The organism is uncultured Friedmanniella sp. (assembly GCF_964244285.1).
Classification (GTDB): domain Bacteria; phylum Actinomycetota; class Actinomycetes; order Propionibacteriales; family Propionibacteriaceae; genus Microlunatus.
In genome coordinates this window covers 1-57671 of record NZ_CAXTHT010000005.1, presented here as the reverse complement: position 1 = coordinate 57671, position 57671 = coordinate 1, and the positions used below count along the sequence as shown (strand labels likewise).

Annotated in this window: 45 protein-coding genes and 1 pseudogene (1 of these 46 running past the window's edge); 19 read left to right on the top strand and 27 right to left on the bottom strand. The window is 73.0% G+C overall.

What is annotated here, in order from left to right; translation table 11 throughout:
• Positions 1-82 carry the end of a zinc-dependent metalloprotease gene (locus ACFE7W_RS13365; RefSeq protein WP_375425294.1) on the top strand. It extends 1484 nt beyond the left edge of the window, so the window shows 82 of its 1566 coding nt (coding positions 1485-1566); its start codon lies off the left edge, out of view; it ends in the stop codon at positions 80-82.
• Between the two features lie 31 nt (positions 83-113).
• On the opposite strand, the gene ACFE7W_RS13360 is transcribed toward ACFE7W_RS13365, so the two are convergent.
• From ACFE7W_RS13360 to ACFE7W_RS13350, 3 genes are read right to left on the bottom strand one after another with little or no spacing between them, the layout of a single operon-like run.
• On the bottom strand, positions 114-1223 hold the full coding sequence (locus ACFE7W_RS13360) for a DUF2332 domain-containing protein (protein ID WP_375425293.1): 1110 nt from the start codon (positions 1221-1223) through the stop codon (positions 114-116).
• Entirely contained in the window at positions 1223-1906 is a 684-nt protein-coding gene (locus ACFE7W_RS13355) for a DUF2064 domain-containing protein (RefSeq protein WP_375425292.1), read from the bottom strand. The genes ACFE7W_RS13360 and ACFE7W_RS13355 overlap by 1 nt, the downstream gene beginning before the upstream one ends.
• A complete protein-coding gene (locus ACFE7W_RS13350) occupies positions 1896-2507 on the bottom strand; it encodes a M48 family metallopeptidase (protein ID WP_375425291.1) in 612 nt (203 codons plus the stop codon). Before ACFE7W_RS13350 ends, ACFE7W_RS13355 begins: the two co-directional genes overlap by 11 nt.
• A 571-nt stretch (positions 2508-3078) precedes the next feature.
• Between ACFE7W_RS13350 and ACFE7W_RS13345 the strand changes: the two genes are divergently transcribed.
• The 3 genes from ACFE7W_RS13345 to ACFE7W_RS13335 all read left to right on the top strand — a co-directional run bounded on the left by ACFE7W_RS13345 (position 3079) and on the right by ACFE7W_RS13335 (position 5731).
• Positions 3079-3237: a DUF5679 domain-containing protein gene (locus tag ACFE7W_RS13345; protein ID WP_344813931.1), complete on the top strand. Its 159-nt coding sequence runs from the start codon at positions 3079-3081 to the stop codon at positions 3235-3237.
• A 197-nt stretch (positions 3238-3434) separates the two neighbouring features.
• Entirely contained in the window at positions 3435-4400 is a 966-nt protein-coding gene (locus tag ACFE7W_RS13340) for a hypothetical protein (RefSeq protein WP_375425290.1), read from the top strand.
• Complete coding sequence (locus tag ACFE7W_RS13335; protein ID WP_375425289.1) at positions 4397-5731, top strand: ABC1 kinase family protein; 1335 nt, start codon at positions 4397-4399, stop codon at positions 5729-5731. The genes ACFE7W_RS13340 and ACFE7W_RS13335 overlap by 4 nt, the downstream gene beginning before the upstream one ends.
• Before the next feature lie 351 nt (positions 5732-6082).
• Here ACFE7W_RS13335 and ACFE7W_RS13330 read toward each other — a convergent pair whose 3' ends face one another.
• From ACFE7W_RS13330 to ACFE7W_RS13310, 5 genes are all read right to left on the bottom strand, one after another.
• Complete coding sequence (locus tag ACFE7W_RS13330) at positions 6083-6391, bottom strand: WhiB family transcriptional regulator (protein ID WP_375425288.1); 309 nt, start codon at positions 6389-6391, stop codon at positions 6083-6085.
• A gap of 141 nt (positions 6392-6532) precedes the next feature.
• A complete protein-coding gene (locus tag ACFE7W_RS13325) occupies positions 6533-6757 on the bottom strand; it encodes a hypothetical protein (protein ID WP_375425287.1) in 225 nt (74 codons plus the stop codon).
• A gap of 182 nt (positions 6758-6939) precedes the next feature.
• On the bottom strand, positions 6940-9060 hold the full coding sequence (locus ACFE7W_RS13320) for an ATP-dependent DNA helicase UvrD2 (protein WP_375425286.1): 2121 nt from the start codon (positions 9058-9060) through the stop codon (positions 6940-6942).
• 68 nt (positions 9061-9128) lie between these two features.
• Complete coding sequence (locus ACFE7W_RS13315; RefSeq protein WP_375425285.1) at positions 9129-10442, bottom strand: ATP-dependent 6-phosphofructokinase; 1314 nt, start codon at positions 10440-10442, stop codon at positions 9129-9131.
• Between the two features lie 103 nt (positions 10443-10545).
• The gene (locus ACFE7W_RS13310) at positions 10546-11100 is read right to left on the bottom strand and encodes a TetR/AcrR family transcriptional regulator (RefSeq protein ID WP_375425284.1); all 555 of its coding nucleotides are present in this window, start codon (positions 11098-11100) and stop codon (positions 10546-10548) included.
• A 92-nt stretch (positions 11101-11192) separates the two neighbouring features.
• On the opposite strand from ACFE7W_RS13310, the gene ACFE7W_RS13305 reads away from it, so the two are divergent.
• The 4 genes from ACFE7W_RS13305 (at position 11193) to ACFE7W_RS13290 (ending at position 14657) form a co-directional block, all read left to right on the top strand.
• A complete protein-coding gene (locus ACFE7W_RS13305) occupies positions 11193-11501 on the top strand; it encodes a hypothetical protein (RefSeq protein ID WP_375425283.1) in 309 nt (102 codons plus the stop codon).
• 102 nt (positions 11502-11603) lie between these two features.
• Positions 11604-12281: a VOC family protein gene (locus ACFE7W_RS13300; RefSeq protein WP_375425282.1), complete on the top strand. Its 678-nt coding sequence runs from the start codon at positions 11604-11606 to the stop codon at positions 12279-12281.
• A gap of 139 nt (positions 12282-12420) precedes the next feature.
• Positions 12421-14259: a cytochrome c biogenesis protein DipZ gene (locus ACFE7W_RS13295; protein ID WP_375425281.1), complete on the top strand. Its 1839-nt coding sequence runs from the start codon at positions 12421-12423 to the stop codon at positions 14257-14259.
• 74 nt (positions 14260-14333) lie between these two features.
• Positions 14334-14657 carry a thioredoxin family protein gene (locus ACFE7W_RS13290; protein WP_375425280.1) on the top strand — a complete coding sequence of 108 codons (324 nt, stop codon included), beginning with the start codon at positions 14334-14336 and terminating at the stop codon, positions 14655-14657.
• Positions 14658-14664: 7 nt separating this feature from the next.
• Here the strand turns inward: ACFE7W_RS13290 and ACFE7W_RS13285 are convergent, their stop codons facing one another.
• From ACFE7W_RS13285 to ACFE7W_RS13265, 5 genes and pseudogenes are all read right to left on the bottom strand, one after another.
• Positions 14665-14775, bottom strand: coding sequence for a pyridoxine 5'-phosphate oxidase C-terminal domain-containing protein (locus ACFE7W_RS13285; protein ID WP_375425279.1), 111 nt, complete (start codon positions 14773-14775; stop codon positions 14665-14667).
• A gap of 12 nt (positions 14776-14787) precedes the next feature.
• Positions 14788-15246: pseudogene (locus tag ACFE7W_RS13280) on the bottom strand (pyridoxal 5'-phosphate synthase); the annotation flags it as partial.
• A 629-nt stretch (positions 15247-15875) separates the two neighbouring features.
• Complete coding sequence (locus ACFE7W_RS13275) at positions 15876-16211, bottom strand: gamma-glutamylcyclotransferase (protein ID WP_375425278.1); 336 nt, start codon at positions 16209-16211, stop codon at positions 15876-15878.
• A gap of 72 nt (positions 16212-16283) precedes the next feature.
• Complete coding sequence (locus tag ACFE7W_RS13270; protein ID WP_375425277.1) at positions 16284-17789, bottom strand: LamG-like jellyroll fold domain-containing protein; 1506 nt, start codon at positions 17787-17789, stop codon at positions 16284-16286.
• 1 nt (position 17790) lies between these two features.
• Complete coding sequence (locus ACFE7W_RS13265) at positions 17791-18387, bottom strand: TasA family protein (protein ID WP_375425276.1); 597 nt, start codon at positions 18385-18387, stop codon at positions 17791-17793.
• Positions 18388-18543: 156 nt separating this feature from the next.
• On the opposite strand from ACFE7W_RS13265, the gene ACFE7W_RS13260 reads away from it, so the two are divergent.
• From ACFE7W_RS13260 to recD, 5 genes are all read left to right on the top strand, one after another.
• On the top strand, positions 18544-18810 hold the full coding sequence (locus ACFE7W_RS13260) for a mycoredoxin (RefSeq protein ID WP_375425275.1): 267 nt from the start codon (positions 18544-18546) through the stop codon (positions 18808-18810).
• Entirely contained in the window at positions 18807-19442 is a 636-nt protein-coding gene (locus ACFE7W_RS13255; RefSeq protein ID WP_375425553.1) for an HAD hydrolase-like protein, read from the top strand. Before ACFE7W_RS13260 ends, ACFE7W_RS13255 begins: the two co-directional genes overlap by 4 nt.
• Positions 19443-19512: 70 nt before the next feature.
• The gene (gene recC, locus ACFE7W_RS13250) at positions 19513-22977 is read left to right on the top strand and encodes an exodeoxyribonuclease V subunit gamma (RefSeq protein ID WP_375425274.1); all 3465 of its coding nucleotides are present in this window, start codon (positions 19513-19515) and stop codon (positions 22975-22977) included.
• Positions 22974-26438, top strand: a complete 3465-nt coding sequence (locus ACFE7W_RS13245; RefSeq protein ID WP_375425273.1) for a UvrD-helicase domain-containing protein — start codon at positions 22974-22976, stop codon at positions 26436-26438. The genes recC and ACFE7W_RS13245 overlap by 4 nt, the downstream gene beginning before the upstream one ends.
• Entirely contained in the window at positions 26435-28372 is a 1938-nt protein-coding gene (gene recD / locus ACFE7W_RS13240; RefSeq protein ID WP_375425272.1) for an exodeoxyribonuclease V subunit alpha, read from the top strand. The genes ACFE7W_RS13245 and recD overlap by 4 nt, the downstream gene beginning before the upstream one ends.
• Here recD and ACFE7W_RS13235 read toward each other — a convergent pair.
• The 3 genes from ACFE7W_RS13235 to ACFE7W_RS13225 all read right to left on the bottom strand — a co-directional run bounded on the left by ACFE7W_RS13235 (position 28369) and on the right by ACFE7W_RS13225 (position 31842).
• The gene (locus ACFE7W_RS13235; RefSeq protein WP_375425271.1) at positions 28369-29823 is read right to left on the bottom strand and encodes a nucleobase:cation symporter-2 family protein; all 1455 of its coding nucleotides are present in this window, start codon (positions 29821-29823) and stop codon (positions 28369-28371) included. The two genes, recD and ACFE7W_RS13235, sit on opposite strands and share 4 nt — an antisense overlap.
• A gap of 156 nt (positions 29824-29979) precedes the next feature.
• Positions 29980-30855 (bottom strand): NAD(+) diphosphatase, encoded by an 876-nt coding sequence (gene nudC, locus ACFE7W_RS13230; protein WP_375425270.1) that lies wholly within the window; start codon positions 30853-30855, stop codon positions 29980-29982.
• A gap of 9 nt (positions 30856-30864) precedes the next feature.
• A complete protein-coding gene (locus ACFE7W_RS13225; protein ID WP_375425269.1) occupies positions 30865-31842 on the bottom strand; it encodes a LysR family transcriptional regulator in 978 nt (325 codons plus the stop codon).
• Between the two features lie 93 nt (positions 31843-31935).
• Between ACFE7W_RS13225 and ACFE7W_RS13220 the strand changes: the two genes are divergently transcribed.
• Complete coding sequence (locus ACFE7W_RS13220) at positions 31936-33075, top strand: YeiH family protein (protein ID WP_375425268.1); 1140 nt, start codon at positions 31936-31938, stop codon at positions 33073-33075.
• A 93-nt stretch (positions 33076-33168) separates the two neighbouring features.
• On the opposite strand, the gene ACFE7W_RS13215 is transcribed toward ACFE7W_RS13220, so the two are convergent.
• The 5 genes from ACFE7W_RS13215 to ACFE7W_RS13195 form a co-directional block, all read right to left on the bottom strand.
• Positions 33169-36504, bottom strand: coding sequence for a UvrD-helicase domain-containing protein (locus ACFE7W_RS13215; protein ID WP_375425267.1), 3336 nt, complete (start codon positions 36502-36504; stop codon positions 33169-33171).
• Positions 36501-39782: an ATP-dependent helicase gene (locus ACFE7W_RS13210; protein ID WP_375425266.1), complete on the bottom strand. Its 3282-nt coding sequence runs from the start codon at positions 39780-39782 to the stop codon at positions 36501-36503. Before ACFE7W_RS13210 ends, ACFE7W_RS13215 begins: the two co-directional genes overlap by 4 nt.
• Before the next feature lie 110 nt (positions 39783-39892).
• Positions 39893-41662 carry a hypothetical protein gene (locus ACFE7W_RS13205; protein ID WP_375425265.1) on the bottom strand — a complete coding sequence of 590 codons (1770 nt, stop codon included), beginning with the start codon at positions 41660-41662 and terminating at the stop codon, positions 39893-39895.
• The gene (locus tag ACFE7W_RS13200) at positions 41650-43533 is read right to left on the bottom strand and encodes a PQQ-binding-like beta-propeller repeat protein (protein WP_375425264.1); all 1884 of its coding nucleotides are present in this window, start codon (positions 43531-43533) and stop codon (positions 41650-41652) included. Before ACFE7W_RS13200 ends, ACFE7W_RS13205 begins: the two co-directional genes overlap by 13 nt.
• Positions 43534-43583: 50 nt before the next feature.
• Positions 43584-44480, bottom strand: a complete 897-nt coding sequence (locus tag ACFE7W_RS13195; RefSeq protein WP_375425263.1) for an SDR family oxidoreductase — start codon at positions 44478-44480, stop codon at positions 43584-43586.
• 119 nt (positions 44481-44599) lie between these two features.
• On the opposite strand from ACFE7W_RS13195, the gene ACFE7W_RS13190 reads away from it, so the two are divergent.
• Positions 44600-45187, top strand: a complete 588-nt coding sequence (locus ACFE7W_RS13190) for a TetR/AcrR family transcriptional regulator (protein WP_375425262.1) — start codon at positions 44600-44602, stop codon at positions 45185-45187.
• A complete protein-coding gene (locus ACFE7W_RS13185) occupies positions 45184-46746 on the top strand; it encodes an FAD-dependent monooxygenase (RefSeq protein ID WP_375425261.1) in 1563 nt (520 codons plus the stop codon). Before ACFE7W_RS13190 ends, ACFE7W_RS13185 begins: the two co-directional genes overlap by 4 nt.
• Positions 46747-46752: 6 nt before the next feature.
• Here ACFE7W_RS13185 and ACFE7W_RS13180 read toward each other — a convergent pair whose 3' ends face one another.
• On the bottom strand, positions 46753-47814 hold the full coding sequence (locus ACFE7W_RS13180; RefSeq protein ID WP_375425260.1) for an NAD(P)-binding domain-containing protein: 1062 nt from the start codon (positions 47812-47814) through the stop codon (positions 46753-46755).
• A gap of 75 nt (positions 47815-47889) precedes the next feature.
• Here ACFE7W_RS13180 and ACFE7W_RS13175 point away from each other — a divergent pair, with 75 nt between their 5' ends.
• The gene (locus ACFE7W_RS13175) at positions 47890-49872 is read left to right on the top strand and encodes a S9 family peptidase (RefSeq protein WP_375425259.1); all 1983 of its coding nucleotides are present in this window, start codon (positions 47890-47892) and stop codon (positions 49870-49872) included.
• A 630-nt stretch (positions 49873-50502) separates the two neighbouring features.
• Here the strand turns inward: ACFE7W_RS13175 and ACFE7W_RS13170 are convergent.
• Both ACFE7W_RS13170 and ACFE7W_RS13165 read right to left on the bottom strand, forming a co-directional pair.
• Positions 50503-51483 carry a hypothetical protein gene (locus tag ACFE7W_RS13170; protein WP_375425258.1) on the bottom strand — a complete coding sequence of 327 codons (981 nt, stop codon included), beginning with the start codon at positions 51481-51483 and terminating at the stop codon, positions 50503-50505.
• A gap of 473 nt (positions 51484-51956) precedes the next feature.
• Positions 51957-52382 carry a hypothetical protein gene (locus ACFE7W_RS13165; protein WP_375425257.1) on the bottom strand — a complete coding sequence of 142 codons (426 nt, stop codon included), beginning with the start codon at positions 52380-52382 and terminating at the stop codon, positions 51957-51959.
• Positions 52383-52851: 469 nt separating this feature from the next.
• Here ACFE7W_RS13165 and ACFE7W_RS13160 point away from each other — a divergent pair, with 469 nt between their 5' ends.
• Together ACFE7W_RS13160 and ACFE7W_RS13155 are read left to right on the top strand one after the other, a co-directional pair.
• Positions 52852-53109: a hypothetical protein gene (locus tag ACFE7W_RS13160; RefSeq protein WP_375425256.1), complete on the top strand. Its 258-nt coding sequence runs from the start codon at positions 52852-52854 to the stop codon at positions 53107-53109.
• A gap of 64 nt (positions 53110-53173) precedes the next feature.
• On the top strand, positions 53174-53728 hold the full coding sequence (locus ACFE7W_RS13155; RefSeq protein WP_375425255.1) for a hypothetical protein: 555 nt from the start codon (positions 53174-53176) through the stop codon (positions 53726-53728).
• Positions 53729-54197: 469 nt separating this feature from the next.
• On the opposite strand, the gene ACFE7W_RS13150 is transcribed toward ACFE7W_RS13155, so the two are convergent.
• The 3 genes from ACFE7W_RS13150 to ACFE7W_RS13140 are packed head-to-tail and all read right to left on the bottom strand — an operon-like array spanning position 54198 to position 57533.
• Positions 54198-55568: a serine hydrolase domain-containing protein gene (locus tag ACFE7W_RS13150; protein ID WP_375425254.1), complete on the bottom strand. Its 1371-nt coding sequence runs from the start codon at positions 55566-55568 to the stop codon at positions 54198-54200.
• A gap of 43 nt (positions 55569-55611) precedes the next feature.
• Positions 55612-56817 (bottom strand): phosphoserine phosphatase SerB, encoded by a 1206-nt coding sequence (serB, locus tag ACFE7W_RS13145; protein ID WP_375425253.1) that lies wholly within the window; start codon positions 56815-56817, stop codon positions 55612-55614.
• Positions 56799-57533 carry a pirin family protein gene (locus tag ACFE7W_RS13140; RefSeq protein ID WP_375425252.1) on the bottom strand — a complete coding sequence of 245 codons (735 nt, stop codon included), beginning with the start codon at positions 57531-57533 and terminating at the stop codon, positions 56799-56801. Before ACFE7W_RS13140 ends, serB begins: the two co-directional genes overlap by 19 nt.
• Positions 57534-57671 lie beyond the last annotated feature (138 nt).

Sequence of the window (57671 nt, the reverse complement as noted above, 5' to 3'; positions counted from 1 at the left end):
CACCGACGACGAGTTCGACGCCGCCCTGGCCGAGCTGCTCGACGGGGAGTCGGGCGGGAAGCCTGAGGAGCCTCAGGACTGAGGCGGCCCCGGTCGGCCTGCGGCTGGCCCGGTCAGGGCACCAGCTGAGGGCTGACGCGTTCGGGGCTGAGCCGGACCGGGATGCCGTGGTCATGGGCGGTCCCCAGCCGCTGGCGGCGTGGTTCTGCGCCCGGGCGGAGCAGGAGCGTCCGCACGCTCGGCTTGGACGTGTGCCCGGCCGGGGGCAGGCCGTCGGCCAGCGCCGGATCCGGGTCGTACTCCATCACCACCCGGGCGACGGTGTGCTCCCGTCCGTGCTCGAGGACCACCTCATCGACGGTCGCGATCTCCTCGGGCGACCAGTAGAGCTGGGTGATGGACTGCCAGACGACGTTCAAGACGTCCGGGCCCTCCGGCGCCGCAGCCAGCCGCTCCGGCAGCCACCGGCTCGCGGCCGCACCGTCGACGCGGAGCGGGTGGGCGGCGGCCAGCCGGAAGGCCGCGGCGAGCCGCGCGTGCCGGTGCAGGTCGAACGGCCACACGAACGAGGTGAGCAGCTGCCGCCCCTCGAGAGAGTTCGCGTCCACCGGCAGCAGGTCACAGCCCGCTCGGTCGACCACGGCGAACGGTTGCGGCCTGACCGGTCCCTCGATCGCGCCGCGCAGCTGCAAGGGCGACGACATCGGCCCCCAGCGCCAGGCGGTGCCGCTGTAGCCGATCGAGTCGATCAGCAGGTTCAGCCCGGCACTGGCCCCCAGCTCGAGCAGTCGGACCTGGTGCAGCCCTGTCTCGGCCACCAGGTCGAACAGCCCGGCCAGCAAGGCCGCCGAACGGCCGACCTCGTTGGTCTGCGGCGCCGTGCTGAGGGCCTCGTGCAGCTCGGGCACGTGCGCGGCCATCACCTCGAGCATCACCGGCCAACCCTGCGACGGCGGGCGGTCACCACCGAGGCAGGCGTAGTACGGCTGCAGCTCGGGTGCGTGCCCGGCCAGCACCAGCCGGAACAGCCCGGCCAGCAGCCGGAGCTGGATCACCGCGCCGTTCGGAGCATCCTCGTAGCCGGCGCAGATCTCGCGGACCGGGCCGTCAGCCTCCCAGTCCTCGGCCATGCCGCGCATGGCGTAGCCGTAGAGGTGCTGGCTGCTGCCGGCGTGTGCGCGAAAGCGGTCGGCCAGCGTGGGTCCCGCGTCCCAGACGACCATCAGCCCACCCCTCCCGCGGCCGGCGCCGCGGCCACGGAGTTCCGGCTGGAGCCCGGGGTTCCCTCGAGCAGGGCCCGGGTCTCCTCCCAGCCCTCCAGGCCCGGGTCGAGTCGCCGGAGGTCGGCCGGGGTCCGCAGCCGGTGCCAGTCCGGCGCCGCCGCCACCAGACCGCGGGCAGGCGCGGCGGCGGTCAGGCGGGCGACGAGGTCGGCGTCCAGGTCGAGGTCCATCCCGGCCAGCCAGCGGGCGAGCGGCAGCCGTAGTCCGAGAGCGACGCAGCCGCCGCCGGTACGGGCCGGGGCCACGACCGCGTCGCTGCGGTGCAGCACCTTGAAGGCCTTGGCCAGCACGAGGGCCGGCAGGTCGGGGACGTCGGCGGCGACGACGACCAGCTCGTCGGCTTCCCCCGCCAGCCCGGACGCCAGCTCACCGACGCTGACGTCGGGCCGCCGCAACCCGCCCGGCCAGAGCAGGGTGGTGACCGCGGCCGGTCCGGCGATGCCGCTGCGGACCCCGACCAGGTCGGCAAGGACCTCGTAGCTGTCCGCGAGCGCGGCCCGCGCCAGCTCGGCCGGGGACACTCCCGTCGGGGCTGCCGGGCCGGCACCGTACCGGGCGAGGACCAACGCCACCCGGCGCGGCGGCCCGGCCGGATCGAGGACGGAGCCCGGCTCAGTCGACATCGGGGCCGTCCCCCTCACCGGCGGCGCCCTGGTCGGGAGCCTCTTGATCGGGAGCGTCCTCGTCGGGGGCGGGGCGTCCCTGCCCGGCCAGGTAGCCCTCGAGGTACCCGCGGGCCCGCCCCGCCTGCGGGTAGGCGGCGACCAGGCGCCAGAACGCGTCGGAGTGGCTCGGCTCGACGAGGTGCGCGAGCTCGTGCAGGAGCACGTAGTCGACGACCCAGCCGGGCATCGCCTGCAGTCGGTGGGAGAGCCGGATCACCCCGGTGCTCGGCGTGCACGAGCCCCAGCGCTGCTGCTGGTTGGTCACCCAGCGGACCTCCGTCGGGTGGGTCGGGGTGCCCGTCACCGGGACCAGCAGCTCCTGCACCAGGGCGGCAGCCCGGGCCAGCAGCTCACGGTCACCCCTCGGCGGACCGGACCGGGCCTCGTGCGCCAGCACCTTGCGCACCATCGAGTCCACGAAGGTCCGCTCGTCGGCGACCGACATCCGCGCCGGGATCAGCACCACGATCGTGCCGCGCTCACGGAAGGCCGTCACGGTACGGGTGCGTCGGCCGCTGCGCCGCACCTCGACCGGCGGGAGTGCGTCCTGCTCAGGCATCGATGCCTCCCTCCACCGCTTCGGAGGTCGGGGACACCGAAGCCATCGGTAACGCTACCCCGGACCGGCCCGCAGCGACCTCATGACCGGCCCGATCCACTCTGCCACCCCCACGATGATGTCGACAGCGTGAACGGGCGGTTTCCACACGATGTCCGCCTGGGCTGCCGGACAGGTCCACAGGTTGGGTTCCGGGGTGCACACGTTCTCCACAGCACTGTCCACAACCGGTGGACAGGACGGCCTCGGAGAGGTTTGACGGGGCGTCGGGCGGGAGCTAGCGTTCCCAGCACGAAACCTCCAGATGGTCGGTCCGTTCGCAGGGGAAGGCAAGCGGCGCCGATGTTCCCTGGAGGTTTCGTCTCGTCCGGGGCCCGGCGTCCGCGCAGCCGCCCGACACGCCCCGGGCGTGGTCGCCCGCCCCCTCCGCACTGCCTGTCGTATTGTTACCGGCGACCAAGCGATGCTGCCGCGGTCGTGGGCGTCGCCGCCGGTGCGGGCGCGACATTCGGGGCGAGCAACGCCGTCTCGTGGGCAACACCCGTTCACGACCATCGAGCAAGGAGAGATCATGGCGGAGACCTACAGCGGTGAGTTCTACTGCGTGAAGTGCAAGGAGAAGCGCGAGGCTTCCGGCGACGTGCACGTCAACGACAAGGGCACCCGGATGGCCAAAGCCAAGTGCCCGGTGTGCGGCACGAACCTCAACCGCATCCTCGGCAAGGCCTGACCGACCGTACCGCCGGCCCGACTGAGCCTGGCTCGGAACAGCTCAGACCGACTCAGCTCAGCCCGGCAGCTCCATCCGTATGACCTGACGACCCGGGTGGGGGCGGCCTCAGCGCCGCTCCTCCCGGAGTCCGGACCCGCCGCCCCGACCCTGTGGACAACTCCCGGGGGTGGTCTTCGAGCGGTGAGACTGGTGACGTGACCCTGTCGCTTCCCTCAGCTCCCGCACAGGTGGCCGGCCCTCCTGCGACGCGGCTGCCCCGCCGACCGGTGCTGACGCCGGCCGTCCCCGTGCTGCAGCGCGGCCCGGCGGTGCTGCAGGTCGGTCTTGAGCCGACCGCGGTGGTGGTGCGGCACCGGGCCGCCGCCACCCTGCTCGGAGCTCTCGACGGACGCCATGACCTGTCGGCGCTCCGCCGGCTTGCGGCGGGCTCCGGGATGGCGCCGGCCGAGGTGGACGTGGTGCTGCGTGCGCTGCACGAGGCCGGGCTGCTCGCCCCGCCTACCTCGGCCACCGGCACCGCCGTACGGCTGGTCGGGCTCGGGCCGCTCGGGCAGCAGGTCGCCCGGCTGCTCCTGGCGGCCGGACTTCGCGTCTACGCCGCCGATGACCGGCCCGGGCCCACCCGCCGTCGCGCGCTCCGGATCACCGACCTGGACGACCTGCCGCGGCTCCGCAGCGGCGGCCTGACCGTGGTCAACCACTGGTCCAAGCCCGAACGGGTCGACCTGTCCCTCACCGTGGTGGCCACGGACGCCGTCGAGCCGGACCGGCTCGTGACCGACGCCCTGCTCCGCGGCGACCAGCCGCACCTCGTGCTGCGGGCGGCCGGTCGCTCGGCCACGGTAGGACCGCTCGTCCTCCCTGGCCGGACGGCCTGCCTGCGTTGCACCGACCTCACCCGACGGGACGCCGATCCGGACTGGCCGGTCCTGCTCGGCCAGCTGGTGGCGCTCCGGCTGCCGACCGCGGCCGCCCTGGTCGCCTGGGCCGCGGGTGTCGGGGTGGCTCAGGTGCTCGCCCACCTCCAAGGTCAGCTGCCGGAGTCCGCGGGCGCCACCGTCGAGCTGAGCGAGCACGACCACCTGATGCGCTGGCGGGCCTGGCCGGTGCACGCCGGCTGCGGCTGCGCTTGGGCGGCCACGACAGAATGGGGGCCATGAGCGACGACCCCGCCCCCGGCCGTACCGGGGACCCGATGGCGCGGTCGGGGTTCCGGCGGGGAGCCCGGTTGGCTGCACTTCCCCTGGGGGCCGCGGGCCGTGCGACCCTCGGGCTCGGCAAGCGGATCGGTGGCGTCCCCGCCGAGCAGGTGAGCGCCCAGCTGCAGCAGCGCGCCGCCGAACAGATGTTCCGCGTGCTCGGCGACCTCAAGGGCGGGGCGATGAAGTTCGGGCAGGCGATGAGCCTGTTCGAGTCCGTGCTGCCCGACGATATCGCCGCGCCGTACCGCGAGCAGCTGACGCGGCTCCAGGCGGACGCGCCGCCGATGCCGACCTCACGGGTGCACGCCGTGCTGCGGCGCGAGCTGGGCGTGGACTGGCGTGACCTGTTCGCCGACTTCGATCCCGAGCCGGCCGCGGCCGCCTCGATCGGCCAGGTCCATCGGGCCACCTGGGCCGACGGCCGCCGGGTGGCGGTGAAGGTGCAGTACCCCGGTGCGGACGAGGCGCTGCGCTCGGACCTGCGTCAGATCGGCCGGCTCTCCAAGCTGTTCGCGCCACTGGCGGCCGGGATGGACGTCCGTCCCCTGGTCGACGAGCTGGTCGAGCGGACCAGCGAGGAGCTCGACTACACCGTCGAGGCCGCGTCCCAGCAGCAGGCGGCGGAGGGCTTTCTCGACAGCGACGAGTTCGTGGTACCGCAGGTGCTGGCCGGGACGTCCAGGGTCATGGTCAGTGAGTGGGTGGACGGCGAGCCGCTGTCCAGCGCCAGCGGGCTGAGCGAGGACGAGCGCAACCGGATCGGCCTCTCCTACGTCCGGTTCCTCTTCGCCGGTCCGAGCCGGGTGGGTCTGCTGCACGCGGACCCGCATCCGGGCAACTTCCGGATCACCCCCGACGGCCGCCTGGGCGTGGTGGACTTCGGCCTGGTGTCGCGGTTGCCCGAAGGCCTGCCGCGAGCCATGGGCACGATCCTCGGGATCGCCCGGCTGGGCGATGCGCAGCAGGTCAAGGACGAGCTCTACCGCGAGGGGTTCGTGTCGGCCGACGTCGACCCGGGGGACCTCTTCGACTACCTGGCGCCCTTCGTGGAACCGGCCGCCGTCCCGGTGTTCCAGTTCAACCGCGACTGGATGCGGGGACAGTTCCTCCGCGTCCGCGACCCGGGGGCCAACAACGGGATCGCGTTCAAGATCAACCTGCCGCCCAGCTACCTGCTCATCCACCGGGTGTGGCTCGGCGGGCTGGCGGTGCTCTCACAGCTCAACGTGCGGGCGGCGTTCGTCGACGTGCTGGAGGAGTTCCTCCCGGGGTACGCCGAGCACACCTGAGAGGTCCAGCCCCGGCTGCCGGTCGGGTCCGGGTGTCCGACCCCGAAAGTTGATGACGACGACGGCCTGGAAGATCACTGCGCGACACAGTCGCGAGCCAGGTCGCAGGACGCGCGTGGGCGGGGTGACCACGGGTCCACCTCGACCCCCCAGCTCCCGAAGGAGCTCGAGCCCGCACGGCTGTGCCGCGTAGTGATCTTCCAGGCCGTACGCCCTCCAGCGTAGGTCCGAGCCCCAACCGGTCGGAGGGTCTCCCCGGCGGAGGTCACGACAGGGCCCGGCTGAGCCAGAGGCGAAGGGCATGGAACAGCCGTTCGCCCCTGCTCGGACCGGGTCCTGCCTGATCGTCGATCATGCTGCCGCCTCCACGCCCGCGAGCGCCGCCGGCACCACCGGGTGCTTCCGGGGCCGGCCCCGGGGCCGCTTGCGCGCGACCACGACCCCCGCGATGAACAGCTCGCCTCCCCAGACGCCCCACGGCTCACGCCGCTCGAGGGCACCGGCCAGGCAGGACGACCGCAACGGGCAGTCCACGCAGAGCGCCTTGGCGGCCTCGACGTCGGCGGGCGACTCGGCGAAGAACACCTCCGGGTCGACCAGCCGGCACGGTAGGCCGTTCGATACGAGGTCTGCGTCCGATGCGCTCCACCAGGCAGTCATCAGCTCACCTCCTGTGTCGTTCATTCCCAACTCATCTCTTCGAGGGTCCCGGTACATCCGGGACCGACTGGGGCGGGAAACACGAAGGCCGTGATTCCCGGTGTTCTGGGATTCACGGCCTGGAGGCTGTCGGTGTGGGTGTTACACCGGCGGACTGCAGGAAGAAAATCCCGTTCGGGTCGAGTAGGCGTGATCGGCGACAGTGCCACCGACGAGGCCGGCAAAACCGGCCAGTTCGAGGGCCATGGCCGTGCGCTTGGCGTCGTCGGCGCAGAGCTCACGCCACGTCATGGTCATGACGGGCGCGATGCGCACGCGCGAGGCGGGCGTGGTCCCCTGCCGCTCGATCAGCTGGATGTCGGACATGGAACTCACCTCTCTCGCCTCTCTCGTCCGGTCGGCCCTGAAGGGCTCGATCCGGGGCGTGCTCGACCCCGTGGCGGGATCGGGCTTCAGCCTAAGGGAGGCCGGACTGACCTGCAAAGGATTAAACAACGCTTTCTCAGGACTCTTTTCCGAGCGCGCCTCGGGGCGGGGAGACCCGCGCGTCAGGCGCCCGCGCGCTCGGACTCGCTGCCCAGGATGGCGAGCACCTCGTCGCCGTAGCGGTCCGCCTTGGTCGGGCCGAGACCCTGCACCTTGACCAGGCCGGACCGGTTGTGGGGCCGCGCCTCGGCCAGCGCGATCAGGGTCGCGTCGGTGAAGATGCAGAACGCCGGCACCTTCTGCTCGGCGGCCTGAGAGCGTCGCCACTCCTTCAACAGGGCCATCGTCTGCTCGTCGAAGGTGGACGGGCAGCTGAGGTGGCGACCCAACTTGCGCTCGGCCGCGTCGCCGAGCGGCGAGCCGCACGACCGGCAGTGCTGGGAGAGCACCGAACCGCGCCGCCGGGCGGGCCGGGGGGCCGTCGCCGCGCCACGCGCACCCTCGGGTAGCACCGGGTCGAGGAACCGGGACGGCTTGCGGGGGTTTCCGCCGCCGTTGCGGGTCCGCGACCAGGACAGCCGCAGCCGCCGTCGGGCCCGCGTCACCCCGACGTAGAGCAGTCGCCGTTCCTCCTCCACCTGCTCGGGGCGGGTGGCGAGGACGAACGGCAGCGAGCCCTCCTGGGTGCCCAGCAGGGCGACTGCCTCCCACTCCAGACCCTTCGCCGAGTGCAGCGTGGAGACCGTGACCCCCTGGGCCACCGGGACGTGCTGGGCCTCGGCGCGCGCGTCGAGCTCGGCGGAGACGGCCCGGAGGTCCGGCTCCGGCCCGCCCTCGGCCGCACCTCCCGTGGCCAGGTCCTCGGCCACGGTGAGCAGGGCGGCCAGCGACTCCCAGCGCTCGCGGACCGCGCCGGCCCCCTCCGGCGGGGTCGCCGACCAGCCCAGCGTGCCGAGGACGGCCTTCATCTGCTCGACGGCGGTGCCGGGCTCGTTCTCACCCATCGCCCGCGCCTCGGTCCGCAGGGTGAGCAGCGCCTGCCGTACCTCGGCCCGCTCGTAGAACCGCTCGCCGCCGCGCACCAGGTACGGGATGTGCCGGTCGGCCAGCGCCTGCTCGATCGCGGGCGACTGGGCGTTGATCCTGAACAGCACGGCCATGTCGCGCCACTGCACGCCGTCGCTCGCCTGCCGGGCGAGCCAGTCGCCGATCCCGGCTGCCTCCGATGCCTCGTCCGGCGCCTCGAGGAACTCGACCTCGGGTCCGGGCGGCTGCTGGGCCTGCAGGGTGACCGCGCTGATGCCGCCGGCCTTGACGCCAGACATGATCTTGTTGGCGACGCCCACCACCTGCGGGGTGGAGCGGTAGTCGCGGACCAGCTTCACCACCGTGGCCCCAGGGTGCCGGCGGGCGAACTCGGTCAGGTAGCCGGCCTGAGCACCCGCGAAGGAGTGGATGGTCTGCGCCGGGTCGCCGACGACGCAGAGCTCGGTGCGGTCCCCGCGCCACAGGGTCAGCAGCGCCTGCTGCAGCGGGCTGACGTCCTGGTACTCATCGACCACTAGGTGCCGGTAGGTGCGACGGATCGTGTCGGCCACCTGCTCGTGCTCCGACATCAGGGCCGCGGCGCAGAGCAGGATGTCCTCGAAGTCGATCCGGCCCCGGTCGCGCTTGGCGTTCTCGTAGCCGGTGAACACGCGGGCGACCGTCTCGGCGTCGATCGAGGCGATGCTGCGGCCGGCCGCCGCGGCGAGCCGCGGGTAGTCCTCGGCGGTCACGTTGCTGACCTTGGCCCAGCCGATCTCCGACACCAGGTCGCGCAGCCGCGGCGTGTCGACGCGGATCCGCAGCCGGCTCGCCGACTCGGCCACCAGCGACATCCGGTTGTCCAATACCTGCGGCAGCTCGCCGCCGTAGGCCTGCGGCCAGAAGTACTGGGCCTGGCGGAGGGCGGCGGAGTGGAACGTCCGGGCCTGGACGCCGCGGGCCCCCAGCTGCTGCAGCCGCCCGCGCAGCTCGCCCGCCGCCCGGGTGGTGAAGGTGACGGCCAGCACCGAGGTCGGGTTGTACACCCCGGTGGCCACGCCGTACGCGATCCGGTGGGTGATGGCCCGGGTCTTGCCGGTGCCCGCCCCCGCGATCACCGCCAGCGGTCCCTGCAGGGTCGTCGCCACGGTCCGCTGCTCGGGATCGAGGCCGGCGAGCAGCGCCTCAGGATCAGCAGACGTACGGGTGTTCGACACGCCTCAAACCCTAACGCCGCCCACCGACACTCCCCGGCAAGCGTCGGGCCGAGTGCGAGCAGGACACGTCAGTGCTGGCCCGTGGACTCGAGGACGCTGAGCCACAGGTCCCCGTCCGGGGCGACGCAGTAGCGCTCCGACGTCACGTGGGCGATGGGCACGTGGATGAAGCGGTTGTGGCGGCGGCCGACGACCATGTCGGTGCGGCCGGCCATGCCCGCGTGGACGGCGGCCTGGGCGAGCCGGACGCAGTAGACGGAGTCGTGCGGGTCGGCGGGGACCGACCGGATGAGGTAGCCCGGGTCGAAGTACTTGCAGGTGAGCGGCAGCCCGCGGTCGGCGAAGTAGGCCGTGATCCGGTTCCGCAGGTGCACGCCGATGTCGCCCAGCCGGGCGTTGCCGGAGGGATCGGTGACGGAGGCGTCGGGGGCGGCGTCGAGGATGTCCTGGCCGGCACCCTCGGCCACGACCACGACGGCGCTCCCCCGTTCGACCACCCGGCGCTCGAGAGCGGCGAGGAAGCCGTCGGGGCCCTCGAGCGCGAACGGCACCTCGGGGATCAGCACCACGTCGGCGATGTGGTTGGCCAGGGCGGCGTAGCAGGCGATGAAGCCGGAGTGACGGCCCATCAGCTTGACCAGGCCGACCCCGTTGACCGCGGCCCGCGCCTCGACCATGGCCGCGTTGATGATCTTGGCCGCTGCGCTGAAGGCGGTGACGAAGCCGAAGCTCTGCCCGATGAAGGGGATGTCGTTGTCGATGGTCTTGGGGACGCCGATCACGCCCAGAGCCAGCCCCCGCTCTCGGACCACCCGCGCGATCCCGCTGGCCCCGCGCATCGAGCCGTCACCGCCGACGACGAACAGGAGGTCGATGCCCAGCCCGACGAGCCGGTCGACCATCAGCTCCAGGTCCTGGGGGCCACGGGAGGTTCCCAGAACCGTCCCGCCGCGTTCGTGGATGTCGTGCACCACCTCCGGGGTCAGCCGTAGCGGCTCGGGTCCGCCCGGGACCAGGCCCGCGTAGCCGTAGCGGAAGCCGGTGACCTCGCTGACGCCGTAGTGCCGGGCCAGCTCCATCACCAGCCCGCGGATCACGTCGTTCAGCCCGGGACACAGGCCACCGCAGGTGACGATGCCCACCCGCGTCGATCCGGGGGCGAAGAAGAGCCGACGACGTGGGCCTCCGGGCTCGAAGCTGGGCAGGGTCGACGGCTCGCCGCCCGCCTCGTCCAGCAGCGAGACCGTGTCGTGGAAGACGACCCGGTCGTTCTCGTTGACGTAGTGCTCGTTCGTCCGCCGGTCGGCGATGAAGTCGAACAGCGGTGAGTCGTGGCGCGGCTCGCCGAGGCTCGCCACCATCAGGTCGGCGAGTCGGGTCACGGGACAGAGCCTGGCAGCGGACCGTGTCGGACGTGTGACGACGACGCGACGGCCCCGCGGCTCCCGCTCCGGGTCGCACCACCACCGAGCTCAGCGGCCGTGGTCACCCGAACGTAGGGAGGCACGCGGCGACGGCCCGGTCGAACGGCTCCAGGGTCTGGGCGGTTCGGCAGAGCACGTGGGCGCCCTGAAGAACCGTGATGAGGAGCGTCGCGGCGTTCCTCGCTTCATCTCGGCTCAGTCCTGCATTCGAGAATTTGCCTGAGAGCTGATCGATCCAGGAGTCGAAGGCGCTGGCTGCAGTGGCCAGGAGCGTTCCGGCACTGCCACCGGAGTCGACCGTGACGGCGGCGACAGCGCAACCGCCTCCTTGCGCTGAGGCAGCCACCACCGGTCGGACGCTGTCGAAGAACGCCGATGCGAGCGTGTGGGCCGTGTCCTCGGGCAGGCGCGAGAGATGGTCGAGCACCATTCGTGCGTTCCTGTCGGCGGCAGCCCGAGCCAGCTGCTCCTTCCCCCCGGGGAAGTGGTGGTAGATCGCGCCCCGGGCACCGCCGCTGGCGGCCAGGACCTCGGTGAAGGACATGCCCGCCAGGCCGCGGCGCTGCAGCAGCTCCACCGCCGATTCGATCATTCGATCGCGCACACCAGTAGCCATCGCGCTCTCCTCTTGACTAGTACGTACATCCTAGGTCAAGATGGCGACACTAGTACGTACGTACTAGCGCCCCGACGAAACGGAGATTCGACATGAGCAAGACCTTTCTCTACACCGAGATCCAAGCGCCCGTTCCCTTCGATCGATTCCCGTGGGAGCAGGCCAACGAGCCGCTCAAGTCGGTTCCCGGGCTCGTGCGCAAGACCTGGTTGTCGGGCGTGGGCACCCAGACCCTCGGGGGGTTCTACGAGTTCGACACCGCTGAGAACGCGCTGGCCTTCGCACAGGGCCCGTTCGCGGAGGAGGCGCGACGGGCCGGCGCTGCGGCGACCACGAGGCTCTTCGACGGAGAGGTGGTCCGCGAGGCCAGCCTCGACCTCAGGTCCCCGTACTTCGACTGATGATCCCCCCGCACGTGGGTCCCGGCCCTCACGGCCGGAGCCCGCGTGCAGGAGCACCACCCGAAAGCTGACCAGAGGAGCCAGATGAACATCGAGTACCACGTGCCGGGCAGCATCTGCTGGGTCGATCTCGGCACGCCCGAGCCCGCTGCGGCAGCCACCTTCTACGCCGGCCTTCTCGGTTGGAGCTTCACCGAACCGGAGAGGACCGGCTACCGGGTGGCGATGCTTCGTGGTCTGCCTGTGGCCGGGCTGGGACCCGCGACGGATTCCGGGGACCCGTACTGGACCGTGAACGTCAGCACAGCCGACATCCATGAGACGTTGCAGGCGGTCGAGGCCTCCGGTGGCACCGTTCTCGAGCCACCGACGCAGGCCGGTGATCAGGGCATCGGCGCCGTCACCCGCAGCCCGTCCGGCCTTCCGCTGTCGTTCTGGCAGCCGCTCGTTCGTCACGGCATGCAGCTTGCCCAGGAGCCTGGCGCTTTTCAGGGCCTGAGTCTCCGCACCCCGGAGCCCGAGGACGAGGTGCGCTACCTGAACGCCGTCCTCGGGTGGAGGGCCCAGGCAGGCGGCAGCATCAGGTCGGCGGATGCGAGCGTGGCTGTCACGACCACGTCCTACGGACCCGGGCAATGGATGGTGCACTTCGCCGTGCAGGACCGAGCTGTGTCCATGCGCCTCGCGTCCGATCTCGGGGCGACAACGACCGCCGACGGCGACGTGCGTGACCCTCACGGCGCCGTCTTCGGGTTGGACGAGACAAGCCCACCCGACTAGGTGCGAATCCTCGAATACGGCCCTGGTCGGCCTCCTTGTCCTCGTTTGAGGAAATGACGAGGATCTGCCAATCCTCGAATGAGGTCGTGCCGAATTCTGAGGTGTCGACGCCCTGCCGCCGACGGAGAAGCGGGTCACCATGTTGACGTTGGCGCTGTTGGGTCTGGTCGGGGGGTTGATCACCGGCGTCTCACCGTGCGTGCTCCCGATGCTGCCGATCATCTTCTTCGCGGGAGGGACCGCGAAGGGAAAGGCGCCCGAGAAGGTCGCCGAGCCTGAGCGGGACCTGGTGGCTGCGGGTTCCGGCGGAGCGAGCACGACCGTCGCCGCCGAGCCGTCTGTCGTGGAGACGTTGGACGTCGGCGAACCCCGGCCCACCAAAGAACCGAGGAAGCCGCGCCGCAACGTGCGCCCGCTGATCATCATCGGCGGCCTGGTCACCAGCTTCAGCGTTTTCACCCTGCTCGGCTCGACGATCCTCTCGGCGCTGGGACTCCCGCAGGACCTCCTGCGCTGGGTGGGACTGAGTGTCCTCGCTCTCGTGGGGCTGGGGCTCATCGTGCCTGCTCTGGGTCACCTGATCGAGAAGCCGTTCTACAAGCTGCCGCAGGTCGCCAACCAGGACAGCAGCGCCTTCGTCTTCGGTCTCGGGCTGGGAACGCTGTACGTGCCCTGCGCCGGCCCGATCCTCGCGGCGATCACGGTCGCCGGTGCGAGCGGGAGGATCGGCTGGGGAACGGTCGTGTTGACCGTGACGTTCGCGGTCGGGGCCGCACTGCCGCTGCTGCTGTTCGCTGCTGCGGGCTCGAAGATCCAGACCCGCATCAACGCCTACCGGGCCCGCGCCCAGATGTTCCGGATCGTCGGTGGCGTCGTGATGATCGCCCTGGCCATCGCGCTCGCGTTCAACGTCACCGCCGTCCTGCAACGCGCCGTGCCGGCCTACACGGGCGGCGTGGAGAAGAAGCTCGCGGAGTCCAAGACCGTCCAAGGCGCCCTGTCGCCGTTCGACAACGGGCAGAACAAGGACCTCGCCAAGTGCACGCCGGGCGACGACAAGCTCGCCTCGTGCGGCACCGCACCGGCACTGACCGGCACGCAGCAGTGGTTCAACACCGCCGACGACAAGCCCGTGGCCCTGAGCGACCTCAAGGGCAAGGTCGTGCTGATCGACTTCTTCGCCTACTCCTGCATCAACTGCCAGCGCGACGCCCCCTACATCAAGTCCTGGTACTCCGCCTACCAGGCCGACGGGTTCGAGGTCATCGGGGTGCACTCACCGGAGTTCGCGTTCGAGAAGAGTGCCGGCAACCTGAAGTCCGCCATCACCCAGGAAGGCATCACCTACCCCGTCGTCCAGGACAACGACCTCAAGACCTGGACGGCGTACCGCAACCGCTACTGGCCGGCCAAGTACCTGATCGACGCCCAGGGAACCGTCCGGGCCATCAACTTCGGCGAGGGCAACTACCTCCAGACCGAGGACCTGATCCGGCAGCTCCTGACCGAGAAGTCGCCCGGTGCTGCGCTCCCGGCCCCGGTCACCGACATCTCGAAGGAGCAGCAGACCACTCCGGCCGACCAGCGCACCCAGGAGATGTACCTGTCGCCCGGCCGCACCCAGACCGGATACGCCGGGACACCGACCGTCGCCGACGGGCGGAAGAAGTACACCCTCAACGACAACCCACCGATCAACACCTACAGCTACGGCGGCACCTGGACCGGAGAGAACACCGACATGTCAGCCGGTGAAGGGGCCCAGATCCGCCTGCATTACCACGCAGCGAACGTCTACAACGTGCTCGAGGGTGAGGGGACCGTCACCGTGTCCCAGCCCGGTGTGGCCGATCGCGAGATCAAGGTCTCCGGCACCCCCAACCTCTATCCGCTCGTCGAGGGCGACGACGCGGTCGACCAGACCATCACCCTCACCTACAGCAAGGGCATCAAGGCCTTCACCTACACCTTCGGGTGACCCTGACCCGATGGCCTGGCCCGATGGCCTGACCCGGGGCCCCACATGTCCTCTCACCACTCCAGGAGAACCGCATGTCCAACGTCACCGCCGTGACCGACGCCGACTTCGCCGACGTCGTCCTGCACTCCGACCGTCCCGTCCTGGTCGACTTCTGGGCCGACTGGTGCGGGCCGTGCAAGCAGCTCACCCCGATCATCGAAGACCTCGCCGACCAGCACGGCGACCGGGTCACCTTCGTCAAGGTCGAGGCCGGCACCAACCCCGCCACGGCCGCCGACCACCAGGTCCTCGGACTCCCGACCGTGCAGATCTACGTCGGCGGTCAGCTGGTCAAGGCCTTCCGTGGCGCCAAGTCCAGAGCGGTGCTCCTCAAGGCCCTGGAGCCGTACCTGTAGACCGCGGCTAAGGCCACAGCAGGGACCGGTCCCAGCGGTTCTTCGCCGCCGTGTAGCGCAGACGGCAGTGCTGGCGTCCACGGTCGGCCTGCCAGAACTCGATCTCCTGAGGCCGCACGACGCACAGGGTTCACGTCGTCGCCACCAGGTCGGGCAGATCGGCCAGGCGGGCACTCGCCGCCTCGACCGCGGCGGCACACTCGGCCCGGCTGGCCAACGGGGAGCTCTCCGCGCTCGCGAGAGCGACGGCCCGGGCCCCTACGCCTCGGGCGAGGAAGTCCTGAGCCGACTGGTCAGCAGAAGCGGCCTCGACCCGCCCCCGGACGCGTACCTGCCGGCCGAGGAGCGGCCAGTAGAAGGTCAGGGCTGCCGCCGGATTGACTCGGAGCTGACGTCCCTTCGCGCTGTCGGCACTGGTCGCGAACCAGAACCCCGCGCTGCTGACGTCCTTGAGGATGAGCATCCGCGCGTCAGGCCGGCCATCGGCGTCGGCCGTGGACAACGTCATCACGTGGGGTTCGAGAGCACCGGCCCCGATCGCCGCCTCCAACCACGACCTGAACAAGGTGTAGGATCGGCCGGAGCACCGGTCACGTTGAACACCTGCTCCTCACCGGCGAACACCGGAAGCGCCCGCAACAGCTCGCGCGTGGCCGTCGGCTCGGCGTCCCTGGGTGGCACCATCGTCTCCTCCAAGATCGGCCGCTCTGCGGCTCCTGACGACCCGTGGTCCGCGACCTGCTCCCGAGCGGCTCACCACCACTACCAACGACCCCCGAAGAACGGCTCCTCGCAGCTGCTCCTTTCAAGCGTCCCACCTGCCGCTGCCCACCCAGATCGCGCCTCGCCGAAGCCGTCGCCACGCCCCAGGGGGATCGCCAGCAGACAGCCAACTGTATCGTCCGGACGCCGACCGAGCCCCGCGACGATGGTGGCGATCTGCGGGTAGCGGCCGGCTTCGGTGGCGATCACCTCCGGCGTACTCCGCCCACGAGAACCGGTCGGGCAGAGTCGGGTCGCAGGTCGAGATCACCACAGGTCCTCGGCTGCCGCGTCGACCGCCGCCGCACCACCGTTCGGGCCGCGAGCGCGGCCTCGATCTGGGCAGCGCTCGCCGGGTCGGCTGCCGGTGACGGGCGCACCCGTCCCCGATGGCGCCGTAGTCGACATCACCGGCACTGCCGTCCAAGCTCCGACCTGCGGCCGTCCCTCGGAAGCTCACTCGGCCAATACGTACACCCACGCCGTGCGGCCCGAACGCAGCCGGTAGGCCTGCCTGGCGTACGCCTGCACCTCGTAGTCGTCGGCGGCGGCAACCTCGGCGTCGTCGAGGTCGAACACCGTCCCCGTCACCTCGGCGTCCTCCGCGTCGGAACGAGCCAGCACCGGGTGGACGGAGAGCCCGCTCGCGGCCAGCACCGCCGGGTTCGTGATCACCACCTCATCGAGCACGTGACCGACGATGGCGTCGGGTTCACCCTGCAGGAGGCGCCCGAAGACGGCGTCCTGCACGGAGGGGAGCTGGAGCGTGCCGTAAGAGAACAGAAGAGCCACCCGTCCATCCTGGCCAGACCCGACCCGTTGCGTACAGCAACGGTGGTCGGACAGCCCGCACGAGTCGTCGGGTCAGGCGGTGCCGGCCTCGTACTGGTCGCTGACCTGGGTCGCGGTCAGGGCGGTCAGGTAGAGCGCGGCGTCGTCCAGGGTGCCGGCCAGGTACCGGCTGGTCGGGGCGTTGTCCCAGCTGTCGAGGTTGTCGTACCCGACACGGAGGTAGGCGGGGCTGTAGGCCTCACCGTTGGTCACCCCGGTGTCGGACCCGAGGAGCTTGCCGTCGACGTAGAGCCGCATCCCGGCGCTGGACAGGGTGGCCACCGCCTGGTGCCAGGCGCCGTCGTTGAAGGTCGCCGTCGTGGAGACCGTCCGCACGGCGTTGGGGTAGACGCCGAACACGATCGTGCCCGTGTTGGTGAGGTAGAGGTGCCGGTCGTAGCTGCCCGAGGCCGTCATCTGGGCGTTGCCGAGTCCGATCAGCTTGCCGCCACGGGTGGTGGTGGTCTTGAACCAGATGGCCAGGGTGAAGGTGTTGGGCGGCCCGCCGGCGAGGGCCGGCGAGCTGAGGTAGCCGCTCGACCCGTTGAACGTCATGGCCCGGCCGGAGTCGCGGGAGCATGCCCGGGTGGCCGAGGCGGTCTTACCGGCTGACCCGTAGACCCCGTTCCGGCCGCCCCCGGAGCTGTCGGTGGCCACGGTGGTCGTCGAGGACGTCTCGTCCATCCGGTACCAGAGGTACGGGCTGCCCGCGCTTACGGCGTTGGCGCAGCTGAAGTAGCCGGCGGCGGCCAGGCTCGTCCGGGTGCTGGTGGTCGCGGAGAACGCCGACTCGGCGGGAGCGGCGGCGACGGCGACGAGAACGGCGACGGCACCGAGCGCGCCGAGCCGACGAGCGGTCCGGACCGTGCGACCGGGGGGTCGCGGGGCCACCAGGACGTCGGTGTTCGCCGGTGCGGCGGTGCCGGCGGCCGTGGGCGGTGGCGGTGGGCCGGGACCGTCGCCCTCGTCGGGCTCGGGGAAGCCGAACCTGCGCGCTCGCGCCGCCAGCGCCGTCAGGGCCACCAGGACGAGGACGGACAGGGACAGCGCTACCCAGGACCGCTCCCGGAGCCACACCACCGGCAGTCCGACCCAGGGCACCCGCAGGGTCCCGATGCCGTGGACCGCGCTCAGCGCGACCGGGGTCGAGTCGTCGGAGGTGTTCGCGTCGCCGCGGGTGACCAGCAGCCCGTCGTCGTCGACGCGGACGAAGCGGTGCAGCCGCAGTCGTCCGGGGTGGTCGGGGTCGTCGAAGAGGAGCACGCTGTCGACGGGGGGGACCGTCGCTCCCAACGGACGGGAGACGGCCACGTCGCCGACGTGCAGCCGCGGCAGCATCGACCCACTGCTGACCGTGGTCGGGTGCCACCCGACCACGGCCGGCAGCGCCCCCCACAGGGCGAGACAGATCACCACGGCCACCCCCGCCCTGCTCAGGGTGGTGGTGATCAGCCAGGGCCAGGTCCAGGGCCGCAGACCGTTCGCCCCAGGCACCCGTGTCACCCCGGCCCGCTCGGACACCTCGGCAGATCGGGTCACGTCAGGTGTTCTGCGCCTCCCAGGTGAGACCGAACGCGGCGGTCCCGCCCTGGGCGGAGTCGGGGGTGGAGGCGCTGACGGTGTAGGCGAGCTGGAAGCTACGGGTCTCCGAGGCCGTGCCGGTCGGGGACCAGCTGCCGACACCGCTGCCGAAGCCTGTCGCCGCGCCGGTGAAGGCCGTGACGGTGCCCGAGTAGACCGCGGACCCGCTGCTGAGCGCGGTGAAGCCGCTGCAGGAGCCGAAGCTCGCGCCGGTGCCCTGGGTGATGGCCAGGGTGACGTAGCCGCCCAGACCCTTGGTGACGGAGGCGTCCGTGGCGTACAGCTTGACCGAGGACGGCAGTGACCCGGACGAGACGACCGAGATGCACCGTGAGCCCGCCGACCCGGGCTTGAGGTTGGTCAGGCTGAACAGGGTCGAGCCGGAGTCGTCGTCGCTCAGGGTCACGGTGCCGACGGAGAAGGTGTTCCCGCCGTTGGAGACCTTCGAGGAGAACGAGGCGTACGACGCCTGACCGACGAGGGCCAGCGTGGCCACCGCGGCGACGGGCCACAGCAACCAGCGCAGGGTGCTGACGGCGCGGGGGGACGGCGGCATCCGAGCTCCTGCCACGTGGGGAACGGCTTGGCCGCCCCCGCGGCATCGAGGTCACAGGCTAGCCGACGAACGGGGACCCGACGGGTCAGCCCGCCGAAGATACGGTCCGCCGCCACGGCCGGAATAGCGACCCGGGCGGCCAGCGTTGGCGGGTTCATGACCGCGTACCAGGCGGAGCCCGACCGCCCCACCATGTTCACCACCACGTGGTGCGGCTACTGCGCCCGGCTCAAGGGCCAGCTCCAGCGGGCGGGGATCGCGTGGACCGAGGTCGACATCGAGGCCCACCCCGACGCGGCCGAGGTCGTCGCCTCCGTCAACAGGGGCAACCTGACCGTGCCCACCCTGCTGTTCTCCGACGGTTCGGCGATGACCAACCCGTCGGCGTCCCAGGTGGGCCTGAAGCTGGCCGAGCTCCACTGAGACGCGTCTTCGTCGTCTTCGACGTCGACGGGACGCTGATCGACTCCGCCGACGGGATCGTGGCCGGCTTCCGGCACGCCTTGGCCAGCGTCGGCTTCCCGGTCCCCAGGGAGGAGGAGCTGCGCTCCGACCTCGGACCGCCGCTCGGTGACCTGTTCGCCGGGCTCGGGCTGCCGCCGGAGCTGATGGAGCCGGCGACCGCGGCGTACCGCGCCCACTACCGGGAGACAGGCATGAGGCGGGCCCACGGCTATCCCGGGGTGCCGGAGCTGTTGGACCGGCTCCCGACCTCGACGGTGCTGGCCACCGCGACCGCCAAGCTGACCACCGTCGCGACGGACTTCCTGGCGCTGCACGACCTGAGCCGGCACTTCGCCGTGGTCAACGGCACCGACGAGACTCATCACACCAAGACCGAGACCCTGACCCAGACCCTGGAGCTCCTCGGACGCCCGGACCCGGCCCAGGTGCTGATGGTCGGCGACCGGCACTCCGACATCGCAGCCGCGCACGCGTGCGGTGTCGGATCGGTCGCGGTGCTGTGGGGCTACGGCACCGCTTCCGAGCTGGAGCGGTCGGATCCCGACCACCTGATCGCCCAGCCCGCGGAGCTGCTCGACCTGCTCAACTGAGCCCTCGTCCGGGCTGTCGGACGGCGACCGCCGGGAACTGTCGGTCACCGGTTCTAGGGTTAGCCCGGTCATGAGCCTTCACCTGCACCGTGCCGAACGCGCCGACCGGCTGGTCGCCGCGCTCGGGGAGGTGCTCGCGGCCCCGCTGCCCGACCCGTTCCGCACCGAGGTGGTGAGCGTGCCGACGCCGGGCGTGGAGCGGTGGCTGACCCAGCGGCTGGCCACCCAGCTGGGGACCGGTCCCGGCGGCGGCGACGGGGTCTGCGCCGGGATCAGCTTCCCGTCGCCCCGCCTGCTGGTGGCCCGGGCGCTCGGTGAGCGCGAAGGCAGCACCGTTCCCGACCCGTGGCGGCCGGAGCACGCCGTCTGGCCGTTGCTGCGGGTGCTGGACGCCGGCCGCGGCGAGGCCTGGTCTCAGATCCTGTGGCGCTACCTGGGTGACCGCCCGTCGATCACCGCTGGGCCTGTCAACCCTGGGTCAGGCATCGCCGAGCCTGACACCGTCGGGCCAGCCGAGGCCGCCCGCAGCGGCCGTCGCTGGTCCACCGCGAGGCATCTGGCGGGGCTGTTCGCACGCTACGCCGCCGCGCGGCCCGCCATGCTGCTCGGCTGGGCCGCCGGTCGGGACTCCGACGGCGAGGGCCGGCCGCTGGGCCCGGACCGCGCCTGGCAGGCCGAGCTGTGGCGCCGGCTGCGAGCCGAGATCGCCCAGCCGGGCCCGGCGGAGCGGATCGACGTCGGGGTCGGGCTGTTGCGCGCCGACCCGGCCACCAGCGACCTGCCCGAACGGGTCTCCGTCTTCGGTCCCACCCGGATGGAGCCGCAGCACGTCCGCGTCCTGGATGCGCTGGCGGTCGGCCGCGAGGTGCACCTCTGGCTACCGCACCCCTCCCCCGCCCTCTGGGACCGGCTGGCCCGGTCCGGTCGGCCGGGCGCGGGCGCCGGTCCGGTCGGGACCCTGCCTCCGCGCCGCAGCGAGCCCGAGGACGCGGCCGCGCACCGGCTGCTCGGCTGCCTGGGCCGCGACGTCCGCGAGCTGCAGCTGGTCCTGACCGCCGCCGGGGCCGCAGGCCAGGACGAGCACCTGAGCCCGTGGACAGGCTCCCGACCTGGGGCGGCCCCCAGCACCCTGCTGCAGCAGCTGCAGGCCGACATCGTTGCGGACCGGCCGCTCGCCGAGGTCGGCCGGCCGACGCTGGCCCCGGGCGACCGCAGCATCGCCCTGCACGCCTCGCACGGACCCGACCGGCAGGTCGAGGTGCTCCGCGAGGTGCTGGTGGGACTGCTCGAGGACGACCCCACCCTCGAGCCGAGGGACATCGTCGTGATGTGCCCCGACATCGAGACCTACGCTCCGCTGGTCGCTGCCACGTTCGGCCTCGACTCCGACGACACCACCGCCGAGCACCCGGGACACCGGCTGCGCGTGCGGCTGGCGGACCGGTCGCTGCGTCAGGTCAACCCCCTGCTCTCGGTGCTCAGCCGGCTCGTCGGGCTGGCCGCGGCACGGATGGAGTCGACGGCGCTGCTCGACTTCTGTGCCGCGCCGCCGGTCGCGCGGCGCTTCGGGTTCGGGGCCGAGGAGCTGGAACGGTTGCACGACCTGGTCACCTCCTCGGGGGTCCGCTGGGGCCTGGACAGCGCCCATCGGGCCGCGTTCGGGATGGCCGGCTTCGGCCAGAACACCTGGAGCGCCGGCCTGGACCGGCTCCTGCTCGGCGTCACCATGGATGAGACCGGACAGCACTTTCTCGGTACCGCCCTGCCGCTGGACGACGTGGACTCCGCCGACGTGGACCTGGTCGGCCGGCTGGCCGAGTTCGTGTCCCGGCTGGCCTCGGTCACCGACCGCTGCCGAACCCCGCAGCCGCTGCCGGCCTGGGTGGCGCTGTTCCGCGAGGCGCTCGAACTGCTCACCCACGTCCCGGCCGGCGAGAGCTGGCAGGTCGGGCACGCGAACGCCGAGCTGCTCCGGCTGAGCGAGACCGCGGCCGACGGCCCCCGTACCGACGGCCCGCGTACGGACGGCTCGGACGCCCTCTTGTCCCTGCCCGAGGTCACCGCGCTGCTGGCCGAGGCGTTCCGGGGGCGGCCGGGCCGCAGCAACTTCCGGACCGGCACCCTGACCATGTGCACGATGCACCCGATGCGCTCGATCCCGCACCGGGTGGTCTGCCTGCTCGGCCTCGACGACGGCGTCTTCCCGCGGCGCCGCCGGGTGGACGGGGACGACGTGACCGCCGTCGTCGAGCATCTCGGCGACGCCGACCCGCGCAGCGAGGACCGCCAGCTGCTGCTCGACGCCGTGCTGGCCGCCGAGGAGCACCTGGTCGTCGTCTACGCCGGGATGGACGCCCGGACCGGCAGCGACGTGCCCCCGGCCGTCCCCGTCAAGGAGCTGATGGACACCCTCGACCTGACGGCACGGTCGGGCGAGGGCCGTCCGGTCTCGTCGGTGGTGACCGTCCGGCACCGCCTGCAGCCCTACGACCCGGCCAACTTCACCGGCTTCAGCTTCGACCGGGCCGCCCTGCGCGGGGCCCGGGCCGCGGTCGCGGCACGGACCGCGCCCGTAGCTGTCTTCGGTCGGACCGCGCTCGCGCCGCTGCCGGGGGACGGACCGGTCGAGCTGGCCGAGCTCATCCGCTTCTTCCGGCACCCGGTCCGTGCGTTGCTGCGCAGCAGAGCCGGCGTGTCCTTCTACGCCGACGAGGACGTGGCCGAGCCGCAGATCCCCGTCGACCTCGACGGCCTGGGCCGCTGGGAGATCGGCGAACGGCTGCTGCAGCTGCACCTGCAGGGCGCCGAGCTCGACGTGCTGCAGGCGGCGGAGTGGCGCCGCGGGCTGCTGCCGCCACGGGCGTTCGGCTCGCGGGTGATGGAGGCGGTCAGCCAGCAGGTCGTCGAGGTCCGGACGGCCGCCGCACCCTTCCGGGAGCAACCCGCCGCCAAGGTCGAGATCGCCGGCCGGCTGAGCGGACGGCCACTGGTCGGCACGGTGACGGGGATCCACGGCGACGACGTGGTGGCGGTCAGCTTCTCGCGACTGAGCGCCCGACACCGGCTGGTCGCCTGGCTCGAGCTGCTGGCGCTGACGGTCGCGCATCCCGGCCGTCCCTGGCGCGCCGTCTGCGTGGGCCGCCGCGGGACGGCCGTCCTCGGCCCGGTCGAACCGGCGTGGGCCGAGCGCGCGCTGGCCGACCTGGTCGCGCTCCAGCAGCTCGGTCTCCGCGAGCCGCTGCCGTTCGCGCCCAAGACCTCGGCCCGCTACAGCCAGGTCCGCCGGATCGGCCAGGAGCTGACGAAGCAGCACTGGTCCGACCTCCACAAGGAGTGGGACCAGGAGACCGACGAGAGCTACGGCCGCTTCTTCGGCACCGACCCCGACGGTGGCGGACGCTCAGGCCTCGATCTGCTGCTGGCCGAGCCGTCCCGGCCGGGCGAGGAGCTCGGCGCCCTGGTCGAGCCGACCCGCTTCGGCACCCTGGCCCGGCGGGTCTTCGACCCGCTCCTCTACATCGAGGCGCAGTCATGACCACCACCGGCGTGACCACGACCGGCGTGACCACGACCCGGACGGCGACGACCCTCACCAGCGACGCCCCCGAGCCGTTCGACGTCTGCGGCGAGCTGCCGTCGGGCACCACCGTGCTCGAGGCCAGCGCGGGTACGGGCAAGACCTTCACCATCGCGGCCCTGACCGCCCGGTACCTGGCCGAGGGAGTGGTCGGGCTCGACCAGCTGATGCTGGTCACCTTCGGCCGGAACGCGAGCCTCGAGCTGCAGCTGCGGGTCCGCGACCGCCTCGTCGCCACCGACCTCGCCCTGCGCGCCGCCCTCGCCGGCCAGCCTCTGCCTCAGATCGCCGACGACGTGGTCCGCGGGCTCTGCACCGCCGACACGGCCGAGCTCGCCGCCCGTCAGGGTCGGGTGGCCCGGGCGCTGGCGGACTTCGACTCCGCGACCATCGCCACCACCCACGAGTTCTGCCTGCAGATGCTGGACGGGCTGGGGGTGCTGGGCGACCGGGAGCCGCAGGCGGTGTTCGTCGAGCACCTGGGCGACCTGACCCGGGAGGTGGCGAGCGATGTGTACCTGCGCCGCTACGCCGCCGACGGGCGGGAGCCGTTCTCCTTCGCCGACGCCCTGAAGGTGGCCCAGCAGGCGGTCGGGGCCGTGCACGCCCGGCTGGTGCCCGACGTCGACCCGCTTGCCGCTGCGGTCGGGGCCGACGTCGCGGAGCGGGTCGCCTTCGCCACCGAGGTACGGACCGAGGTCGAGCGACGCAAGCTGGTGGGGCGGCTGTTCACCTACGACGACATGCTGACCCGGCTGCGGGACGCGCTCGCCGACCCGATCTGGGGCGCCGCGGCAGCCGAGCGGCTGCGGGCGCGCTACACGGTGGTGATGGTGGACGAGTTCCAGGACACCGACCCGGTGCAGTGGGAGATCCTGCAGCGCGCCTTCCACGGACACGCCGCCCTGATCCTGATCGGCGACCCGAAGCAGGCGATCTACGCGTTCCGCGGCGCCGACGTCTACAGCTACCTGGACGCCGTGGCGACCGCCGGCCGGGTTCAGACCCTGGCCACCAACTGGCGCAGCGACGCGGCCGTCGTCGAGGCCCTGGACGCCCTGATGGGCGGGGCCGCGCTCGGCGACCCGCGGATCGTCGTCCGACCCGTCCACGCTGACGCCCAGCAGCGCCGGCTCCGCGGCCCGGACGGCAGCTCACCGTCGGCGCTGCGGCTGCGGGTGCGGCCGTACCCGCCAGAGGCCGACGACCCCCCCAAGGTCTCGACGGTCCGGCCGCAGGTGCTGTCCGACCTCGTCGCGGACGTGACGGCCACCCTGGGCGGCGGCTCCGAGCTGTGCCTGGACGGCGACTGGCGCCCGGTCGAGCCGGCCGACATCGCCGTGCTCGTCCGCACCAACAGGCGCGGCGAGGAGGTGCGGGGCGCGCTGGTGGCGGCCGGCGTCCCGGCGGTGATGCTGGGTGCCGCCTCGGTGTTCACCTCGCCGATGGCCGCGGAGTGGCTCACCCTGCTGACCGCGCTGGATCAGCCCCGCCAGCAGCTGGCGCGCCGGGCCGCCCTCACGCCGTTCCTCGGCTGGACCTTCGCCGAGCTCGCCGAGGCCTCCGAGGAACGGCTCACCGAGCTGGCCCAGCGCGTCCGTTTCTGGAGCCGGGTGCTGGCCGCCCGAGGCGTGGCCGCCCTGCTGGAGACGATCACCACGGACACGTCGCTGCCCGAGCGGCTGCTGCGCACCGTCGGCGGCGAGCGACGGCTGACCGACCTGCGGCACCTCGGCGAGGCCCTGCACGCGGCGATGGTCGCCGGTCCGTTGGGGACCGGGGCCTTGCGGGAGTGGCTGCAGGAGCGGATGGCCGAGGCGCGCGCCCGGCTGGTCGGTGACGGCACCCGACGGCTGGAGACCGACGCGGCGGCCGTGACCGTGGTGACCGTGCACCGCAGCAAGGGCCTGGAGTACCCGCTGGTCTACCTGCCCGACGCCTGGGACCTGTACGTCGGGGATCGCGACGAGGGAGAGACCCTGCTGCTGCACGTGGACGGCGACAGCGTCCTCGACGTGGGGGGCCGGTCCGGACCCGGTCGCGCCGAGCGCTTCCGGCTGGCCGCGCAGGAGGACGCCGGTGAGCACCTCCGGCTGCTCTACGTCGCCCTCACCCGGGCCCAGTGCCAGGTGGTCACCTGGTGGGCGCCGTCGTGGAACACCCCGAGCTCCTCGCTGCAGCGCTTCCTCTACCGCTCGCTCCAGCCCGGGGAGGTGCCCGAGCCGGCGTACCCGCTGTCCGGTGACCCGTTCGGTGCCCGGTCCCTCGGCGCGCAGGTCGCACTGGAGACGATGGAGCGCCGGGTGCCGAGCCCGTGGCAGCCGCCGGTCGACGTGCCGGCCTCGATGCGGGCCCGGGTCTTCGACCGGCCGCTCGACCTGCAGTGGCGGCGGACCTCCTACTCCGCGCTCACCGCCGCAGTACACGGGCTGGAGCTGCCCTCCCCGGCCGTGGGCAGCGAGGCCGAGCCGGTGCACGAGGACGACGAGTCGCAGGTCCCGCCGGTGGGCGTCGGCGTCCAGCAGGAGGATCTCCAGCCCCGCCCGGGATCGGTCGACCCCTGGGCGACGCCGTCGCCGATGGCCGAGCTGCCCAGCGGCGTGGACTTCGGTACCGCGGTGCACGCGATCTTCGAGCTGGTCGACCCGGGCGCGGAGGACCTCGCCGCCGAGCTGCGGCGCGCCACCGCGCTGGCGCTGAGCCACGCGGGCAGCACCTCGATGAGCGTGGACCAGCTGGCGACGGCCCTGCTGCCCGTTTTCGGGACGGCGCTAGGACCGCTGGCCGGCCAGCGTCGGCTCTGTGACCTGCCGGTCAGCGACCGGCTGCCCGAGCTGGGCTTCGAGATGCCGCTGGCCGGTGGCGACCACACCCGCGCCGAGGTCACCGTCGGGCAGCTCGTCCCCCTGCTCCGCGAGCACCTGCCGGCGAGCGACCCGCTGGGTCGCTACGCCGACCTGGTCGCCCATCCCGCACTGGCCGACCAGCCGCTGCGGGGCTACCTGACCGGCAGCATCGACGCCGTGCTGCGGGTGCGTGGGGAGGCCGGCGAGCCCCGCTACCTGGTCGTGGACTACAAGACCAACTGGCTCGGCAGCTTCGACGGCCGGCCCCTGCTGCTGGCCGACTACGCCCCCGGCCGGCTGGCCGAGGCGATGATGAGCGCCCACTACCCCCTGCAGGCCCTGCTCTACAGCGTCGCCGTGCACCGGCTGCTGCGCTGGCGGCAGCCCGGCTACGACCCCGACGTCCACCTCGGCGGCGCGCTCTACCTCTTCGTCCGCGGCATGGCGGGAGCCGACACACCCACGGTCGAGGGGGTGCCGGCCGGGGTGTTCAGCTGGCGCCCGCCCAGCGCGCTGGTGACCGGCCTGTCCGACCTGCTCGACGGCACGCCGGCCGCCGGGAGTGCCCGGTGACCGCCCTGGGGACCCCCACCGGGGCCACCCCCACTGGTGCCACCTCCACCGGGCCCACTCCCGCCGGCGACCCGGGTCTGGTCCTGGGGGCTACCGGCCTGCTGGGTGAGTTCAACGTCGCCGGGGTGCTGCGTCCGGCGGACGTGCACACCGCACAGGCGGTCGGCCGGATGGCGGGCGAGGACGACGAGCGGGTCCGGCTGGCGCTGGCCCTGACGGTTCGGGCGTTGCGCAACGGGTCGGTCGTGGTCGACCTGCGGACGGTGAGCGGCACCGTCTTCGACGAGTCCGAGGAACAGATCGACGTGTCGGGTCTGCCCTGGCCCGAGCCGGGGGCCTGGCTGGAGGCCGTCCGCGACAGCCCGATGGTGCTCGGCGAGGGCGATCCCGGTGGCCGGCCACTGCGGCTGGCCGGCGACCTGCTCTACCTGGAGCGGTACTGGTGGCAGGAGGAGCTGGTCCGGACCTCGTTGCAGGCCCGCTTCGCCGCCGGCGGCTACGACGTCGACGGAGACCGGGCCGCCGCCGCGCTCGGCCGGCTGTTCCCCCGCGTCGGCCTGGCTGAGGACGAACCGGACCTGCAGCAGCTCGCCGCTGCCGTCAGCCTGCTCAGCCGGGTGACGGTCCTGGCCGGCGGCCCCGGGACGGGCAAGACGACGACGGTGGCGCGGCTGCTGGCCCTGCTGCACGACCAGCCTGGTCCCCCGCTGCGGATCGGCCTCGCGGCACCGACGGGCAAGGCCGCTGCCCGGCTGGAGGAGGCCGTCCGCTCCGCGACCGCGACCCTCGACCCGGCCGACCGGGAGCGGGTCGGCGAGGTGACCGCGTCCACGCTGCACCGGCTGCTGGGGTGGCAGCCGGGCAGCCGTAGCCGGTTCCGGCACGACGCGACCAACCACCTGCCGCACGACGTGCTGATCGTGGACGAGATGTCGATGGTCTCGCTGACCATGATGGCCCGGCTGCTCGAGGCGGTCCGGCCCGACGCCCGGCTGGTGCTGGTGGGCGACCCCGACCAGCTCTCGTCCGTCGAGGCGGGTGCGGTGCTGGCCGATATCGCCCGGGCGCCCGGCCGGCCCGAACCCGAGCTGGTGGCCGGGCTGGCCGCGCTGGAGCTGCCGCTCGCGGAGCGGACGCCGCCGCCCGCCCACGGTGTCGTGCAGCTCACTCGGCCCTGGCGCTTCGGGGGGGCCATCGACGAGCTGGCCCGGGCGATTCGCGCCGAGGACCCGGACTCGGTGCTCGGGGTGCTGAGGTCAGGTGCCCCGGACGTGGGCTTCGCCGAGCTCGAGCTCGACGCCACCGAAGGGCGACTGCCGATCGACCAGCTGGCCGAGCTGGCGGCCGAGGTCCGGGCCGCCGGCCGCGCGACCCGGCAGGCGGCCACCGCCGGGGACGTGACGGCAGCACTGGCCGGACTGGACCAGCACCGGCTGCTGTGTGCGCACCGCCGCGGCCCGTACGGGGTGACCCGCTGGAGCACCGAGGCCGAGCGTTGGCTGGTCGACGCCGTCCCCGGCTACGGCGAGGACGGCGAGTGGTACCTCGGCCGACCGTTGCTGGTGACGGCGAACGACTACGAGATGTCGCTCTACAACGGCGACACCGGTGTGGTGGTGGCGACGGCCGACGGGCCCCGCGCCGCGTTCGCGCGCGGGGCCGAGCCCACCCTGGTCGCCCCTGTCCGGCTGGACGCCGTGCAGACGGTGCACGCGATGACGGTGCACCGCGCCCAGGGCAGCCAGTTCACCCGCGTCACCTTCGTCGTGCCGCCCCCGGACTCCCCGCTGCTGACGCGCGAGCTGCTCTACACCGCGGTGACCCGGGCCACCTCGCGGGTCCTGGTGCTGGGGACCGAGGAGGCGGTCCGTCGGGCCGTGCTGCGGCCGGCCCTGCGCGCGAGCGGGCTGCGGGGCCGGCTCGCCGGGACCTAGTGCGCGGAGCGCTCCGGAGACGCCCCGGAGTCCGGCACCGGCATGGTGGTGTCGGCGGCCGCGGACCGGACGGCGTCGTGGGCGGAGTGCTCGCTCTCGCCGCCGCCGAGCCGACGCTGGACGCTGCCGGAGTTGAAGATGACGTTGAGCACGATGGCGGTCAGTGCCCCGGCGGAGATGCCGGAGTCGAAGATGATCTGGAACCAGGTCGGGAACTGGCTGTAGAGCGTGGGGCTGACCGTCGGCAGCAGGCCGATCCCCAGCGAGATGGCCACCACGAGGACGTTCGCGTTGTTGAACTTCACCCGTGCCAGCGTGCGCACCCCGCTCGCCGAGACCATCCCGAACAGCGCGATGCCCGCTCCGCCGAGTACGCCCAGCGGGATGCCCTCCACGATGCCGCCCAGCTTCGGCAGCAGGCCCAGCAGCACCAGCACGCCGCCGGCAAAGGTGGCGACGTAGCGCGACCGGACCCCCGTCAGCGAGACCAAACCCACGTTCTGGGCGAAGGCGGTGTAGGGGAACGTGTTGAAGATCCCGCCCAGCACCGTGGAGAGCCCATCGGCACGCAGTCCGTCGGCCAGCCGCTTGGAGTCGACGTGGACGTCCACGATCTCGCCCACCGCGAGCATGTCGCCCGTGGTCTCGGTCATGATCACCAGGGCCACGATGCACATGGCGACGATGGCGCTGAGCTTGAAGGCCGGGAACCCGAAGTGGAACGGGGTGCTGATGCCGAACCAGGCTTCGTCGGCGGCGCCGCTGAAGTCGGCGAGGCCGAACGGGATCGAGATCAGGGTGCCCAGCACCAACCCCAGCAAGATGGAGAGCCGCTGGAAGGCCGGTGGCGCGAACCGCTCGATGGCCAGGATGATCACCAGGGTGACGGCCGCGAACGCGAGGTTGACCGGCGCACCGAAGCCCTTCGACCCGGTGCCGCCGCCGATCCAGCCGGCCGCCACCGACATCAACGACAGGCCGATGATCAAGATGACCGTACCGGTGACCAGCGGAGGGAAGAAGCGCAGCAGCTTGGCGAACACGGGCGCGAGCAGGATCATCAGCAGCCCGGCGGCGATCACCGAGCCGTAGATCGCGGTCACGCCGTACTGGCTGCCGATCGCGATCATCGGCGAGACCGCGGCGAAGGTGCAGCCCTGCATCAGCGGCAGTCGGACGCCGAAGCGCCAGAAGCCCAGGGACTGGATGAGGGTGGCGATCCCGGCCACCAGCAGGTCGGCGCTGATCAGGTACGGCAGGTCGCCCGCCGCCAGCTTGCCGGAGGCGATCAGTGCGCCGCCGACCACCAGCGGGACGGCCACGGCGCCCGCGTACATGGCCAGAACGTGCTGCAGGCCGAGCGGCACGAGCCGGGACAGCGGCGGAACCTGATCCACGGGATGGAGGCCGGACTCGCCGGCTGGGGCGGCGCTGGTCGCAGTGGCAGTCATGGTGAGGCTCCTCGTTCCGGCAGGGGGAACACTCGCGGCACAGCACGCTCCGCGGGCATGCGCTCAACCTAGGAACACGGTGTTGCGGTAGCGGCGCGCTCAGGTTTCGGGTCGGTAAAGCCAACACCCGTGACAACGTCTGTCAGACGCAGCCGTTCAGGCGGCGCCGGTGAACGGGTCGTGGCCGTCCCGCCAGCTCTGGATCAGCCGCGACGCGATGGAGGCCGGACCAGGCAGCGCGAGGTCGCCCGCGTCGAGCCGGGCGGACAGCTCGTCGCGGGTGTACCAGTCGGCGTGGGCCAGCTCGTCGGTGTCCACGCTGATCGCGGTGCTGGTGGCGCGGGCGAAGTAGCCCAGCATCAGCGAACGGGGGAACGGCCAGGGCTGGCTGCCGAAGTAGCGCAGCTCCGACAACGAGACGTCGACCTCCTCCGCGACCTCGCGGTGGATGGCCTGCTCCGCCGACTCCCCGGCCTCCACGAAGCCGGCCAGCACCGAGACCCGGTGACCCCAGGCGGACTGGCCGCCCAGCAGCAGCCGGTCGTCGGCGTCGACGACGGCCATGATCACGGCGGGGTCGGTCCGCGGGAAGTGGTCCTCACCGCAGGCCGTGCAGTGCCGGGCGAAGCCCCCGTTGATCACCTCGCTCGACCCGCCGCAGCGTGGGCACAGCGGCTCCAACCGGTGCCAGGCGGCGACCGCCGTGGCGGCCGCGGCGATGTCGAGCTCGGCCTCGGGCAGGTGGCCGCCCACCTCGCGCAGGTCGTGCACCTCGCCCTCGGTCAGCGCCTCGACGGCGAAGACGGGCGTGCCGTCGAGCAGCCCGATCAGCCGGTGCCGCTGGCTGTCGAAGGCGACGAAGGGCTTGGTCATCCGCAGCCGGGTCCCGCCCGGGTTGGTGGTGAACTTGCCGTCGGCGCCGAGCTTCAGCAGCCTGGCGTCCGCGGACCGCCACAGCCCGGCTACCCACTCCTCCGAACGGCGGTGGTGGTCGACGCGGTCGAGCGCGCTCGCGGTCACCCAGGTCGTCACCGCGTCAGCCTACCGACCGGTCGCGGGCCTGGAGTCCGGGTCGGGTCGGCTGGCACGAGCGTGGCGGTTGCGGATGGCGTTCCTCCCCCGGCTGGCGGCGGCGATGCGCAGCAGGTCGCGAGCGGGCAAGCCGAGCCGCTGACCGGTTGGCCAGACAGCGCGCAGCAGGCGCGTCAGGTCAGCGCCGCGGACCGGGACCTCGACGAGCACGCCGCGGTCGAGGTCGTCGCTGACCGCGAGCTGACTCAGGACCGCCGGACCCGCCCCGGCCGCTACTGCGGACCGGACCGCGCTGGCGGTGGACAGCTCGAGCAGCGGCGCGGCCAACGCGGCCCTACCGGCGAGGGCGTTCTCGAGGGCGGTCCGGGTGCCGCTCGTCGGCTCGCGCTGGACCAACCGGGTGGCGGCCAGCTCCTCGGCCTCGATGCCTCGCCGGCGCCGGGTCAGTGGGTGCCCCGGGGCCACAATCAGCACGAGGCGGTCCTGCTCCACCACCTGGGTGTCCAGTCCGGACCCGACCGCGGGACCTTCGACGAAGCCGAGGTCGGCCCGGTGCGCGAGCAGCGCCTGCTCGACCCGGCTGGAGTTCATGGCCTCCAGGCTGACCGCCGTCTGGGGGCGCTCGGCCGCCAGTCGGACCAGCCAACGCGGCAGCAGGTGCTCGGCGACGGTCATGCTCGCGGCGACGCGGAGCTGGTGCTCACTCCTCGCCCGCAGCGAGGCGATCCCCGCGTCCAGGACGTCGGCGGCGTCCAGCACCGCGCGAGCCCAGCCGGCCACCAGCACGCCGTCCGGCGTCAGGGTCGACCCCCGCGCGGTCCTCTCCACCAGGGCGATGCCCACCAGCCGCTCCATGGTCCGCACCCGGGCCGAGACGGCGGGCTGGCTGATCCCGTGCTCGGCCCCGGCCCTGCCGAGTGAGCCGGTGGCCTCGACCCGCAGCAGCAGCGTCAGGCTGTCCAGGTCGGGTACGTGAGCAGAAGGCATATGGCAACTCTATGGCCGGTCATCAGGTGCAGTGATGGATGCATCGACCCGCGGCCTCTTCTGCCGGTCGCCGGCGCCGACGAGACTCGACGCATGAGCGAACCCGTGGTGTTACCGGCGCCGAGGCTGGACCGGAACGGCGCCACCGCCGTCCTCGACCGCCGGAGCCGCTGCCGCCCCGACTGCGACCTGGCCCCGTTGGACCTGCGGCACCTGTTCGGGCACCAGGGAGCCCGCGGGCGAAGCGCGTCTGCACTGCCCGGGCTGGCGGCGGTCGCGGTCGCGACCGCGGTCGCGTTCCTGATCGCGCACCTGGTACCCGCGGTCAACCCCTCCACGGTGGCCGTGGTGTTGGGGGCGGTCGGGGCCAACCTCGGTTTGCACCGGCACGTCCTGCACGCCGGCACGCACGTGGCGTCCCACCGGTTGCTGCGGACCGCGGTGGTGCTGCTCGGCCTGCAGCTGGGCCTCCCGCAGCTGGTCGCCCTCGGCCCGGGCGGGCTCGGTGTCGTCGTCGCCACCGTCGCCGTCACCTTCGGCGGGACCCAGCTGATCGGCCGGGCCCTCCGGATCCCGCACGCACGCTCCCTGCTGGTCGCCACCGGGTTCTCGATCTGCGGCGCGTCGGCGGTTGCCGCCATGAGCGATGTCGCCGACGGGGACGAGGAGGACACGGCCGTCGCCGTCGCCCTCGTGACGCTGTGCGGCAGCCTGGCGATCGTGTTGCTGCCGCTGTTGCGGGTACCTCTCGGCCTCGATCCGTCGGACTTCGGCCGCTGGGTGGGGGCCAGCGTCCACGATGTCGGACAGACCGTCGCCACCGCGAACCGCGTTCCCGGCGCTCTGAACACCGCTGTCGTGGTGAAGCTGACCCGGGTGATCCTCCTCGCTCCGCTGGTGGCCGGGGTCGGTCTCGCCGCCCGACGGCGAGCTCGGGCAGCGGGGGCGGCGGGCACAGGGCCGGCGCGGCGGGCTCCGGTCGTGCCGCTGTTCGTCGTCGGCTTCGTCGCCGCTATCGGCCTCAGCAGCACCGACCTGCTGCCGGCGGCGGTGCTCGCGGGGGCCAAGCAGGTGCAGGAGGTGCTGCTGGTTGCCGCCTTGGTCGGGCTGGGCACCGGAATTCAGGTTGGGACGCTGCGGCGAACCGGTGGTCGGGCGCTGGTGCTGGCCCTCGCCTCGTGGGCGCTGGTCGGTTCGACCGCCTATGTCGGCGTACTCCTCGTGCGGCAGTGACGTCGGACCTCCGGGTGTGGACACCCGGACCCGGGACCATCTCGGCCACACGTGACGCTGATGGTCATGGGGGAGCTCTCGGGCGGTCAGCCGTCAGCGGCTGACCCCGTCGGCCGGATCGGTGAGCAGCGCCTCGATCGCCTCCCGGTCCGGCAGCGCGTCGGGCTCGACCACCCGGTCGGTCCGCACGTCGTAGAAGACCGCCGTCACCTGCTCGAGCGGCACCTGCTGCACCTCGGCCCAGGCGAGCCGGTAGATCGCCAGCTGTAGCGGGTCGGCCGCCGCGACCCGGCTCGTCTTCCAGTCCACCACCTGCCAGCGGGTGCCACCCTCCTCGGCGATCTCGTACACGGCGTCGATCCGGCCGCGGACCAGCCGGCCGCCCAGCAGCAGGCTGAACGGTGCCTCTACCGCGTACGGGACGGTCGAGCCGAACCTCCCCGCCACGAACGACTCGCACAGCTCCCGCAGGTCGGCCTCGTCCTCGCTGCCGCCGTCGACGCGGTCGGGCAGGTCGTCGGGGTCGACCAGCTGCTGCTGGCCGAGCCGGAGCGACGGGCCGCTGCCCAGCCGGGCCCCGAAGTAGCGCTCGACCCAGGCGTGGAAGCGGGTGCCGAACCGGGCGGCGCGCGAGGGCGGCCGGGGCATCGGTCGGGCCAGCTCGTCGGCGTAGGCCTCGGGATCGGCGCTCAGCCTCAACACGGAGGTCGCCGACAAGGTGCCGGGGAGGTGGACGACGTGCTCGCCGGACCGGGACTCCACCAGCTCCGCCAGCAGCCGGTCGAGGTCGGAGTCCCAGCCGGCCACGACCTCCTCGGTGTCCAGCAGCAGCTGCTCGCCACCGCCGGCCGGGTCGTAGCTGCCGGTCCGGCGGTACCGCTGCCGGGCCCGGTCGACGGCGGTCGCGGCCGAGTGCCGACGCTGCCAGCCGTCGGGATCCATCGGTGCAGGCCAGGGTGCGGGTGCCGCCGCGCTGACCAGCGGGTTCTCGGGCCCGGACGGCACGGCCTCGTGCCCCACCTCGCCCTGCCGTTCGGCCTCGGCCAGCAGGGCGGTGAGGTAGGTGGACGGGACGCGGGGCCTGCTCAGGTCGGCCCGCCAGAAGTGACCGGTCCCGACCAGCAGCTGCCGGGCGCGGGTGACGGCGACGTAGGCGAGCCGGTCCTCGGCCAGCAGCTGCTGCCGGCTGAGCTCGGCCTTGTAGTCCACCAGGGCGGCGTTCGTGGTGTCCGCGAGCTGCGGGATCGAGCCGGCGTCCCCCCGCAGGTCCGCGGGCAGGGCCGCCGGGGTGGTCACCCAGTTGTCGGTGACCCGGTCGCTGGGGAAGACGCCCTTCATCAGAGCGGGCAGGAAGACGACCTCCCACTCCAGACCCTTGGCCTTGTGCACGGTGAGCAGCTTCACCGCCTCGCGGTCGGAGGGGACGGCCTGCTCGAGACCGGCGCCCTGTTCGATCTCGGCGGCGAACCAGGCCAGCAGGCCGGCCAGGGAGGCGTCGCCGTCCACGTCGACGTAGTCGGCCACCGCGTCCAGGAACGCGCCGAGCTGGTCGCGCCGCGAGGTCCGCTCGAACTCCGGCGTCGCCATCAGCTCGACATCCAGGCCAAGGGTGACCACGACCCTCCGGGCCAGGTCGAGCAGCGGCTCGTCACCGTGCCGGCGCAGGTAGGCGAGCTCGGACGCCAGGCGCGAGAAGCGCTCCCGCGCCGCCTCGGAGTACGGCTCCTCCCCCGGGCTCTCCAACGCGTCCAGCAGGCTGATGACCTCGGTCGGGTCGGTCCCGGCCACCGCCTCGGACAGCGCGGCCAGCACGTCCGCGCCCTCCCCCGGCTCCAGCCCCAGATCCTCACCGGTCGCCGTCCGCGCCAGCTCCCGGGCGCGCCGGCCCAGCAGCGCCAGATCGCGGGCGCCGACCCGCCAGCGCGGCCCGGTCAGCAGCCGGATCAGCTCGGGGTTGGACGTCACGTCGTGCACCAGCCGCAGGGTGGCGGTGACGTCGACCACCTCCGGCAGCAGCAGCAGCCCGCCCAGGCCGACGATCTCCACCGGCACCTCGCGGGCGTTCAGCTCGGCGTAGAGGGGGGCGATGTCGGCGTTGCGCCTGGTCAGGACGGCGATGTCGGCCCAGTGCGGCGCTGACCCGCTGGTGTGGGCCTCGACGACCTGGTCGCCGATCCAGCTGACCTCCTGCGGCCAGGTGTCGAACGTCGCCGCTCGGACCCTGCCCGGCGGCGTCCCGGGCGGAGCGTGCAGCAGGCCGGCCCCGGCCGCCTCCGCGGCGGCAGGGGCGACCGCGGTCCGGAGCGGGCTGCTGAGCACGTTGGCCACGTCGAGGACGGCCTGGCCGCTGCGCCGGTTGACCGTCAGCGCGAACGACCGGCTGCGGGCTCCGTCGGCACGGCGGAAGTCCTCGGCGAAGCCCAGGATGTTGCTGGCCGCCGCCCCGCGCCAGCCGTAGATGGCCTGGAACGGGTCACCGACCGCGGTCACCGGGTGACCCAGCCCCTCGCTGGGAGTGCGGCCGGAGAACAGCGAGGCCAGCATGATCGCCTGCGCCGCGGACGTGTCCTGGTACTCATCCAGCAGCACCACCCGGAACGCCGTCCGCAGGCTGGCGGAGACCTGCGGCACCTCGCTGGCCAGACGGGCGGCGATGGCCATCTGGTCGGCGAACTCGACCAGGCCGAGCCGCCACTTCAGGGCCTGGTAGTCCTCGACCAGGCTGGCCAGCTCCAGCCGCTCCTGCGCGGCGATGACCGCCTTCTTCACGTCGGCGTAGACGTTGCCCAGCCGGTTCGGCGGCGCCGACTCCCAGCCGACGACCAGCTCGCGGGCGTGGGTGTCCAGCGCACGGGTGGCGACCAGGTGCTGCTGCAGGTCGGCGTCCAGCTTGAGCACCCGCTCGGTGATCGTCGCCGGCCGGAGCCGGGACAGGAACTCGAACGGTCCGGCCGCCGCCTTGACCACCCGCGAGGCCAGCCGGTACCGGGTGGCCCCACTGATCATGGTCGGGTCGGCCTCGTAGCCCAGGCGCAGACCGTGCTCGGAGACCAGCCGGGCCGCGAACGCGTCGTAGGTCATCACCAGCTGCTCGCCGGACTCGTCCACGCCCCGGTCGGAGACCACGTCGGCCCGCAGCAGCGCGGCACGGACGCGCGCCGACAGCTCGGCCGCAGCCTTGCGGGTGAAGGTGAGGCCCAGCACCTCCTCGGGCCGGACGGCGCCGGTCCCGACCAGCCAGACCACGCGGGCGGCCATCACCGTGGTCTTGCCCGAGCCGGCGCCGGCGATGATCACGCCGGGCTCCAGCGGCGCGGTGATCGCCTCGAGCTGTTGATCGGAGAAGCCGATGCCGAGCGCTTCGACCAGGTCCTCGGTGGTCCTGAGCCGACGGGTCGGGGACGGCGGGGTGAGGAGGTGGACGGTCATGCGACCACCTGCCGTCCGGCGCCCTGGGCGGGGCAGCTGCCGCGGAACGGGCAGTAGCGGCAGGCGGGGCCGATCCGAGCCTCGAACCGCTCGGCGCGGACGACCTCCGCGGCCTCGGCCAACCGGGCGTGCACCCACGTCGGCGCGCGATCGGGAGCCGCGTCGGGCTCCCGGCCCGAGTCGCCGTAGGGAAAGGGCACGTCGTCCAACGACGCCTGCTGGAAGACCCGGGGAAAGGGGACGCCGCCCTCGGCGAGCCGCAGGTAGACCAGCTCGGCACCGGCCGGCCGGGCGTCCACACCGGCGACCTCGGCGAAGGCGCCCTGCTGGACGGCGAGCTGGTAGACGCCCAGCTGGTCCTGCAGCGCGACGTCGGCCGCACTCGGCGCCGCTCGGGAGGTCTTGAAGTCGACGATCCGGATCCGCCCGTCGGGGTCACGCTCGACCCGGTCGGCGGTGCCGGTCAGGTGCACGCGCTCGCCGCCCGGCTGCGGGCCGAGGTCCACGTCGCAGGAGAAGGACACCTCGGTGCCGAGCAGCTGCTGGCCGGCCCGGGCCGCCTGCCAGGCCGCGAATCGCTCGACCGCCGCCTCGGCCTCCACCCGTTCCACCGCCGACAGCCAGTTGGCGTCGAAGTCGAGCTGGTCCCAGACCGACTCCAGGTGGCTGGTCAGCTCCTCGGGGTGGTCGGCGTGGGCGCCGTGCTCGGCCAGCACGTGCACCAGCGAGCCGAAGCTGGCCGCGGTGGTCCGGACCGGTTCGCCGTGGGCCCTGCGGGCCAGAAACCACTGCCGCGGGCAGGACAGGAGCGTGCCGAGCTGGCTGCCCGAGAGCTGGACCGCTGCGCCGGGCGCCACCACCGGCCGGTCGGCGTCGCTGAGCTCACGCATCCCCCACCAGGCCGTCGGGGACGCGGCGGGAACGAGCGGGCGGCCGTCCCCGTCGGTGGCGTCGGCCAGCCGGGCCAGCCGGAGGGCGGCCTGCTCGCGCAGGGCGGGCGGCGCCTCCGGGTCGACGCCGACCCGGCGCAGCTCGGCCACCAGCGCGGCGAGGGAGAGGGGACGCCGCGGCCGGCCGGGCAGGGCCTGCAGGGCGACACCCAGCTCGGCCAGGAAGCGGGAGGGCTGGTCGCCCTCTCCCTCGGTGCCGGCGACCGCGGTGACCACCAGCCGGCGGCGGGCCCGGGTACAGGCGACGTAGAAGAGGCGACGCTCCTCGGCGATCCGCTGGGCCGTGGGCACGGCCTCGCTGAGCCCGCGCCGGCCGAGCCGGTCGGCCTCCAGCAACGAGCCACGACGCCGGACGTCGGGCCAGCTGCCCTCCTGGACGCCGGCCACCACCACCAGCTCCCACTCCAAACCCTTGGCCCGGTGCGCGGTCAGCAGCCGGACAGCCGCCCCGCGCAGGTCGGACTCCCGCAAGGTGTCGGCCGGGATCTGCTGACCCTCGACCTCGGCCAGGAAGCCGGTGACCCCGCGGAGCCCCGACACGTCCTCGGACCGGGCAGCGATCTCGAACAGGGCGCAGACGGCGTCCAGGTCGCGGTTGGCCCGGCGGCCGGCGTCCCCGCCGTACGCGGCCTCGCGCCGCAGCCGATCCGGCCAGCCGGTCTGCGACCAGAGCAGCCACAGCGCCTCCTCCGCGCTGGACCCGGCCCGAACCGCCCGCTCGCAGCGCCGCAGCAGTCCGGCGAGAGCCTCGGCGGCGACGGCGTCGGCGCCGGGCGGGAGCTCAGCCAGCACGTCGGGCTGTCGCAGGGCCAGCGCCAGCAGCTCGGCGGACGGCCGCGGCAGCGCCGACCCCGCCAGCTCGGCCCGCTCGGCCTGCCGCAGGGCCCGACCCAGCCGTCGGGTCCCCATCGCGTCCAGGCCGCCGAGCGGTGAGGTCAGCAGCAGCGAGGCTTCCTCGGGGTCGACCAGCCGGCCGCGGGTCGCGACCTGGAGGGCCAGCAGCAGCGGCCGGACGGCCGGGTCCGCGGCCAGCGGGATCTCGTCCCCGGCCACTTCCACCGGGACCCCTGCGGCCACCAGAGCCCGCGCCAGCGGCGGGATCCCACTGCGCCCGGCGCGGACGAGCACGGCCATCTCGTCCCACGGGACGCCGTCGCGCAGGTGCGCGGCCCGCAGGATCTCGGCGATGTGCTCGGTCTCCGCACCGGCCGTGGTGCAGGTGAGGACCTCGACCTTTCCCCGGGGCTGCCCCGACGCCGCGACCGGGTGCCGGAACGTCGTGAAGACGTCGGGCGGCAGGGACCGGGGGATGCCGAGCCGGGCGGCCACGCTACGGCTGGCGGCCAGGATCGCCGGGCCGAACCGGCGCGTGCAGCCCAGCGCGAGGACCGGCGCGCGTTCCCCCGTCGCGGTGGGGAACAGATCGGGGAAGTCAAGGATGCCGCGCGCCTCCGCCCCACGGAAGGCGTAGATGGACTGGTCGGGATCACCCACGACCACCACATCGGCGCCCCCGCCGGCGATCGTCTGCAGCAGCCGGACCTGGGCCGGGTCGGTGTCCTGGTACTCATCGACGTAGACGCAGCCGATCTCGCGTCGCAGGGTGGCGACGATCTCCGGGTCGGTCAGCAGGATCCGGCAGCGGTGGACCAGCTCGGCGTAGTCGAGCACGCCCTCGGCGTCGAGCACGTCGAGGTACTCCTCGAAGAACTGACCGACGCTCACCCACTCGGCCCGGCCCGCGGCCTCACCGGCCGCGACCACGTCCTCGGGGTCCATCCCGAGCTGGCGCGCCTTGGCCAGCACCGCCCGGACCTCGCCGGCGAACGCCCGGGTGCCGAAGGCCCGGTCCAGGCTCTCCGGCCACGACGCCCGGCGCGTCTCCAGGCTGCCCTGCAACGTCTCGCGCACCCGGAAGTCCTGTTCCGGGCCGGTCAGCAGCCGGACCGGCGGGCCGAACCCCCGGCCCGCGGCGTCGGCCGGGAAGGGCTCGAGCCGGTCGGCGAAGCGGCGGACCAGGGCGTAGCAGAACGCGTGGAAGGTCATGGCCAGCGGCGTCATGACCGTCCGGCCCAGCCGCGCCGCGATCCGGGTGCGCAGATCGGCGGCGGCCCGTCGGGAGAACGTGAGCACCACGATGCTGTCCGGCGTCTGCCCCCGGGCCTGGATCCGCGCGACCACCGACTCGACCAGGGTGGTGGTCTTGCCCGTTCCCGGCCCGGCGAGGACCAGCAGCGGACCGCCCGGGTGGTCGACGACGGCCTGCTGGGAGGGGTCGAGCACGGGCGGCTCGACGCGCAGCTCAGACGTGCGGGACAGGCGGTACATCGGGAGCTCAGGGTCCTTCGTCGGGGCGGGATCGGTTGAGAAGAAGTTCAGCAGAGGCGACTGACAGTCTCCACCGGCGGCCCTGCACCACCGACCACTCGTGGTCCCCTCTAGCCGACCGGACGGCCTCGCCAGGCGGCGTCGAGGACGGCGATCACGGCGGCGGCGAGCAGCGCCGTCCCGAAGACGAGGTCGCCCAGCTCGGCGTACGGGTCGAGGTAGACGGTGGTGCTGGCGTCGCGGACGAGGGCGGCGTAGGCGAGCACCGTCATGGTCAGCACCGAGTTGGTCAGCACCAGCAGCACCCGGGTGGGGCGCGGGAAGCGGCGGCTGCTGCCGTTGCCCCAGCCGGCGCCGGTCAGCAGGTCCCAGGTCAGACCGAGCAGCAGCAGCGCAGCGCCGGGGAAACCGAGGAGGACCCCGAGCGGGTCCGCGAGCACCGTCCGGTAGGCGAAGAGGGCCGACAGGACCAGCACCCCGCTGGCGGCGACCGCCCGGGCGGGGGTCAGCCGTCGGGCGACCAGCGCGGCGCCGACCGCGACCACCACGAGGACGGTCGCCAGCAGGTCGAGGGTCTCCGGGTCGGTCAGGCCGACCAGCCGGTCACCCAGCACGAGCCGCCGGGCCAGGGCGACCAGCATCACCCCGACGCAGCCGAGGACGAGCGCCCGGTTGGTCCGGCCGCGCCGGGCGGCACGAAGGGCGAGGCCGATCAGCACCAGACCCACCAGCGCCCGGATCGGGTCGACCAGGGCGCCGACCAGCTGCGGCGCGTCGTCCACCCAGCTCGGACCGCCGCCGCCCGGAGCGAAGCTCACCAGGACCGGGACGGCCACGGCCGCCACCTGGACCGGCAGCAGCACCGCGATCAGAGCCGCGGCGACTCCGAAGCCGATGCTGCCCGGCTCGTCCCCCAGCCCGCCGACCTCGGCAACTCCGGGATGCCGACCGGTTGGCTGGCCCGCCGCGGAGCGGGCCTCGGCGCGCCGGCCGAGCCGCAGCACCGACCAGCCGACCAGGGCGAACATCAGCGCCACGACGAGCGCCGGCAGCAGCAGGTTCCAGCCCTGGCTGACCGGGTCACGGTGCACCAGCTGCCAGCCGACCTGGGCCAGCCGGAGCGTCAGCAGGACGACGAGCAGCGCGTAGGCCCCGCGGGCGCGCAGCAGCTGCTGGGCACCGCGGGTGGTGGCGACGGTGGCCCGGACCGAGATCTCGGCCGCGGCCGCGCCGGCCACCATCGCGGCAGGCAGGGCCAGCAGGCCGAGCCCGGCGGCGGTCTCCTGGAGATTGAGCGGGACGAGGTTGCTGCCGAAGGTCTGCCCGAACCCGCCCTCGACGAGCCCGGCGAGCATGGCCGCCGCGACGAGTACCCAGGCGACCGCCACCTCGGGCCAGCGGAACGGAGCCCGGCCACGGACCAGGGACGCGACCAGGCCGGCGAGGACGGCTGCGGTGGCGACCAGGGGCCAGGTCCAGCCACCGGCTAGGGACGGGCTTCGGATGCCCCAGGCCGCCATCAGCGACAGCGCGACCGCCAGACCGGCCAGCCGCAGCCACCACGGCCCGTGCTGAGCCGCGACCCACAGGCAGGCCACCGCGAAGGAGAGCAGCAGCACGAGCAGGCCGACGGTCGAGGCGGGCAGCCCGAGGCTGGTGTTACCCGTCACCAGCAGGGTCGCGCGGCGGCGGAGCGGAGCGGAGACCAGCACGGTCAGGCCGGCGACGGCGAAGACGACGTACCCGGTGGTGACCACCGCCCGCAGACCGTAGGGCCAGTCCTCGTCGCGCAGCCGGCCCTCGCGGACCGGGTCGAGGAGGGTCTGCCGCAGCACCGAACGGACCAGGCTGCGCAGCCGGACCGCGATCACGGCCCCCACCCGGCGAAGGTCCAGCCCAGGGCGAACAGCAGCACGCCGTCCGGCAGGGCGGTGGCCGGCCGGTCGGAGATCACCGTGTTGTCGCTGGGTAGCGGCCAGCGCACCAGCACCCGGCCCTCACGGTCGAGCACGGACGCCTCGGTCCGGCCCCAGCCGACCAGGTGGTCGGCGGTGGGCGTCAGCGCGACGAAGGCGTCCAGACGGGCCAGCACGCGGCCGTCGGGCCCGAGCAGCTCCGAGGTGCCGCGGGTGGCGACCACGACGTTCGGTCCGAGCGGCTGCAGGCCCACCATCGTGCCGTCGAAGCCCCGGAGCCACCGGTGTCGCCCGTCGCGGCCGCGCAGGGCGTGAACGGTCTGGTCCTGAGCCACGAGCACGGTCCCGCCGGCGTCGCCGGTGGTGGCCAACGCCGTCGCCAGCAGGGCCGTCGTCCACCGCGTCCGGCCCGAGGTGGCCTCGAGTGCGGTCGTGGTGCCCCCGCGGTCCCCGACCACCACGAGCCCGGACCCGACGACCGGCGCCAGGGTCACGTCGGACCCGACGTCGGCCGCCCAGCCCGGCGCGCCGTCGGCGATCCCCAGCACCTGCACCCGCCCGTCCAGGGTGACCAGGACCAGCTGCTCGGGGGTGAGCCGGACGGCGGGACTGGGCGCGATCTCGGACAGCGCACGCTGCCAGAGCCGGACCCCGAGGTCTGAGTAGGCCACCACCTTGCGCGCGGTGGTGGTGACCACGACGACGTCGGCGAAGGCGGCCAGGGTGACCACGTCCCCGCCGGGTCGGGCCCGCCACACCGAGCTCCAGCGCCCGCCGCCCAGCGGCCGGGTGGCCACCAGGTCACCTCCCGCCAGCACCCGCACGACGCGTCCGGACGTGGTCCGGACCGGCGCCAGCGGCTTGGTGCTGCCGTCCATCGCGCCGGTGCCGAGGGTGGGGTCGCGGGAGACCGTGGTCAGGATGCCGACCGACCAGCGACTGGGGTCGGTCCAGCGCAGCGCCACGTCGGCGGTCGCGGGCCGGGGCAGCGGCACTGCGGTCCGGACGGTGCTGACCGCCCCGTCCGGGTCCCCGCTGCTGACCATGCCTTGACCCGGGCACCAGGTCCGGTTCTGCGGGGTGGCGCGGCCGGCCACGGTGAGCGTTCCCGAGACCAGCAGGCAGCCGTCGGCGGCCGCCTCGGCGTGCAGGTCGCTGCGGTAGTCGCTGGTCGCCTTGCCTGGCCGGCCCGCACCGAGCGTCCCGCTGCTGCTCCAGCGGCGTCCGGGGGCGACGTCGGCGGGCAGCTCGACCAGCGCCGGCGTGAACACCGACGCACCGTCCGGCCGGCTCTCGCCCAGCAGCTGGACCGCCCCGTCGGTGCGGTAGAACCGGGTGGTCTGCGCCGACGACCCGCCCACCGGGGTGGTGGTGGTCCGCCACACCGCCAGCTCGGGGTCATCGAGCGCGAGCCGGACGAAGTGGCGGACGAACGTGTCGTCACCGGCGAGCAGGCCGGCCGCCCCGGACGAGCGGGCCGACTCGGTCACGGTGTCGGTGACGCGCACCCGGTCGCCCAGGCGGGTCGAGGTGCGCTCGGCGCTGGCCTGGCCGTCGGCCGGCAGGAACGCCTGGGCCGCGACGTCGGGAGCCACCGTGGGAGTGGCGGCCCGCTGCAGCAGGCCCCCGAGCAGGGCGCCGACCACCAGCAGCACCACCAGGGGGACCCACCAGCGGCGGCCGTCCGGACCGGATCCGACCCGGCCGGGCGCGAGCGGGGCCGGCACGAGCGGGGCCGGCACGAGCGGGTCGAACGGCAGGGTCGACCAGTCCTGAACCGGGAACGGGGACCAGCGCGGCTCCGCGGCCGGCGGCTGGTCGGGACCCGGCACCATGGCGCCATCCTGGCAGAGCCCGGTGCCAAGCCCCGGCAGCCGCGGGCGGGTCAGCCGGTGAAGTACGCGCCGCTGGCCAGGTCCTCGGCCAGGGTGGGGCCGGTCGGCTCCCAGCCGGCCAGGCGGCGGGTGGCCGCGCTGGCGGCGGAGAAGTCCATGGCGAAGAAGGCGCCGATCCAGCCGAGGTGCTCGGTCGCGTCCCCCGGCGCCACCGAGACGGTCGAGAGGCCGAGTCCGCGTCCGATGGCTTCGGCGATCTCGCGGGTCGTGATCCCCTCCTCCGCGACGGCGTGCAGCCGGCTGCCGGCCGGCGCGTGCTCGACCGCGAAACGGACCAGGCGGGCGGCGTCGGAGCGGTGCACCGCGGACCAGCGGTTGGACCCGTCGCCGACGTAGCCGACGGCACCGCGCTCCCGAGCCGCCGCCACCAGGACCGCGATGAAGCCGTGGTCGCCTGACCCGTGCACCGTGGGCGCGAAGCGGACCGCGACGCTGCGGACGCCGGCTCCGACCCGCTCCAGCGCGAGATTCTCCGCACCACCACGAGGCGAGTCCAGACCGGAGAACGGCGACGCGTCTTCCTCGGTCACCGGCCGGCCGAAGGCGAACCCGGCCACCCCGGAGGCCAGCACGAACGGCCGGTCGGACCCGGCGAGCACCGTGGTCAGGGTCTCGACGGCGTTGCGCTCGGCCAGGTTCGAGACGGCTTGGTCGGCGAAGTCGTGCTTGTTGGCCAGGTGGACGACGGCATCCGCCTGCTCGGCGCCGGCCCGGAGGCTGTCCAGGTCGTCCAGCTCACCCCGGAGCACCTCGACGCCGCGGGCCGCCAGGGCCGCGGCCGAGTCGTCCGAGCGGGCCAGGCCCACCACCTCGTGACCGGCGCCGAGCAGCTCCTCGACCGAGGCCGAGCCGATCCAACCGGAAGCCCCGGTGACGAAAACGCGCATGAGTCCGACTCCTTCGACCGCTCGTTGATCTCGAGCGGAGTGCGTCACGGCCCTGATGACAGTGACTGCCTTCAGTCTACCTCGGGACGTCAGCCGCTGTCATCACTATGCTGGCGGCCATGGTGCGATGGGAACCCGGCGCTCGGGAGCGGCTGCAGGCCGCCGCACTGGAGCTCTACGTCCACCAGGGTTACGAGCAGACCACCGCGGCCGAGATCGCCAGGGCCGTCGGACTGACCGAGCGGACGTTCTTCCGGCACTTCGCCGACAAGCGGGAGGTCCTCTTCCACGGCCAGGAGGAGTTCCGGCAGGTCTTCGTGAGCGGCGTCGTGTCGGCACCGGCAGGCGGCACCCCGCTGGAGCTGGTGGCCGCCGCCCTCGCGGCCGCGGCGACGTTCTTCCCCGACGAGCGCCGGTCCTACTCCCGGCTCCGCCAGCAGGTGATCGACGCGCACCCGGCCCTGCAGGAGCGCGAGCTGTTGAAGCTGGCGGCCGTGGCCGACGCGGTCGGGGCGGCCCTGCGTGACCGCGGGGTCGCCGAACCGGCCGCCACCCTCGCCGCCGAGTCGGGCCTCACCGTGTTCCGGGTGGCCTTCGTCGAGTGGCTGGCCGACGAGGGCCGGTCCATGCTCACCGTGGTGCGCGAGGTGCTGGGCGAGCTCGGGACCACCACCGCCGGCGCGGCCGGAGCCTTGCCGCCCGGATGAGCGATGTGCCCGCGGCGGTCCCGGTGCTGGTCGTGGGAGCCGGGCCGACCGGCCTCGCGCTGGCCCTGACCCTGACCCGGGCGGGGACCGCGGTCCGCGTCGTGGACCAGCGGACCGGCTCCGGCCGTGAGTCGCGAGCTCTCGACGTCCAAGCCCGCACCCTGGAGCTGTACCGCCAGCTCGGCGTGGCGGAGGCAGTGGTGGCCCGCGGCGTCCGGGTCGAGGTGGTCGCCGTCCGGGAGCACGGGCGCCGGCTGGCCGCCGTCGACGTGCGCGAGATCGGCGAGGGGGTCAGCCCGTACCCCTACCTGCTCTGCTGCCCCCAGGACGAGCACGAGGACGCTCTGGCCGAGGCCGTCACCGCGGCCGGGGTCCGGGTGGAGTGGGGCACCCGGCTGGAGGCGGCGGCCGAGGAGCGCGACCGGGTCCAGGTCCGGCTGAGCGGGCCCGCGGGCTCCGAGCAGCTAGGGGTCGGCTACCTGGCGGGCTGCGACGGGGCCCGCAGCACCGCTCGCGACCTCCTGGGGGTGGGCTTCGCGGGTCGGGCGACCGCGGGCAGCCCCGATCGGGGCAGCGAGCAGACCTACTTCGTCGCGGACGTGGCGGCGCCCTCAGCCCGGGTCGGCTCGTTCACGTTCTGCCTGAGCGCGGCGGACTTCGTGCTGGCCGTGCCGGCGCGGCGGGGCGGCACCGAACGGCTGGTCGGACTCGTCCCTCCGGGTCTGGCCGACCGCGACGATCTGGCCTTCGACGCGCTGCGCCCGATGGTCGAGATGGCGACCGGCGCGCCGGTGGGGAGGGTGCGCTGGTTCTCGACCTACCGGGTCTCCTCGAGGGTCGCGGACCGGCTCCGCGTCGGCCGCTGCTTCCTGCTGGGCGACGCCGCGCACCTGCACAGCCCGCTCGGCGGCCAGGGCATGAACACCGGGATCGCGGACGCGGTGAACCTGGGCTGGAAGCTGGCCGCGGTCCTCGACGGCCGGGCCACGCCCGGTCTGCTCGACAGCTACGACGCCGAACGACGGCCGGTGGCCCGGCGGCTGGTCACAGGCGTCGACACGGCGTTCCGGCTGGTCGCCGGGCCCGGCCGGAGCTCAACCCTGGCCCGGCGGTTCGCGTTCGGCCGGCTGCTGCCGGCCCTGTTGCGGAGCCGGGCGCTCCGGCGGGCCGTGAGCGCGCGGGTCTCGCAGCTCGCCGTCCACTACCGCCGCGGTCCGCTGAGCGGCGGCCGAGCCGGCCGGGTCCGCGGCGGCGACCGGCTGCCGTGGGTGCCGCTGCCGGACGGCGCGAGCAACCACGACGCCCTCACGAGGCTGGACTGGCAGCTGCACGTGCACGGCGCGGCGACTCCGAGCGTCCGCCGGCTGGCCGGGGATCGAGGCCTCGGGCTCGACGTCCGGGCCTGGACCGCCGCCGCCCGGCGGGCCGGGTTCCGGCGGGATGCGCTCTACCTGGTCCGCCCGGACGGCTACGTCGCGGTCGCCTCCCCGGGCCGGGACCTGCGACGGCTCACCCGGCTGCTGGACCACTACCAGATCCGGCCCCGCGGCCAGGGCTGAGTGACGTCAGGCGGCCATCGACGACAGCTGCCGGACGACGTTGCGGGCAGCGACCCGGCCGGCCCGGTTGGCGCCGATGGTGCTGGCCGAAGGCCCGTAGCCCACCAGCTGCACGCGTGCGTCGAGGAGGGCCTGCGTCCCGTCGACCGCGATGCCGCCGGCCGCCGATCGCAGCCGCAGCGGGGCGAGGTGGCCGACGTCGGGCCGGAAGCCGGTCGCCCAGAGGATCGTGTCGGCCCGCAGCTCGGTGCCCTCAGCCCAGGCGACGCCCGTCGGGGTGATCCGGGCGAACATGGGTCGGCGCGCGTAGACCCCGCGGCGGGCCGCCGGCTGCTCCTGCTCGCGGAGGACGAGCCCGGTGGCGCTGACCACGCTGAGCGGCGGCAGCCCCTGCCGGACCCGGTCGGCCACCCGGCCCACCGCCTCCCGGCCGATCTCGGGGGTGAACGGATCGGTACGCCAGGCCGGCGGCCGCCGGGTGACCCAGGTGGTGGTCGCCACCTCGCTGATCTCGGCCAGCAGCTGCACCGCCGACGCCCCGCCGCCGACGACCACGACATGCTGACCAGCGAAGGCGGCCGGTCCGGGGTAGTCGTGGGTGTGCAGCTGCACGCCGCGGAAGAGCTCGGCGCCCGGGTAGCGCGGGACGAACGGCCGGGCCCAGGTACCGGACGCGTTCACCAGGGTCCGGGTGAGCCAGCTCTGCCCGGCGGCGACCACCCGGAGCAGCCCGTCCTCGGCCGGCTCGACGGCCCGGACCGCGACCGGTCGGCGCACCGCCAGCGCCACGTGCTGCTCGTACGCGGCGAAGTAGCGCGGGACGGCGACGTTCGCCGACTCCTCCGGTGAGCTCGTGGGCGGCTCGACCCCGGGCAGCGCGGCCACGCCGTGCACGTCGGCCATGGTGAGGGAGGACCAGCGGTGCTGCCAGGCGCCGCCCGGGGCCGGGTTCGCGTCCAGGACGAGGAAGTCCTCGCCGGGCACCAGACCGCGGTGGGCGAGGTGGTAGGCGGCGGACAGACCCGCCTGACCCGCCCCGACCACGATCGAGGACATCACCCCTGCCATGTCGGGGGAACGGCACCGGAGTCCCGGTTCTTCCCGGGCGGCCGAGCCGTCGGGCGGCCTCCTACGCTGTGGCGGGTGACCCCCGACGACCTCGACCTGCTGCGGACCGTCTCGCCCCCGTCGCTGACCCCGGACGGCCGGACCGCGTTCTTCGCGGTGACCCGGCCCAACGTCGGGGCCGACGCGTACGTCGGACAGCTCTGGCGCGCGCCGGTCGACGGTTCGCGACCGGCCGAGCGGCTGACGCTCGGGAGCCGCGACACCGTCCCGCACGTCTCCCCCGACGGCTCGCTGATCGCCTTCCTGCGCGCCACCGTCGACGGTCCCGCGCAGCTGCACGTCGTCCGGGCCGACGGCGGCGAGCCCGTGCGGCTGACCGACGCACCCCTCGGGGTCGGCGAGCTCGCCTGGTCCGGCGACAGCACCCGCCTGGTCTACGTCGCCCGGGTGCCTGAGCCCGGTCGCTACGGCACGGTTGAGGGACTGTCCGCCGCGGCCGAGCCGCCGCGCCGGCTCGCCACCACCCGCTACCTGGCCAACGGCGTCGGTCACGTGACCGACCGGCGCGCCCAGCTGTTCACCGTCACCGTGCCCGACGTCGGCGCCGAGCCGGTGGTGCCGCGGGCACCGTCGGCCGACGAGCCCACGCCCGAGCAGCCGACAGGGCTGCCGGAGGCCGTCCAGCTGACGTTCGACGACGCCGACCACGAGGCTCCCTCGGTCACCGCCGACGGCTCGGTGACCTTCGTGGCCGCGCTCGACGACGGCCGGTCCGACGTGCTGCGGTCGGCGGCGTACCGGCTGGTGCTCGGCCCGGACGGCCGGCCCGGCGCGGTCACGCAGGTCGCCGGACCCGACCAGGGGTTGTTCGTCCACCAGGTCCGCGAGGTGACGGGACGGACCTGGCTGCTGGCCCAGGCCATCGACCCCGCCGGCGCTGACTTCGTCGGCGTCCACACCGCGCTCTACGTGCGGGAGGGGGACGCTGCACCCCGCCGGCTCACCGACCCGGAGACGGTCGACCTGCAGGGCTCGGCGATCGTGCCCGACGGCGAGGACGTGCTGGTGACTGAGGTCACCCGGGGCACCGTCGCGCTGCTGAGAGTGGATGCCGCGGGCCAGAGCCAGCGGCTCACCGACGGTCCGGTCGAGGTCATCGGGATGGCGGCGGCCGGCGGCCGGGTGGTGGCCACGTACGCCGACCCGCGGACCACCGGCGACGTGGCGGTGGTCGAGGAGGACGGGCTGCGGCCGCTGACGGACCTGTCGGCCCCACTGCGAGCCGCTGGCGTCCGTCCGCCGGAGGAGCTCGTCGTCCCGGCCCGGGACGGCGGCGAGGTGCACGGCTGGCTCCTCGAGCCGGCCGGCCCGGGGCCGCACCCGACCCTCCTGCTGATCCACGGCGGCCCGTTCGCCCAGTTCACCGGGTCACTGTTCGACGAGGCGCAGGTCTACGTCGGCGGCGGCTACGCCGTCGTGATGGGCAACCCCCGCGGTTCGGCCGGCTACGGACAGGCCCACGGCCGCAGCATCCGGCAGCGGCTGGGCACGGTCGACCTGACCGACGTCCTCGACCTCCTCGAGGGCGCGTTGGAGGCCCAACCGTCGCTCGACCGCGACCGGCTCGGGATCATGGGCGGCTCCTACGGCGGCTACCTGAGCGCCTGGACGATCGCCCACGACCACCGTTTCGCCGGCGCCATCGTCGAGCGCGGCTACCTCGACCCGGAGCTCTTCATCGGCACCTCCGACATCGGCACCTACTTCAGCGAGCAGTACACCGGCGACGACCCGGAGCAGCGACGCGCGCAGAGCCCGCAGGCCGTGGTGGACCAGGTGCGCACGCCCACCCTGGTGATCCACTCCGTGGACGACCTGCGCTGCCCGCTCTCCCAGGCCCAGCGCTACCACCTCGGCCTGGTCCGCGCCGGCGTCGAGACCGAGCTTTTGGTGTTCCCCGGCGAGAACCACGAGCTCAGCAGGTCCGGCCGCCCCCGGCACCGGGTTCAGCGTTTCATCGCCATCCTCGACTGGTGGTCGCGGTACCTGCCCATCTGAGCGGTTGACAAAGGTAGGTTCTCGCACATCACATTGTCGGACAGGTCCAGTCGCGTGTTTCCTCGTCAAACACGGTCAGGTCGCCGTTAAGTCATCTGACAAATGGTGACGCTAAGTCGCCTGCGACCGCGCCGAAGGCACCGTCGCGTCTCGACCTGCCGAGCATGACCACCGGCGACTGTCCGGCTAGGTCACTACGGGAACGGCCATCACAGCCCCCGCTAGTTCAGGGTGGCCCCCAGCACGACGAGCACGGGCATCCTTCTGATCGTGAAGCAGAGCGCACGGCCCGACTGGGTCACTCTGGGTGTAGCCACCACGCTGAGCCTCAGTACTGTGACGGCATGGAAACCCGCGCCGCCGTTGCAGGACTGGTCGCCCTCGCGCTTGGATGGCTAGTGGTAAACCATCTCCAAGCCGAGGCCCAGCAGCGCCGATGGAACGCTCCCCGCTGGACCGACGAAGCTCGGTGGGAACGATAAGCCGTCGCCGCGGCCCCGTCGGAGGGCCTGCCCGAGCCGCCAAAAAATTACGCGGGCCGTCACGCGTGGCCCAGAACCTGTTGGCCCGTGTTACCCCCTGGCCCCCCTCCCCATCCTGAGCGCGCAGCCGTACGGAAGCCGGTCGCCGTCACTCGGGGCGGGGGGCAGAGTCGTGCCGTAAACCCGCCAAACGTCGAGTCCTAACGGTTCCCCCCAGCTTTGATCGCAGTCGTCGCCGCAGACTCAGCTCGGCCAAGCGCGCCAGTTGCGGTTCATACATGAGAGCCAGGTCGGGGCGGCCCTGAATCCTCGTGAGCAGTTCGCGTCGCCGCTTCCGACGGACGAATATCCCTCGCATTCCCCAGTAAGCGCGCTTCCACATCGGCTCGGTATAGCGGTCGAAGCGAGAAGGCGCTGGGCGACCGGCAGGTAGCGGATTGTCAAGGGTGGGCGGTTCCCCTCCGTGCTCGAGGTGCCAGAGGTCGTCGAAGTCACGAGCGTCCTGGTCAACGGTGTAGACGCGGAGATTATTGAAGTGGCTGGTCCACTTCGCCATCGTCTGCTGCATCTCTCGCAGCGCCCTCGCTGCATCGTGAACGCCGTACTCTGTGAAGCGCATCAGGCCGAAGAGGAAGTTCAGGTCGAGGACGTACTTGAGGGGGGTCTGGACCTTGCCCCGGAAGTCCTTGAAGGTGACGGTGGCCGAGTAGGTCAGCGGCAGTCCCGACTTCTTGCGCTCATGGGAGATGTCGAACAGGGCACTGATCCTCTTCCCCGGCGGCATGGTGGGGATCCCGGTCTTGACCAAGACCGAGTCGGCGATGCTGTAGCCAGGGTGGTGCTCCGTCGACTCCAGGGGCGGGTCGAACATAACGTGCACATCTCTGGCCACGGTGGTTCCAGTGTTCTGGATCACCAACTCGATGGCGTTCTGCCAGGCGGGACTCGACTCGAAGTCCACGACGACGAAGGGCTGCGCCTGCTCTCTCCTCAGGCGTCGGGCCTGCAACACCTGTACCACTGCGAACACCACCGCGAACACCGTGATCACGGCTGAGAACGCCGTCGCCAAGGCTTCGACCGCCGCCCACTGATCCGGCGAGAGCACGTTCAGGAAGCTCAGGTCCATACCATTAACCTACGGTTAACCAGTGACAGGACCTCGCGCTGAGCTAGGGGGACCGGTACTCAACCACCGGCGGCGGGCGGGCTGGCCGCCGCCGGACTCATACTGCTGGGCATCGCCCTGCTCGGCGTGGTGACCGCTACGTCCGCGTCCTTGGTGATCGAGCAGGTAGCCGTCAAAGAGCTGTAAGAGACCGCCGGCCTCCGGGCCGAGACCCTTCACCAGAAGCTCGACGGACTATTGGTCCAACAGGACGGGGAGGCGAGCCGTCTCGAGCTCGGCCGACGTCAGGCATGATCGACGCCATGGCGAAAGTCGGAGCGGTGGTGCGGCGAGGTGAGGACTATGGCGTGGTGATCGCGGTCAGCGACACGGACTTCTCCGCCGCAAGGTCGAGTGGGCCGACGGCACCGTGGGTCACGGTCTCCGAAGTGGAGTGGGTCGACTCGCGGGAGTGGACTCGTCAGGTGGACGTTCTAGGCTTCCCGCCGAAGGTCCCATAACCTCCACGCCTCGTTCAACGTCAGGAACACCTGTGTGGCGGCCAGCGCGACAGCGTCCGGGTTGCGCGCGTGCGCAAAGTAGTTCTGACCATCGACCTGGGCCGTTTCGCCCCCGCGCAGGAGAGTCATCAGCAGCCTGTTATGCGCACTTCCGCTGCCGAGGGACCACTCCGTGCTCATCCCAAGTTGAAGAATGCCCTCCTTGTGCAGCAACTCCGCCGCAGCCGTGATCATGGCCGTGTCCACCAGGCGGTTGACGCAGTAGGACTGCATCAGCCCCTCGATCTGGTCGCGTCTCGTGGTGGTGGCGCGCCATCGGTCTCGCGTCGCTGCCTCCTGGGACTTGGCTTCTGAGATGAGATGTGGGCTCTTCAAGAGCCCTTCCAGGAAGCTGATCACCTCCCGGTGCTCTAGGTGGGCGACCTGCAAGGCGTGGCCAATCCGGACTTGCCGTGCAGTCGGAGCGAGGATATAGACCGCCTGGCAGGCTCCAAGTGCTCCCGAGCGAAGCAGTGTGAAGGGAGCCGCCGGAAGTGGCGGAGGCTCGGCGTCGCCCAGTCGGATCGCGGCGTCGAGGTGCTCGACTCCTTGGCAGAGCCCCCACCAGGCGAGCTGGCTCGCCTGGCATCTCGGGGAGCACTCGGTCATCGGCACCCACAGAGGATTGAGGGTGCACTGTCTCCACGACCGGGCTGGCGATACGCGCCCTCCAGCGTCCCACCGCGTCGGCGATGACCGCCATGCGGTCGCTCCAGGTGGTCACGCCCGGAACGCTAACTCAGGCAGCGAGCCTCGGCGCCATCGCGAGACCGATCAGCGGCGCGCCGCGTTGCGTGATCGGGCCCGAACGTGCGTTCTAATAAGAGCCATGGGCCAGAGCCGGAAAGACCGGGAATGGCCCCGACCGCGCACGACCCGGTTCGTCTGGATCAGCCAGCCCGGCCCGCAGGTGCCGCCAATGCAGGGCCTGGTGCTCGACTGGCGACGACAGTGGTACCGCTGGTCGGTTCTTTTGGTGACCGTGCGCGCCGACGGCCAAGGGCGCCCCGTCGTCGTGCAGGAGTGGGTCGAGGCCGAGCGTCTGACGCGGGTGCGCGCCGACCCGAACCGCCGTCAGCTCTGGTGATCGGTTCGGCTCTTGCCGGTTCGGTCACGCCGCGCGCGGCTCTGGTCTCGGTACGGTGTGCCGGGTGGAGTTGTACCTCGGAATCATCGGCGTGGGCGTTGGATCTGTCATCACCGGTCTGGTGGCGGTGAGTCTCGAGCTGATCCGTAATCGCCGCGAGGCGGCGTCCCGCCTGCTGGCGCGTCAGCAGGCTCAGGACCAACTACGCCACGACCAACTCGAAAGGCGCTACCAGGACAGGCAAGATGCGTACCTGATCTTCGAACGAGCCGTGCTGTCAGTCGAGCGCCACGCCCTTGCCCGCGAGATGCAAGGCGAGCCGTCGCCCTCCGACCTGGGGATGGACCAGGAGGAGAGCAAGTCCGTGACCGACGCCGTGATAGCCGTCGAGCTTCTCGCGGGCCGGGCGGCTCGTGAAGCAGCCCTCCGAGTAGTCGAGACGCTTAGTGGGTACGCATTCGACCATGGCGATGCGTCCTACGTAAGGTTCGCGTCGGCGAGGAACGACTTTCGCTCGGCCGTCCGACAAGATCTCGGAACGGAGGACCCGGTAACAAGTGATGAGACAGTTGGGAACCGCCTCGCTAGGCTCAAGCGAAGGGAGATCGGGTCAGGCTAGGGGCCGCGACCGCCGGCAGATGTTAGTTGGTAACGATGCCCTAATCGTTACACCACCAACCTGACACTGCTCTGCCGCTACCACCACCACAACTTCGCCGAACGTGGTTGGACCTGCGAGATCAACCCCGACGGCGTACCCCAGTGGCGGCCACCACGATGGGTCGACCCCGACCGCCACCCCCAGATCCACCACCGCATCCTCACCGCCCGAACCGGACGAAGGCGTCAACAGGCAGCCACCGCTGCGACGGAATCATGAGCGAACCGCACCTCGAGCCGCCGGCGGGTCGGCCCTAAAAGACATCTTCGGTTCGGGCTGGTGAAACTCCCCCCCCCGGGAAGCGCAGGCGGCCGTGCCCGCTCACCGAAGGTAGCTCGCCCGATTGAAGTCCACCACCTTCCCCGAGACCCACTCGACCGAAGGGTCGGTCAGGTCCGGCGACAGCGCCAGGCCCGTCGAGCACCTCTCAACCGGCGGAGCCGCCCCAGCCCGCCGGGTCGACCCCGCCCGGGATGACATCGGGTGAGCCGTACGGCTGCCGGGTGAGCACGAACGAGCCGAGGTCGAGGTGGCTGACCGTAGCGTCCGGGCCTCGGACCACCCTCAGCCGCTCGCCGGCGTAGTAGTCGTCCAGACCGGTCCAGGTGCCGACCGCCTCGGGTCGGAAGCGCGACTCGCGGCCGCGGGTTCCGAGCCTGACCAGCTCGAGGTGCCGGTCGGCCCGCAGCATCACGGCGAAGGGTGCCGCCCCCCAGTACCAGGGGCCGGTCAGGGCCAGCAGGTCGAGATCCACCTCCGGCAGCGGCGACCAGGTGCGGGGCGGCCGCGGCTCGGCATCCGCGACGATGCCGAGCAGGTCGGCGGCAATGCTGCCCACGGCAGGCCCCGAGGTGGCGTTGGCGAACACGACCACCCCGAGCCCGTCGGCGGCGGCACAGTCCAGGCCGGCCAGGAAGCCGGGCATGGAGCCGCCGTGCCCGACCAGCGGCCGGCCGGCGTCGCGGAGTTGCAGCCCCATCCCGTACCCGCTGCCGTCGTCGGCGGGTGGCGCCAGCGGTTCGCGCATCTGCGCCACCGAGTCCGCCGACAGCACCCGGTCGTCGCCGTCCAGCAGCAGGACCGCGAACCTGGTCAGGTCCTCGACCGTCGACCAGAGCTGCCCGGCCGGGGCCATCAGGTGAGTGTCCGGAGTCGGCTCCGGCAGCAGCACGTCCGCCCATGGGTGCACCGCCCAGCCGAGCGCGTGCGGCGCGGCCGGCATCAGGGTGGTCCGGCTCATCCCCAGCGGCGCCAGCACCTCCGCCGCCAGCACCTCGCCCCACGGCCGGCCGCGCACCGCCGCGACCAGGGCGCCGAGCAGAGCGAAGCCGGGGTTGGAGTAGTGGAAGCGCAGCCCGGGCGGGTGGGCCAGCGGCGTCGGGCCGAGCACGTCGGCGAGCTCGGGCCGCAGCTCGCCCGCCGTCCGCTCCCACCACGGTGACGGCGTCTCGGACGCGAGACCGGCCGTGTGCGACAGCAGCTGGCGGACGGTCCGGTCCCCGGCGACGGTGCCCGGCAGGTAGGTCTCCAGCGGCGCCGCCAGGTCGACCAGGCCCTCGTCGCGCAGCCGCAGCACCAGCACGGCGACGAAGGTCTTGGTGATCGAACCGATCCGGTACTGGGTGTCAGCCGTCGGCGGCGCCCCGTCGACCGACCCCCGCCCGCCGGACCACACCAGGACGCCGTCGCGGACAAGCCCGGCGGCCATGGACGGGGCCCGGCCCTCGGCCTGGCCGCGGGCCAGCCGGTGGTCCAGCGCCCGCACCGTGCCGGGCAGCAGTTCTGCTCGCGTCGTCATGGGAGAAGTCCACCACCGGCCACCGACAGTTCTCGGCAGCGCCTCAACCGACCCGGTCGACGTCGTGCCCGCGGATGCCCAGCATGAACAAGATGGCGTCCAGGTAGGGCACCGAGACCGTGGTGTCGGCCTGCGCACGCACCAGCGGCTTCGCGTTGAAGGCGATCCCGAGCCCTGCGGCCGCCAGCATGTCCAGGTCGTTCGCGCCGTCCCCGACGGCGACGGTCTGGGACAGCGGCACCCCCTCGGCCGCCGCGATCTCGGCCAGCAGCCGCGCCTTGCCTGGACGGTCGACCACCGTGCCCTCCACCTCCCCGGTCAGCCGGCCGTCGAGCACCCCGAGGGTGTTGGCGTAGGCGTAGTCGAGGTTCAGCTCGCGCCTCAGGCCGTCGGTGAACGCGGTGAAGCCACCGCTGACGATGGCCACGGTGAAGCCGAGCCGCTTCAGCGTCCGGACGAAGGTCCGCGCGCCGGGCGTCAGCCGGATCCGGTCCCGCGCCCGTGCGACCGCCGCCTCGTCCAGCCCGGCCAGCAGCCGGACCCGCGCCCGCAGCGACTCCTCGAAGTCGAGCTCACCGGCCATCGCCCGTCCGGTCACCGCCTCGACCTCGGCAAGCTGCCCGGCCTCCTCAGCGAGCAGCTCGATCACCTCGTCCGCGATCAGGGTGGAGTCCACGTCCATCACCACCAGCCGCTTGGCCCGACGCTCCAGCCCGTTGACCTGCACGGCCACGTCGACGCCGTGGTCCCGGGCCACCGCACCCAACGCGCGCCGCATCCCCTCGACGTCGCCGGCGATCACAACCAGGTCGTACGCCGTGACCGGCTCGGTGGCCAGCCTCACGATCCGGTCGATGTTGCCACCCGAGCCCGCGATCGCCTCTCCCACCGCGGCGAGTGCGGTGGCGGGCAGCGGCCGACCGAGCACGGTGACGGCGTGCCGCACCAGCGTCGCCCGGCGCGACCGTGCCTCCACCCGCTCGAAGTCGATCCGCAGCTCGTGATCGGCCCCCCAGGCCCGCACCGCAGCCCGAACGGCGCCCTCGTCCGCGGGCAGCCGGACGAGCACGTCCAGGGTCAGCCGCTCGCGGACCACCAGCTGCTCCAGGTCCTCCAGCACCGCGCCCGCGTCGCCGAGCAGCCGCAGCAGGTCCGCGGTCAGCTGCGGCCGGTCCCGGCCGTACACCCGGATCAGCAGCGGCAGCTCGGGCGCGTCCGGTGCGCTCGCACTCAGGCGGCCAGCGTCCACAGCAGCACCTCCGCCTCGACCAGCCCCGTCAGGGCCAACGGCGCCTCACCGGTGACCTGGACGGAGTCCCCGGCCCCGAGCCGACCGGCGCCCTCGAGCTCGACCTCGCCGCGGGCCACGTACAGGTGGGCGAGCGGGCCGGTGGGCAGCTCGCGGGTCACGCCGGCCGCCAGCACCGTGACCCACAGGGTGCTGCCCGCACTGCCCAGGCTGACCGCCGCGTCCGGGTGGCGCCCCGAGACGACCGGCAGCCACGACCTCGACAGCTCGGCCCGGTCCACCTCGCCCTGCCCGTAGGAGGGTGCGACCCCGGGCTCGTCGGGGCGCAGCCACATCTGGACGAAGTGCACCGGCACCGCCGGCCGGCCGGGATCGGTGCGGTAGGCGTCGTTCCGCTCGGCGTGCACGATCCCCGCTCCGGCGCTCATCCGCTGGGCCAGTCCCGGGACGACCACGCCGGCGTGGCCGCGGGAGTCGGTGTGCACCAGCGACCCGGACAGCACCCAGGTCAGGACCTCGGCGTCGGCGTGCGGGTGGTCGTCGAAGCCGCGACCGGCCAGGAGCCGTTCCTCGTTGCTGACCATCAGGACGCCGTGGCCGACCCGAACCGGGTCGTAGTGCTCGCCGAAGGAGAAGAGGTGCCGCGTCTGGATCCCCTCGACACGGGTGACGAACCGCTCGTGCGCACGACGCAGCAGCAGGACGGGGTCGCTCACGCGCCCAGTATCCCGGTCGACGCGCGGGTCCTGGTCAACGAGGCGGGGACACCGGCAGCCCGTCGTGCCTACTAGGGTCGGGACATGGCCAGCCGTCCCGTCCCCGACCCGATCGCGCCCGGCCAGGAGTCGGTCTGG

Excerpts from the sequence above, each read along its gene's own strand:
- ACFE7W_RS13295 (WP_375425281.1), top strand. The coding sequence starts at position 12,421 with ATGTTGACGTTGGCGCTGTTGGGTCTGGTCGGGGGGTTGATCACCGGC.
- ACFE7W_RS13245 (WP_375425273.1), top strand. The coding sequence starts at position 22,974 with ATGACCACCACCGGCGTGACCACGACCGGCGTGACCACGACCCGGACG.
- ACFE7W_RS13180 (WP_375425260.1), bottom strand. The coding sequence starts at position 47,814 with ATGGCAGGGGTGATGTCCTCGATCGTGGTCGGGGCGGGTCAGGCGGGT.
- ACFE7W_RS13190 (WP_375425262.1), top strand. The coding sequence starts at position 44,600 with ATGGTGCGATGGGAACCCGGCGCTCGGGAGCGGCTGCAGGCCGCCGCA.
- ACFE7W_RS13335 (WP_375425289.1), top strand. The coding sequence starts at position 4,397 with ATGAGCGACGACCCCGCCCCCGGCCGTACCGGGGACCCGATGGCGCGG.
- ACFE7W_RS13160 (WP_375425256.1), top strand. The coding sequence starts at position 52,852 with ATGGGCCAGAGCCGGAAAGACCGGGAATGGCCCCGACCGCGCACGACC.
- ACFE7W_RS13360 (WP_375425293.1), bottom strand. The coding sequence starts at position 1,223 with ATGGTCGTCTGGGACGCGGGACCCACGCTGGCCGACCGCTTTCGCGCA.
- ACFE7W_RS13305 (WP_375425283.1), top strand. The coding sequence starts at position 11,193 with ATGAGCAAGACCTTTCTCTACACCGAGATCCAAGCGCCCGTTCCCTTC.
- recC (WP_375425274.1), top strand. The coding sequence starts at position 19,513 with ATGAGCCTTCACCTGCACCGTGCCGAACGCGCCGACCGGCTGGTCGCC.
- ACFE7W_RS13235 (WP_375425271.1), bottom strand. The coding sequence starts at position 29,823 with ATGACTGCCACTGCGACCAGCGCCGCCCCAGCCGGCGAGTCCGGCCTC.
- ACFE7W_RS13185 (WP_375425261.1), top strand. The coding sequence starts at position 45,184 with ATGAGCGATGTGCCCGCGGCGGTCCCGGTGCTGGTCGTGGGAGCCGGG.
- ACFE7W_RS13215 (WP_375425267.1), bottom strand. The coding sequence starts at position 36,504 with ATGACCGTCCACCTCCTCACCCCGCCGTCCCCGACCCGTCGGCTCAGG.
- ACFE7W_RS13150 (WP_375425254.1), bottom strand. The coding sequence starts at position 55,568 with ATGACGACGCGAGCAGAACTGCTGCCCGGCACGGTGCGGGCGCTGGAC.
- ACFE7W_RS13260 (WP_375425275.1), top strand. The coding sequence starts at position 18,544 with ATGACCGCGTACCAGGCGGAGCCCGACCGCCCCACCATGTTCACCACC.
- ACFE7W_RS13345 (WP_344813931.1), top strand. The coding sequence starts at position 3,079 with ATGGCGGAGACCTACAGCGGTGAGTTCTACTGCGTGAAGTGCAAGGAG.
- ACFE7W_RS13225 (WP_375425269.1), bottom strand. The coding sequence starts at position 31,842 with ATGCCTTCTGCTCACGTACCCGACCTGGACAGCCTGACGCTGCTGCTG.
- ACFE7W_RS13290 (WP_375425280.1), top strand. The coding sequence starts at position 14,334 with ATGTCCAACGTCACCGCCGTGACCGACGCCGACTTCGCCGACGTCGTC.
- ACFE7W_RS13265 (WP_375425276.1), bottom strand. The coding sequence starts at position 18,387 with ATGCCGCCGTCCCCCCGCGCCGTCAGCACCCTGCGCTGGTTGCTGTGG.
- ACFE7W_RS13325 (WP_375425287.1), bottom strand. The coding sequence starts at position 6,757 with ATGTCCGACATCCAGCTGATCGAGCGGCAGGGGACCACGCCCGCCTCG.
- ACFE7W_RS13310 (WP_375425284.1), bottom strand. The coding sequence starts at position 11,100 with ATGGCTACTGGTGTGCGCGATCGAATGATCGAATCGGCGGTGGAGCTG.
- ACFE7W_RS13220 (WP_375425268.1), top strand. The coding sequence starts at position 31,936 with ATGAGCGAACCCGTGGTGTTACCGGCGCCGAGGCTGGACCGGAACGGC.
- ACFE7W_RS13200 (WP_375425264.1), bottom strand. The coding sequence starts at position 43,533 with ATGGTGCCGGGTCCCGACCAGCCGCCGGCCGCGGAGCCGCGCTGGTCC.
- ACFE7W_RS13350 (WP_375425291.1), bottom strand. The coding sequence starts at position 2,507 with ATGCCTGAGCAGGACGCACTCCCGCCGGTCGAGGTGCGGCGCAGCGGC.
- ACFE7W_RS13330 (WP_375425288.1), bottom strand. The coding sequence starts at position 6,391 with ATGACTGCCTGGTGGAGCGCATCGGACGCAGACCTCGTATCGAACGGC.
- ACFE7W_RS13195 (WP_375425263.1), bottom strand. The coding sequence starts at position 44,480 with ATGCGCGTTTTCGTCACCGGGGCTTCCGGTTGGATCGGCTCGGCCTCG.
- ACFE7W_RS13210 (WP_375425266.1), bottom strand. The coding sequence starts at position 39,782 with ATGTACCGCCTGTCCCGCACGTCTGAGCTGCGCGTCGAGCCGCCCGTG.
- ACFE7W_RS13170 (WP_375425258.1), bottom strand. The coding sequence starts at position 51,483 with ATGGACCTGAGCTTCCTGAACGTGCTCTCGCCGGATCAGTGGGCGGCG.
- ACFE7W_RS13355 (WP_375425292.1), bottom strand. The coding sequence starts at position 1,906 with ATGTCGACTGAGCCGGGCTCCGTCCTCGATCCGGCCGGGCCGCCGCGC.